General features: G+C 68.0%; 48 protein-coding genes (1 of these 48 only partly in view). 24 read left to right on the forward strand and 24 right to left on the reverse strand.

The genetic code is table 11. The annotated features are described in order from the left end of the window. Positions 1–402: 402 nt before the first annotated feature. On the reverse strand, positions 403–1,356 hold the full coding sequence (locus AC5P7A_RS17990; protein WP_049407541.1) for a helix-turn-helix transcriptional regulator: 954 nt from the start codon (positions 1,354–1,356) through the stop codon (positions 403–405). A gap of 394 nt (positions 1,357–1,750) precedes the next feature. On the opposite strand from AC5P7A_RS17990, the gene AC5P7A_RS17995 reads away from it, so the two are divergent. From AC5P7A_RS17995 to AC5P7A_RS18025, 7 genes are all read left to right on the forward strand, one after another. Then, on the forward strand, positions 1,751–2,509 hold the full coding sequence (locus AC5P7A_RS17995; protein ID WP_014647496.1) for an SDR family NAD(P)-dependent oxidoreductase: 759 nt from the start codon (positions 1,751–1,753) through the stop codon (positions 2,507–2,509). 129 nt (positions 2,510–2,638) lie between these two features. Beyond that, positions 2,639–3,091 carry an MgtC/SapB family protein gene (locus AC5P7A_RS18000; protein ID WP_014647495.1) on the forward strand — a complete coding sequence of 151 codons (453 nt, stop codon included), beginning with the start codon at positions 2,639–2,641 and terminating at the stop codon, positions 3,089–3,091. A 223-nt stretch (positions 3,092–3,314) separates the two neighbouring features. Further along, a complete protein-coding gene (gene lldP, locus AC5P7A_RS18005; protein WP_495220421.1) occupies positions 3,315–4,973 on the forward strand; it encodes an L-lactate permease in 1,659 nt (552 codons plus the stop codon). A 53-nt stretch (positions 4,974–5,026) separates the two neighbouring features. Further along, on the forward strand, positions 5,027–5,791 hold the full coding sequence (gene lldR, locus AC5P7A_RS18010) for a transcriptional regulator LldR (RefSeq protein WP_014647493.1): 765 nt from the start codon (positions 5,027–5,029) through the stop codon (positions 5,789–5,791). 4 nt (positions 5,792–5,795) lie between these two features. After that, positions 5,796–6,935: an FMN-dependent L-lactate dehydrogenase LldD gene (gene lldD, locus AC5P7A_RS18015; protein ID WP_014647492.1), complete on the forward strand. Its 1,140-nt coding sequence runs from the start codon at positions 5,796–5,798 to the stop codon at positions 6,933–6,935. Next, complete coding sequence (gene dld / locus AC5P7A_RS18020; RefSeq protein ID WP_495220422.1) at positions 6,932–8,632, forward strand: D-lactate dehydrogenase; 1,701 nt, start codon at positions 6,932–6,934, stop codon at positions 8,630–8,632. Before lldD ends, dld begins: the two co-directional genes overlap by 4 nt. 111 nt (positions 8,633–8,743) lie before the next feature. Then, positions 8,744–9,628, forward strand: coding sequence for a hypothetical protein (locus AC5P7A_RS18025; RefSeq protein ID WP_478405963.1), 885 nt, complete (start codon positions 8,744–8,746; stop codon positions 9,626–9,628). A gap of 69 nt (positions 9,629–9,697) precedes the next feature. Here the strand turns inward: AC5P7A_RS18025 and AC5P7A_RS18030 are convergent, their stop codons facing one another. Continuing rightward, on the reverse strand, positions 9,698–9,994 hold the full coding sequence (locus AC5P7A_RS18030) for a hypothetical protein (RefSeq protein ID WP_014037553.1): 297 nt from the start codon (positions 9,992–9,994) through the stop codon (positions 9,698–9,700). A 169-nt stretch (positions 9,995–10,163) separates the two neighbouring features. Between AC5P7A_RS18030 and AC5P7A_RS18035 the strand changes: the two genes are divergently transcribed. Both AC5P7A_RS18035 and AC5P7A_RS18040 read left to right on the forward strand, forming a co-directional pair. Then, on the forward strand, positions 10,164–10,823 hold the full coding sequence (locus AC5P7A_RS18035) for a decarboxylase (protein ID WP_142234897.1): 660 nt from the start codon (positions 10,164–10,166) through the stop codon (positions 10,821–10,823). Positions 10,824–10,891: 68 nt separating this feature from the next. After that, entirely contained in the window at positions 10,892–11,671 is a 780-nt protein-coding gene (locus tag AC5P7A_RS18040; RefSeq protein WP_046431172.1) for a CDP-diacylglycerol diphosphatase, read from the forward strand. On the opposite strand, the gene AC5P7A_RS18045 is transcribed toward AC5P7A_RS18040, so the two are convergent. Further along, complete coding sequence (locus AC5P7A_RS18045; RefSeq protein ID WP_075076513.1) at positions 11,668–12,303, reverse strand: GNAT family N-acetyltransferase; 636 nt, start codon at positions 12,301–12,303, stop codon at positions 11,668–11,670. The genes AC5P7A_RS18040 and AC5P7A_RS18045 overlap by 4 nt on opposite strands. Before the next feature lie 179 nt (positions 12,304–12,482). On the opposite strand from AC5P7A_RS18045, the gene AC5P7A_RS18050 reads away from it, so the two are divergent. Further along, entirely contained in the window at positions 12,483–15,209 is a 2,727-nt protein-coding gene (locus AC5P7A_RS18050) for a TonB-dependent receptor plug domain-containing protein (protein WP_495220423.1), read from the forward strand. An 80-nt stretch (positions 15,210–15,289) separates the two neighbouring features. Here AC5P7A_RS18050 and AC5P7A_RS18055 read toward each other — a convergent pair whose 3' ends face one another. Then, positions 15,290–15,931 (reverse strand): hypothetical protein, encoded by a 642-nt coding sequence (locus AC5P7A_RS18055; protein ID WP_049440926.1) that lies wholly within the window; start codon positions 15,929–15,931, stop codon positions 15,290–15,292. 25 nt (positions 15,932–15,956) lie between these two features. Then, entirely contained in the window at positions 15,957–16,292 is a 336-nt protein-coding gene (locus AC5P7A_RS18060) for a hypothetical protein (RefSeq protein ID WP_495220452.1), read from the reverse strand. On the opposite strand from AC5P7A_RS18060, the gene AC5P7A_RS18065 reads away from it, so the two are divergent. Further along, on the forward strand, positions 16,176–17,276 hold the full coding sequence (locus tag AC5P7A_RS18065) for an amidohydrolase family protein (RefSeq protein WP_495220450.1): 1,101 nt from the start codon (positions 16,176–16,178) through the stop codon (positions 17,274–17,276). The two genes, AC5P7A_RS18060 and AC5P7A_RS18065, sit on opposite strands and share 117 nt — an antisense overlap. Positions 17,277–17,353: 77 nt before the next feature. Here the strand turns inward: AC5P7A_RS18065 and AC5P7A_RS18070 are convergent, their stop codons facing one another. Beyond that, complete coding sequence (locus AC5P7A_RS18070; protein WP_495220424.1) at positions 17,354–17,791, reverse strand: DUF3806 domain-containing protein; 438 nt, start codon at positions 17,789–17,791, stop codon at positions 17,354–17,356. A 208-nt stretch (positions 17,792–17,999) separates the two neighbouring features. After that, the gene (locus AC5P7A_RS18075; RefSeq protein ID WP_046431153.1) at positions 18,000–18,881 is read right to left on the reverse strand and encodes a LysR substrate-binding domain-containing protein; all 882 of its coding nucleotides are present in this window, start codon (positions 18,879–18,881) and stop codon (positions 18,000–18,002) included. 122 nt (positions 18,882–19,003) lie between these two features. Between AC5P7A_RS18075 and AC5P7A_RS18080 the strand changes: the two genes are divergently transcribed. Together AC5P7A_RS18080 and AC5P7A_RS18085 are read left to right on the forward strand one after the other, a co-directional pair. Further along, entirely contained in the window at positions 19,004–19,705 is a 702-nt protein-coding gene (locus tag AC5P7A_RS18080) for an ankyrin repeat domain-containing protein (RefSeq protein ID WP_495220425.1), read from the forward strand. Positions 19,706–19,756: 51 nt separating this feature from the next. Continuing rightward, a complete protein-coding gene (locus AC5P7A_RS18085; RefSeq protein WP_111205577.1) occupies positions 19,757–21,214 on the forward strand; it encodes an amidohydrolase family protein in 1,458 nt (485 codons plus the stop codon). Between the two features lie 93 nt (positions 21,215–21,307). Here AC5P7A_RS18085 and AC5P7A_RS18090 read toward each other — a convergent pair whose 3' ends face one another. Further along, positions 21,308–22,237, reverse strand: coding sequence for a LysR family transcriptional regulator (locus AC5P7A_RS18090; protein ID WP_014647478.1), 930 nt, complete (start codon positions 22,235–22,237; stop codon positions 21,308–21,310). A gap of 93 nt (positions 22,238–22,330) precedes the next feature. Here AC5P7A_RS18090 and AC5P7A_RS18095 point away from each other — a divergent pair, with 93 nt between their 5' ends. Next, entirely contained in the window at positions 22,331–23,521 is a 1,191-nt protein-coding gene (locus AC5P7A_RS18095) for an MFS transporter (RefSeq protein ID WP_014647477.1), read from the forward strand. A 434-nt stretch (positions 23,522–23,955) separates the two neighbouring features. Here the strand turns inward: AC5P7A_RS18095 and AC5P7A_RS18100 are convergent, their stop codons facing one another. Then, the gene (locus AC5P7A_RS18100) at positions 23,956–24,609 is read right to left on the reverse strand and encodes a response regulator (RefSeq protein ID WP_014647476.1); all 654 of its coding nucleotides are present in this window, start codon (positions 24,607–24,609) and stop codon (positions 23,956–23,958) included. After that, positions 24,602–27,631, reverse strand: coding sequence for a sensor histidine kinase (locus tag AC5P7A_RS18105; RefSeq protein WP_495220426.1), 3,030 nt, complete (start codon positions 27,629–27,631; stop codon positions 24,602–24,604). Before AC5P7A_RS18105 ends, AC5P7A_RS18100 begins: the two co-directional genes overlap by 8 nt. A 96-nt stretch (positions 27,632–27,727) precedes the next feature. Between AC5P7A_RS18105 and AC5P7A_RS18110 the strand changes: the two genes are divergently transcribed. From AC5P7A_RS18110 to AC5P7A_RS18140, 7 genes are all read left to right on the forward strand, one after another. Then, the gene (locus tag AC5P7A_RS18110; RefSeq protein WP_046431144.1) at positions 27,728–28,060 is read left to right on the forward strand and encodes a hypothetical protein; all 333 of its coding nucleotides are present in this window, start codon (positions 27,728–27,730) and stop codon (positions 28,058–28,060) included. A gap of 77 nt (positions 28,061–28,137) precedes the next feature. Further along, complete coding sequence (locus tag AC5P7A_RS18115) at positions 28,138–28,554, forward strand: helix-turn-helix transcriptional regulator (protein ID WP_495220427.1); 417 nt, start codon at positions 28,138–28,140, stop codon at positions 28,552–28,554. Then, on the forward strand, positions 28,551–29,207 hold the full coding sequence (locus tag AC5P7A_RS18120) for a hydrolase (RefSeq protein ID WP_014647472.1): 657 nt from the start codon (positions 28,551–28,553) through the stop codon (positions 29,205–29,207). Before AC5P7A_RS18115 ends, AC5P7A_RS18120 begins: the two co-directional genes overlap by 4 nt. 2 nt (positions 29,208–29,209) lie before the next feature. Continuing rightward, entirely contained in the window at positions 29,210–29,647 is a 438-nt protein-coding gene (locus AC5P7A_RS18125) for a DoxX family protein (protein WP_053495060.1), read from the forward strand. A gap of 119 nt (positions 29,648–29,766) precedes the next feature. Further along, positions 29,767–31,614 carry an amidohydrolase gene (locus tag AC5P7A_RS18130; RefSeq protein WP_180835401.1) on the forward strand — a complete coding sequence of 616 codons (1,848 nt, stop codon included), beginning with the start codon at positions 29,767–29,769 and terminating at the stop codon, positions 31,612–31,614. Beyond that, positions 31,593–32,876 carry an alginate export family protein gene (locus AC5P7A_RS18135; RefSeq protein WP_481453769.1) on the forward strand — a complete coding sequence of 428 codons (1,284 nt, stop codon included), beginning with the start codon at positions 31,593–31,595 and terminating at the stop codon, positions 32,874–32,876. The genes AC5P7A_RS18130 and AC5P7A_RS18135 overlap by 22 nt, the downstream gene beginning before the upstream one ends. Then, positions 32,870–34,516, forward strand: a complete 1,647-nt coding sequence (locus AC5P7A_RS18140; RefSeq protein ID WP_197574546.1) for an MFS transporter — start codon at positions 32,870–32,872, stop codon at positions 34,514–34,516. Before AC5P7A_RS18135 ends, AC5P7A_RS18140 begins: the two co-directional genes overlap by 7 nt. A 113-nt stretch (positions 34,517–34,629) precedes the next feature. Here the strand turns inward: AC5P7A_RS18140 and AC5P7A_RS18145 are convergent, their stop codons facing one another. Then, entirely contained in the window at positions 34,630–35,454 is an 825-nt protein-coding gene (locus tag AC5P7A_RS18145; protein ID WP_134809004.1) for an alpha/beta fold hydrolase, read from the reverse strand. Between the two features lie 186 nt (positions 35,455–35,640). Here AC5P7A_RS18145 and AC5P7A_RS18150 point away from each other — a divergent pair, with 186 nt between their 5' ends. After that, positions 35,641–36,039, forward strand: coding sequence for a hypothetical protein (locus tag AC5P7A_RS18150; protein ID WP_495220428.1), 399 nt, complete (start codon positions 35,641–35,643; stop codon positions 36,037–36,039). A 75-nt stretch (positions 36,040–36,114) separates the two neighbouring features. Here the strand turns inward: AC5P7A_RS18150 and AC5P7A_RS18155 are convergent, their stop codons facing one another. From AC5P7A_RS18155 to AC5P7A_RS18215, 13 genes are all read right to left on the reverse strand, one after another. Next, positions 36,115–36,825, reverse strand: coding sequence for a DUF2968 domain-containing protein (locus AC5P7A_RS18155; RefSeq protein ID WP_014647465.1), 711 nt, complete (start codon positions 36,823–36,825; stop codon positions 36,115–36,117). A 105-nt stretch (positions 36,826–36,930) separates the two neighbouring features. Continuing rightward, positions 36,931–39,081: a TadG family pilus assembly protein gene (locus tag AC5P7A_RS18160; protein WP_495220429.1), complete on the reverse strand. Its 2,151-nt coding sequence runs from the start codon at positions 39,079–39,081 to the stop codon at positions 36,931–36,933. 8 nt (positions 39,082–39,089) lie between these two features. Next, a complete protein-coding gene (locus tag AC5P7A_RS18165) occupies positions 39,090–39,551 on the reverse strand; it encodes a DUF3613 domain-containing protein (protein WP_049440896.1) in 462 nt (153 codons plus the stop codon). Next, the gene (locus tag AC5P7A_RS18170) at positions 39,548–40,438 is read right to left on the reverse strand and encodes a tetratricopeptide repeat protein (protein WP_032962555.1); all 891 of its coding nucleotides are present in this window, start codon (positions 40,436–40,438) and stop codon (positions 39,548–39,550) included. The genes AC5P7A_RS18165 and AC5P7A_RS18170 overlap by 4 nt, the downstream gene beginning before the upstream one ends. Then, on the reverse strand, positions 40,438–41,373 hold the full coding sequence (locus tag AC5P7A_RS18175; protein ID WP_014647461.1) for a type II secretion system F family protein: 936 nt from the start codon (positions 41,371–41,373) through the stop codon (positions 40,438–40,440). Before AC5P7A_RS18175 ends, AC5P7A_RS18170 begins: the two co-directional genes overlap by 1 nt. Before the next feature lie 28 nt (positions 41,374–41,401). After that, positions 41,402–42,358: a type II secretion system F family protein gene (locus tag AC5P7A_RS18180; RefSeq protein ID WP_495220430.1), complete on the reverse strand. Its 957-nt coding sequence runs from the start codon at positions 42,356–42,358 to the stop codon at positions 41,402–41,404. Positions 42,359–42,360: 2 nt separating this feature from the next. Further along, positions 42,361–43,710: a TadA family conjugal transfer-associated ATPase gene (locus tag AC5P7A_RS18185; RefSeq protein WP_014647459.1), complete on the reverse strand. Its 1,350-nt coding sequence runs from the start codon at positions 43,708–43,710 to the stop codon at positions 42,361–42,363. Then, on the reverse strand, positions 43,695–44,951 hold the full coding sequence (locus AC5P7A_RS18190) for a CpaE/TadZ family protein (RefSeq protein WP_041863560.1): 1,257 nt from the start codon (positions 44,949–44,951) through the stop codon (positions 43,695–43,697). The genes AC5P7A_RS18185 and AC5P7A_RS18190 overlap by 16 nt, the downstream gene beginning before the upstream one ends. A 27-nt stretch (positions 44,952–44,978) precedes the next feature. Continuing rightward, positions 44,979–46,337, reverse strand: a complete 1,359-nt coding sequence (locus AC5P7A_RS18195) for a type II and III secretion system protein family protein (RefSeq protein ID WP_180835396.1) — start codon at positions 46,335–46,337, stop codon at positions 44,979–44,981. An 18-nt stretch (positions 46,338–46,355) separates the two neighbouring features. Further along, positions 46,356–47,390: a Flp pilus assembly protein CpaB gene (gene cpaB / locus AC5P7A_RS18200; protein WP_197606048.1), complete on the reverse strand. Its 1,035-nt coding sequence runs from the start codon at positions 47,388–47,390 to the stop codon at positions 46,356–46,358. Between the two features lie 25 nt (positions 47,391–47,415). Further along, positions 47,416–47,892, reverse strand: a complete 477-nt coding sequence (locus tag AC5P7A_RS18205) for a TadE/TadG family type IV pilus assembly protein (protein ID WP_032962550.1) — start codon at positions 47,890–47,892, stop codon at positions 47,416–47,418. After that, positions 47,889–48,434 (reverse strand): A24 family peptidase, encoded by a 546-nt coding sequence (locus AC5P7A_RS18210; RefSeq protein WP_126412472.1) that lies wholly within the window; start codon positions 48,432–48,434, stop codon positions 47,889–47,891. Before AC5P7A_RS18210 ends, AC5P7A_RS18205 begins: the two co-directional genes overlap by 4 nt. Positions 48,435–48,523: 89 nt before the next feature. Continuing rightward, positions 48,524–48,712: a Flp family type IVb pilin gene (locus AC5P7A_RS18215; protein WP_005416979.1), complete on the reverse strand. Its 189-nt coding sequence runs from the start codon at positions 48,710–48,712 to the stop codon at positions 48,524–48,526. A 693-nt stretch (positions 48,713–49,405) separates the two neighbouring features. On the opposite strand from AC5P7A_RS18215, the gene AC5P7A_RS18220 reads away from it, so the two are divergent. Beyond that, positions 49,406–50,386: an AraC family transcriptional regulator gene (locus AC5P7A_RS18220; RefSeq protein ID WP_032962548.1), complete on the forward strand. Its 981-nt coding sequence runs from the start codon at positions 49,406–49,408 to the stop codon at positions 50,384–50,386. A 235-nt stretch (positions 50,387–50,621) separates the two neighbouring features. Then, positions 50,622–55,950: the 5' portion of an ESPR-type extended signal peptide-containing protein gene (locus tag AC5P7A_RS18225; protein ID WP_495220431.1), read on the forward strand. 137 nt of this gene lie beyond the right edge of the window; 5,329 of the gene's 5,466 nt are visible here — the first part of the coding sequence; it begins with the start codon at positions 50,622–50,624; the stop codon falls past the right edge of the window.

Genomic DNA, 55,950 nt, shown 5'->3' on the forward strand with positions numbered 1-55,950 from the left:
GGCGGCTTTGGTAGTGCCGGCCGCTGGCCGGCATCCGCGACGGCGCGAGAGCGTGTCGACCAAGGTCGACACCTACCGGGGCTGAGTCATGACATGTCGAATCGGGCGGCTTTGGTAGTGCCGGCCGCTGGCCGGCATCCACGACGGCGCGAGAGCGTGTCGACCAAGGTCGACACCTACCGGGGCTGAGCCATGGCATGTCGAATCGGGCGGCTTTGGTAGTGCCGGCCGCTGGCCGGCATCGGCGACGATGCAGGACCGTGTCGACCAAGGTCGACACCTACCGAGGCTGAGTCATGGCATGTCGAATCAGGCGGCTTTGGTAGTGCCGGCCGCTGGCCGGCATCCGCGACGGTGCAGGAGCGTGTCGACCAAGGTCGACACCTACCGGAGCGGGGATCCTCACCCCACCTTCGAGGGGCCCGTACGCCAGCGGCTGGGGACCAGACCGAAGCGCTTGCGGAACGCGGCGGCGAAGTTGCTGGGGTGGCGGTAGCCGCTGGCGGCGGCGGCCTGCTCAACCGTCCATCCGTTTTCGCGCAGGCCCTGTTCGGCATGGCGCATGCGCTGTTCATGCAGGTAGTCGAACACCGAACTTCCATACTGCTGGGCAAAATGGCGGCGCAATGAGCTGGGGCTCATGCAGGCCAGCCGGGCCAGCTCGACCAGGCTGTGTGCATGGCTGGGGTCGTCATGCAGGTAACTGCGTACCCGTTCCAGGCGCTCGCGCTGGCCGGCACGCAGCGTGCGCACCGGGTCGGTCTGCAGATCCTCGGCCTGCAGGCCGAGGGCCAGCAGCTGCAATGCCACGCCTTCGCGCCACAGCGCGTCGATGCCGTCCTGCCACGGGCTGTCGAACAACTGGCCCAGCACCGGCAGCATGGCGTGGGGAATGGCCCAGTGGCGGCATTCCAGGTGCGTGCCAAGCGCTTTTTCCAGCTGTGGCATCTGGAAAACATCCGCGTCGATGCCACCCGGCACGATCACGCTGACCCCGCGCAGGCGCGTTTCGCCGGGGTGCGCCCCGGTCATCTCGATCTGGTCGCGATGGTGGGCGGTCATCGCGGTGCCGGCACGCAGGGTGAAACTTCCGCGTCGCGGGATACGCACGTCGACCTGGCCCTGCAGCATCACGCGGATGGCGAGCCCGGGCCGCTGTTGCGCGGTCGCCACATAGGGGAACCGGTTATGCACGTCGGAGGCGATCAGGCTCATGCCACCGCGCATGAACTGTTCGTTGACTTCGCCGCGGCCGGCCCACTGGTCGTCGCGCAGGTGTTCCGGATCAGCGCGGTAATCGAAGCCGTGGCGTTGGCCGAAGCGGCGGTAATCGGCAAAGGTGAAGTATCGGGACATCGCTCGGCACGTACAGGAGGGGAGGCGCTGGCACCATGGCCCATGTGCTGCCCCGCGTAGCGGGCAGCCTGGAAGGCCGGAAAACGCCAGGTTGGAAAAAATGTGTCGAAGAAACTGGAAACGTTTCCCATTGTCGCTGCGAATCATTCGCAGGGGATTTGAATACGGTCAAACCGATTGGTCATTACGGCCAAGTTGAACGGGGTGCCGGACATACGCCAGCGTTTTGCCGCTATATCCGTACTTGATTCCCTACATGAACTTCGGTTGAGGTTTCATTGCTGGAACGATCATCCGCGGACAGGCTGTTGGTCTGCTCGTCACAGCGGCCGGCGTAAGGTGATGGATTGGCGGCCGCGCGCCGCATCGCTACCCCCACCGATGGAGAATGCAGATGATTGATTACCAGCTGACCGGCAAGACCGCGATCGTGACCGGCGGCGTGTCGGGCATCGGCCTGGCCGTGGCACAGACGCTGGCCGCATCCGGTGCCCGTATTTCGGTCTGGGACCTCAAGCAGGATGCGGTGGATGCCACCGTGGCGCAGTTGCGCAGCACCGGCGCACAGGCCATCGGCATCGCGCTGGACGTCACCGACGATGCAGCGGTGGAGGCGGCGGTGCAGCGCACGGTCAAGGAACTTGACGGCCTGCATGTGGCGGTCAACAACGCCGGTATCGGCGGGCCGGCGGCCAGCAGCGGCGACTATCCGATCGAGGGCTGGCAGCGGGTCATCGACGTCAACCTCACCAGTGTGTTCCTGTGCCAGCGTGCGCAGATCCAGGCAATGCGGGCCGCTGGAACCGGCGGCAGCATCATCAACATGGCCTCGATCCTGGGCCAGGTGGGCTATGCCGGTTCCACCGCTTATGCGGCGGCCAAGCACGGCGTGGTCGGGCTGACCCAGACCGCCGCGTGGGAACATGCGGCCGACGGCATCCGTGTCAACGCGGTGGGTCCGGGTTTCATCAGCACACCGCTGCTGGAGAAGATGGACCCGAAGGTGCGCGCCACGCTGGAAGGACGGCACGCGCTGAAGCGGCTGGGCACGGCCGAGGAAGTGGCGGCATTGGTGGCCTGGTTGGCCAGCGACGACGCCTCGTTTGCGACCGGCGCGTACTACGCCATCGATGGTGGCTACCTGGCGCAGTGATGCGTTGAACGCAGGGTGCGGTGCCGCCGGGTGTCGCCCGGCGCTACCGGGTGAACGGACTGTGGCGTGGCCTTCACCTCTGTGCCACGGGGGCCACGCGACGCTCCGGGAAAACCCCGGAGCTTGACCATGGAACTCACCCAGGATGTCTCGATCCTGCTGCGCGTAGCCGCAGCGATGCTGTTTGGCGGCGTGCTCGGCGTCGAGCGCGAGATGGGCAAGCACGCCGCTGGCCTGCGTACGCACATGCTGATCGCGGGGGCCGCTGCGCTGATCGTCGGCCTCGGCGACTCGGTGGCCGAGCATTTCCAGCAGGAGCGCTACCGCGACCTGCTGCAGGTCGATCCGGTGCGCCTGATCGAAGCGGTGGTGGCCTGTGTCGGCTTCGTTGCCGCTGGCACCATCCTGCGTGGGTCACGCGAGGACCAGGTCAGCGGCCTGACCACGGCCAGCTCGCTGATCATGGCAGCGGCCATCGGGATTGCGGTGGGGATCAGCAAGTACGTGATCGCCATCGGGGTGAGCGTGCTGTGCGTGCTGGTGCTGGCGGTGATGCGGCGGTTGGAGAAAAGGATTCCGTAGGGAAGGTCTAGTTGCCGGCCAGCGGCCGCCACTACCATGAGAGCCGTAATGGTCGGACCAATATGAAGTCTAGCCCTATGGTCTAATAGGCACTTCGTCGGAGCGGCGGTTAAATCCGCTGCAAGTGGTCTGATCGAAATCATTATTGGTACGACCAATAGTCGACAGCCACGGCGACCCACCGCCTGCGGTGGAGCACATCCCGCCCCAGTCGAGAGCCTTCATGCAGCCCTGGCAACACCTGTACGACCCCGCCGGCAACCTGTGGTTGTCCAGCCTGATCGCGCTGCTGCCGATCGCGTTCTTCTTCGTTGCCCTTGCGGTGCTGCGCATGAAGGGCTGGCTGGCCGGCACGATCACCGTGGCCATCGCGCTTGGCGTGGCCCTGTTGTTCTACCGCATGCCGTTGAGCCAGGCGCTGGGCGCGGCCGGTTTCGGCTTCGTCTACGGCCTGTGGCCGATCGCCTGGATCATCATCGGCGCGGTGTTCCTCTACAAGGTCTCGGTCAAGACCGGTCAGTTCGACATCATCCGCGCCTCGATCCTGTCGGTGACCGAAGACCAGCGCCTGCAGATGCTGATGGTCGGTTTCGCGTTTGGTGCCTTCCTGGAAGGCGCGGCCGGCTTCGGTGCGCCGGTGGCGATCACGGCGGCGCTGCTGGTCGGGCTGGGCTTCAAGCCGCTGTATGCCGCCGGCCTGTGCCTGATCGTCAACACTGCGCCGGTGGCGTTCGGTGCGATGGGCATTCCGATCATCGTGGCCGGGCAGGTCACCGGCCTGGATGCATTCGAGATCGGCCAGATGGCCGGCCGCCAGCTGCCGTTCCTGACTGTGATCGTGCTGTTCTGGATCATGGCCATCATGGATGGCTGGCGTGGCATCAGGGAAACCTGGCCGGCGGTGCTGGTGGCCGGTGGCTCGTTCGCCATCGCGCAGTACCTCACCTCGAACTTCATCGGCCCGGAGCTGCCGGACATCACCGCCTCGCTGGCGTCGCTGGTGTGCCTGACCCTGTTCCTGCGCCGCTGGAAGCCGGCACGGATCTTCCGCTTCGATACCGAAACCAGCGCCGAGGCGGCCGCGCAGGCACTGGAGGCACCACGCTACAGCGTCGGCCAGATCGCCAAGGCGTGGTCGCCGTTCCTGATCCTCACCGCGATGGTCACGCTGTGGAGCATCAGGCCGTTCAAGTCGCTGTTCGCGGCAGGCGGCCCGTTGGAAGGCTGGGTGCTCAAGCTCCCGGTGCCGGGCCTGGACCAGAGGGTGCAGAAGATGCCGCCGATCGTCGACGCGCCGCTCAGCTATGAGGCGATCTACAAATTCGACTGGTTGTCGGCCACCGGCACCGCGATCATCCTTGCGGCGGTGATCGCGATCATCGCACTGCGCATGCCGGCCCGCTCGGCGCTGCAGACCTTCGGCGAAACCGTGCGTGAGCTGCGCATGCCGATCTACTCGATCGGCATGGTGCTCGCCTTCGCCTTCATCGCCAACTACTCGGGCCTGTCGGCAACACTGGCGCTGGCATTGGCGCACACCGGCGATGCGTTCCCGTTCTTCTCGCCGTTCCTGGGCTGGCTGGGCGTGTTCCTGACCGGTTCGGATACCTCGTCCAATGCGCTGTTCTCGGCGCTGCAGGCCACCACCGCGCAGCAGATCGGCGTATCCGACGTGCTGCTGGTGGCGGCCAACACCACCGGTGGCGTTACCGGCAAGATGATCTCGCCGCAGTCGATTGCCATTGCCTGCGCGGCGGTCGGCCTGGCCGGCAAGGAGTCGGACCTGTTCCGCTTCACCGTCAAGCACAGCCTGATTTTCACCACGATGGTCGGCCTGATCACCCTGGCCCAGGCCTACTGGCTGACCTGGATGATTCCCTGAGCCATGCATGGCTGGCCGACCACCCGCTGTGCGCTTCGGGCCACAATGGCGCCATGAGCACGCAACGTATTTCGGACAGGGTGGCCGCGCAGCTGCGCGGCCTGGTGCAGGAACAGCGGCTGCGGCCGGGCGACCGGTTGCCCGCCGAGCGCACCTTGGCGGTGCAGCTGGGGGTCTCGCGCACCGCGCTGCGCGAGGCGATCGCGCAGCTGGCCAGCCAGGGCCTGCTGACCGCACGCATCGGTGGCGGCACCTACGTGGCCGAACCGGCGGCGCGCGCGCGGCAGGCGCTGGATGAACCGCTGGCGCCGTACCTGCCGCTGTTCCAGGGCGACCCGGAATACCGTTTTGACGTGCTGGAGATCCGCCACGCGCTGGAAGGTGCCACTGCCTGGCATGCGGCGCTGCGAGCCACCGATGAGGACCGTACGCGCATCGCGCAGGCCTTCCAGACCATGATGGACGCGCACGGCAAGGACGACCCCACCGGTGAAGCAGAGGCTGACGCGGCCTTCCACCTGTCCATCGCCGAGGCCTCCCACAACCTGGTGCTGCTGCAGGTGATGCGCGGCCTGTTCGAACTGCTGCAGACCAACATCTCGCAGAGCCGCGAGAAGCTCTACACCTCGGCGAGGACCTTCTCGCCCCTGTCCGACCAGCACCGCGAAATGATGGATGCGGTGCTGGCCGGCGACCCCGAACGCGCGCGCGCCGCCGCGCATGCCCACCTCGAGTTCGTGCACACCACGCTGCGCACGCTCGATGACAACGAAGCCCGGCGTGCGCGGGCCTCGCGCCTGCCTTCCCCACACGGTTGACCCCATGATCATCTCCGCCTCCACCGATTACCGTGCCGCAGCGCAACGCCGGCTGCCGCCGTTCCTGTTCCACTACATCGATGGCGGCGCGTATGCCGAGCACACGCTGAAGCGCAACGTTTCCGACCTGTCCGACATCGCGCTGCGCCAGCGCATCCTGCGCAACATGTCCGACCTGAGCCTGGAAACCGAGCTGTTCGGCGAAACGCTGGCAATGCCGGTGGCGCTGGCGCCGGTCGGCCTGACCGGCATGTATGCCCGCCGCGGTGAAGTGCAGGCGGCGCGCGCGGCCGACAGCCGGGGCATCCCGTTCACCCTGTCCACCGTATCGGTGTGCCCGATCGAGGAAGTGGCACCGGCCATCCAGCGGCCGATGTGGTTCCAGCTGTACGTGCTGCGCGACCGTGGCTTCATGCGCAATGCGCTGGAGCGGGCACAGGCCGCCGGCGTGACCACGCTGGTGTTCACCGTGGACATGCCGGTGCCGGGCGCGCGCTACCGTGACGCACACTCCGGCATGAGCGGCCCGAATGCCTCGCTGCGCCGCATCGGCCAGGCCGTCACCCATCCGCACTGGGCGTGGGACGTCGGCCTGTTCGGCCGTCCGCATGACCTGGGCAACATCTCCACCTACCGCGGCAACCCGACCGGGCTGGAGGATTACATCGGCTGGCTGGGCAGCAACTTCGATCCGTCCATTTCGTGGAAGGACCTGGAGTGGATCCGCGAGTTCTGGAAGGGCCCGATGGTGATCAAGGGCATCCTCGACCCGGATGATGCGCGCGATGCGGTCAGGTTCGGTGCCGATGGCATCGTGGTCTCCAACCACGGTGGTCGCCAGCTGGATGGCGTGCTGTCTACCGCACGTGCATTGCCGGCCATCGCCGATGCGGTGCAGGGCGACCTGAAGATCCTCGCCGATTCGGGCATCCGTACCGGCCTGGACGTGGTGCGCATGCTGGCGCTGGGGGCCGATACCGTGCTGCTGGGGCGCGCCTTCGTCTATGCGCTGGCCGCGCAGGGCGAGGCCGGCGTGGCCAACCTGCTGGACCTGATCGCCAAGGAGATGCGCGTGGCGATGACACTGACCGGCGCGCGCCGCATCGCCGACATCAGCCGCGATTCGCTGGTCAACCTGCCATGAGTGGCCATGACGCCGTGCTGGCGCAGTTGCGCGACGCGGTCGGCAGCCGCCATGTGTTGACCGGCGACAAGACCACGCGCCGCTTCCGTCGTGGCTACCGCTTCGGCGATGGCCCGGTGCTGGCGGTGGTGCGCCCAGGTACCTTGCTGGAACTGTGGTATGTGCTGCAGGCAGCGGTGCAGGGCGGAGCGGCGATCATCCTGCAGGCGGCCAATACCGGCCTGACCGGTGGCTCGACCCCGGATGGGGACGACTATGGGCGCCCGATCGTGCTGGTCAGCACGCTGCGCCTGACCGGCATCCAGCTGTTGAACGAGGGCCGCCAGGTGCTGTGCCTGCCCGGCGCCACGCTCGACCGCCTGGAGCAGACCCTGGCACCGCTGGGCCGCGAACCGCATTCGGTGATCGGCTCCTCCTGCATCGGCGCCTCGGTGCTGGGCGGCATCTGCAACAACTCCGGCGGCGCGCTGGTGCGCCGTGGCCCGGCCTATACCGAGCTGGCGCTGTATGCGCAGGTCGATGCGCAGGGCCAGTTGCAGCTGGTCAACCACCTCGGCATCGCGCTGGGTGATACGCCCGAGCAGATCCTGCAGCGCCTGCAGGCCGGTGACTATGCCGCTGACGACGTGGGTGACGGCGATGGCCGCGCCGCGTCTGATCCACGCTACGCCGAGGAAGTGCGCCGGGTCGATGCCGATACGCCGGCACGCTTCAACGCCGACCCCAGCCGCCACTTCGAAGCGGCCGGTTCGGCCGGCAAGCTGGCGGTGTTCGCGGTGCGCCTGGATACCTTCGAAAAGGAGCCCGCCGAGGTCTTCTACATCGGCAGCAACCGCACCGACAGCCTCACTGCGATCCGGCGCCAGCTGCTGACCGGCTTCGAGCGCCTGCCGATTGCCGGCGAGTACATCCACCGCGATGCCTATGACATCGGCGAGCGCTACGGCAAGGACAGCTTCCTGTTGATCGACCGCCTCGGCACTTCCCGTGTGCCCGCCGCGTTCGCATTGAAGAGCCGGGTCGATGGATGGTTCGAGCGGCTGGGCCTGCGCGGGGTGACCGACCGGGTGATGCAGGTGCTGACCGGCCTGCTGCCCTCGCACCTGCCCCGGCGCATGGGTGAATTCCGCCAGCGCTACGAGCATCACCTGTTGCTGAAGGTCTCCGCACAGGACGCGGCGGCAACCGAGGCCTGGCTGCGCGGCTTCTTCGCCGATCATGAGGGTGGTTACTTCCACTGCACGGCCGATGAGGGGCGCAAGGCGTTCCTGCATCGCTTCGCGGTGGCCGGCGCGGCGGTGCGCTACCGCGAAGTGCATCGGGACCAGGTGCAGGATATCGTGGCGCTGGACATCGCCCTGCGCCGCGATGATGCCGACTGGTTCGAGCAGTTGCCGGCCGATATCGATGGCCGCCTGCTGCACAAGCTGTATTACGGGCACTTCCTGTGCCATGTGTTCCACCAGGACTACATCGCACGCAAGGGCGAAGACCCGATGGCGATCGAGCACGCGATGTGGGCGCTGCTGGACCAGCGCGGCGCCGAGTATCCGGCCGAGCACAATGTCGGCCACCTGTACCCGGCCAAGCCGGCCCTGGCCGGGTTCTATCGGCAGCTGGACCCGAGCAATACGTTCAATCCGGGCATCGGCCAGACCTCGAAGGAAAAAGGGTGGGGTGGCTGCGACTGCGGATGATGTAGAGCCGAGCCCATGCTCGGCTGCTCTTCCCGACAGACAGCCGTCGAGCATGGCTCAGCCCCACCCGGACAGCGGTTACCATCGGAATCCCGTACGCAGGAGCCGCCCATGCCCACCATCGTTGCCCGCGCGACCCTGTGCGCTGCATTGCTGGCAACACCGCTGCTGGTGCTGGCGCAGTCCGCGATCCTGCCGCAGCAGCGCGACGCCGCCGGCAACGTGATGGAGCCGCTGGGGCAGGTGCTGGAACAGGGAGGGCAGGGCGAAGCACTCATGCAGTACTGCACCCTCGATCGTGCCTGGTGCGTGCGTGTGCAGCCGGTGGCCGAGGACGGCGATCGGCCGACGACGCTGGAAGTCTCTGAACGGGAGGCCGGCGAAAGCGAGCCGCACGTCTACCACGTCAGCATCGACGTGCCGCAGGAAAGCGAGCTTTCGCTGTGGCCGTGGATCGTGCGGCTTGCGCCTGGCGTTGGCAGCGATGAGGCAGTGAGCGACCCGCGGCAGCGCGCCCGCCAGAACGTGCTGGTGGGCGGTATCGTCAAATTCAGCACGATGTACTCAGGCGGTGGTGCCGACGCGTCCACGCTGCAGCTGGCGCGCGTGCGTCACCTGCAGGATGACATCCAGGTGGACGACGACGTGCTGACCCTGCCATGGCTGGGCAACGCGATGATCCGCGCCTGTTTCAGCGAGCAGGACATGAAGCAGCGCGCCGGTGCCTGCCACGACGAGTACGGGTTCTCGGCAAGGCTGGCGCTGGATACCGCCGCCGGGGGCATGCCGGTGCTGCGCTACCAGACGGTGGCGACGCGGTTCCCGGCCGGTGTCTCACGCTTCGAGGATTCGCTGGCCAAGGGGCCGTTGAAGAAGAAGGACCTGCGCACCGAGCAGGACCCGGCGTGCAGCTACACGCGGTTGTTCCGCTTCAGTGATGGGGTGTTCCACCCCGACCAGGCGCTGCCGGACTGCGCGGGGTATACCGAGCCCTGAGCTGTAGAGCCGAGCCTGCGCTCGGCTGTCACGGAAGCGCAGCCGGGCATGGGCTCGGCTCTACAGCGCCTACTCGCAGCGGGTGGCGGTGATGATGTTGTCCTTGTCCACGTACACACGCAGGCGGTCGTGGCGGATGTCCTTGGTGGTGATGGTGTTGGGGCCGATCGGGTTGACCAGGCCGGCACCGCTTTCGCTGGACAGGCGGCGGATGTTGGGCTCATTGGCAGGCTGGCCGATTGCCCAGCCCAGCTGGCTGGCGTCGCAGTGGCCGGTACCCTTGACCTGCGGACCGGGGGTGCTGACGCAGGCCGACAGCAGCAGGGCCGACGCGGGTAGCAACAGGGACAGACGGAAGGCGGACATGCAGCGCTCCTGCGCAGGGAAGATGGGCGGAACGATAGCACCCGGCGCGCGAAAGGCGTCAGCGCCCCGGTCATTGCCGGCACGGCGTAGCCACTGCATAGTGGGAGGGATGACTGGCATCGCGCCAGCGGGCAGGCCGGGCCATTCCGGTGCAGGTGCTGGATACGGTATGACGGCAGACAGTTTCCGCGACAAGCGCAGGGCGATGACGGTACTTGCAGTATCGGTGCTGGCCGTGGCGTGTGCCGCCACTGCCGCCGAGCCAGTGCCGGCCGCAGCCGCGGAAACGCCGGTGTTCGGCGCGTGGCGCAACCTTCAGACCGAGGCCGGCTACGCGCCGGCCCAGCGCAATCTGGCCTTCGCCATGCTGCCGCAGGCGGCGACCCGCGGCGACCGTTTCGCCGTCCTCGACCGTGAAGGCAAGCGGGCGGTGTGTTGCCTGCAGGTGGCCAGCCCGTCGCTGGGCGTGGCCGCGCTGCGCGAGCAGTACCACCTGCCGCAGGCCTGGGTGACCGACCTGAGCAATGGCCGCAGCCCGGCGCGTCCTTATCTGCCGCATGTCTATGCGATGCAGCGTGTGGACGAACTGGCAGACTACGGCTTCGCCGATGTGCCCGGGGCCTACAGCGACCTGGGTGGGCTGCTGATCCCCGAGGGCGCCGCCCTGGAGGACGATGGCAGTGCCGTCCTGCTGGGCGACAACCGTTATTCCGTGCATTTCCAGCGCCAGCCGCACGCCGATGATGATGGCGCGCTGGACCGCTACACCCTGCAGGGCGGCGACGGCGAGGCCCCGTTCGTGGTTGAAGTGCCGTTCGGCACCTACTGACTGCAGCACTGCACTGGCTAGAATGCAGCGCGGCGCCGTCTGCCGTGCCTGTTCCGTGAGTTGCTGCCGTGTCCCTGCGCCCTTTGCTGCTGTCGTCCCTGCTGCTGTTGTCCGCCTGCGCCAGCGCGCCACCTCCACCGCCGGCCCATTCCGATGCGCTGTGGCGCTTGATCGAGCGTGACTGCAAGGCGGTGGAAGGACCGCGTGGCAGTTGCCTGCGGGTGGAGACGGCGGCCGACCGCCGCGACGTGCTGGTCAAGGATGCGCACGGTGACTACCAGTTCCTGCTGATGCCGCTGGACAAGGTCAGTGGCATCGAGAGCCACGGCCTGTACCAGCGTGGGGTACCCAACTATTTTGCGGCCGCCTGGCAGGCGCGCGGGCATACCGAACAGGCCCTGGGCCGGCCGCTGCCGCGCAGCGTGGCCAGCCTGGCACTGAATTCGCCGCACGGTCGCTCGCAGCACCAGCTGCATATCCATGTCGACTGCCTGCGCGCGGATGTGCTGCAGGCACTGGATGCACATGCCGGTGCGCTCGGTCCGCGCTGGTCACCGTTTCCGGTGCCGCTGCGCGGGCATCAGTACCAGGCCTATCTGCTGCCCGGTGCAGAACTGACCGCCAATCCGCTCAATCTGCTGGCCTATGGCCTGAGCGGCGTGGGCGATGTGGGCCAGTGGAGCCTGGTGGTGGCCGGGCGCGGCGAGGTGCAGGGCGGCCCCGGCTTCATCCTGCTGGCTACCCGCGTGGATGCCGCCAGCGGCAACGATGCCAGCGGCGAGGAACTACAGGACCATGCCTGCACGGTCTTGACCGGTGCCGGTGCGGCACTGGAGCGGGTGCGCTAGCCGATCGGCTGCTGGCAGCTGCGCCAGGCCGACGCGGTCAGCGCCAGCAGCTGACGGTCATGCCATCCCTGCGCGTCCAGATGGTAGTCGCGCAGGATCCCTTCGCGGATGAACCCATGGGCCTGCAGCGCCTGGGCAAACGGGCTGGTGCAGCCTGGCGGCAGCAGCACGAAGAGGCGGTGCAGGCCGACATCGTCGAACAGGAACGGGCACAGTGCCCGCAGTGCCGCCTGCGGATGGGGGTGCCGGTGCTGCAGCGATTGCAGCTCGGCGCAGCGCGAGTGCAGCGACTGCAGGCGGATATGCAGCTGGTCGTGCAGTACGCCCTGCACGTCGTCGAACACACCCAGCACCAGCAGGTCGTTGTCTTCCTGCAGGCGTGAACGATAGACGCTGGCGAGGAACCGCGCCTCTTCATCAATGCCGTAGGACGGCCGTTGGCCGCGCTGGCGACGGTCGTCGAAGGCACGCCAGCGTGGCAGGTCGGTGCGCTGGAACGAACGCAGGGTGATGGGCGTGGCCTGGAGGTGGAGCAAGTGGCGGCGCAGGACGGGTCGTAGTGGGGCGAAGTGGGTGGAAGGGGCGCTGTTGGTCATCCCGGCACGATGCGCATCACTGACGCGCCAGGCCATGCAATTCATTGCAAAAGTGGGGTGGTGCCGTAAACGCGTCTGATTCGGTTCAGGCATAAGCCCATCAGGGCTGGTCATTTCCGTTGAAACCACCCATTCAGGACACTTTCGTTACGGGATCGTTATATGTCGTACCGGCTGCGGCTCCCGTACCACCCGCCCACTCCCCCAGGAAGCCCATGTCCGCCCCCCACAAGGCGATGCGCCCGCGTCCGCTGGTGCTCGCGCTGTCGTCCCTGATGCTGGCCTCGCTGCCGGCCTTCGCGCAGGAAAGCGCGCCCACCACATTGCAGGAAGTGAAGGTCACCGGCTCGCGCATTCCACGTGCCAGTGTCGAGGGACCCTCGCCGGTGACGGTGATCAGCCGCGAGCAGATCGACGCACAGGGCTACCGCAATGCCTTCGACGCCCTCAGCGCGCTGACCGAGAACACCGGCAACGTGCAGGGCGAGGATTTCGGCAATACGTTCACGCCGGCCGCCAACACCATCAATCTGCGCGGGCTGGGTCCGAACCGCACGCTGGTGCTGGTCAACGGCCGTCGCCAGGCCGACTACCCGCTGGCCTACGAAGGCTCGGTGAACGTTGTCAACCTGGCCAACATTCCCAGCGCCCTGATCGAACGCATCGAAGTGCTGGCTGCCGGTGCGTCGGCGGTGTACGGCTCCGACGCCATTGCCGGTGTGGTCAACATCATCCTCAAGGACCGCTTTGAAGGCGTGGACGTGAACGTGCGCGCCGGCGGCACCCAGCAGGGCGGCGGTGACAACCAGCGCGTGCAGGTGGTGGGCGGCAGTTCCGGCGAGCGCTGGGACGGCCTGTTCGGTTTCGAGTTCGACGTGCGCAAGGCGATCCACGCGCGCCAGCGCGACTTCATGGATTCGCTGGACGATGACCCGGCCGGCAAGGTGCCGCAGGCGACCGCGATCGCCTATCGGCGCAATGCTGCCACCGGCCGCAACATCGATCCGGGCGTCAACGGCTGCGACGCCGCGTCGGACATCTATGGCGGCAGCGTGTTCCGTGCCAACAACCCGCGCCAGGGCTGGTACTGCGGCAGCAACGAGGCCGCCGCCAGCTACTGGACCGTACAGACCCAGAAGCGCAATCTCAACGGCTACGGTCTGCTGACCTTCCACGTCAACGAGACCACCGACCTGTTCGCCGATGTCGCCGTGGGCAGCGCGCGGATCTACAACAACACGCGTGCACCGACCTGGACCTCGGCCCGCAACTACTTCTACAACCAGGGCACCGGCAACCTGGAAAGCTGGTACCGCCGCTTCGCGCCGGAGGAAATCGGCGGCCTGCCGCGCAATGCCAACCGCTTCCTGGAAAACTCGTGGTCGTTCAATGTCGGCGCACGTGGCCAGATCGGCGACAGCGGTTGGGATTACGAAGCGGTCTACAGCCGCTCGCGTTACGAGAACCGCACCCGCCGACCGGTGCTGCTGGCCGGCATCAACGAATACCTGCTCGGTCCGAAGCTGGGCGTACGCAATGGCGTTGAGGTCTATGCGCCCGACCCGGCACGCCTGTTCAAACCATTGACCCCGGGCGAATACGAGGGCCTGTCCGGCTACCAGGAAAGCCGCAATGCGGCGTGGCTGCAGACCTTCAGCGCCAGCGTCAACGGCCGTTTGTTCGCGCTGCCCGGTGGCGACGCTGCATTGGCGGCGGTGGTCGAGGCCGGCAGCCAGGGCTACCGCAACCGCCCGGACCCGCGACTGGGCACGGGCGAGTTCTGGAACACCAGCGCCGGTATCGGTGCCGGCGGTGATCGTGACCGCTATGCGGCCGGCGTGGAGCTGCAGTTGCCGTTGCTGAAATCGCTGACCACGACGCTGGCCGGTCGCTATGACCAGTATCGCGCCGGTGGCGAGCACATCGGCAAGGCGACCTGGAGCTTCGGCGTCGAGTTCCGCCCGATCGAGAGCCTGTTGATCCGCGGCTCTGCTGCGACCAGCTTCCGTGCGCCGGACATGAACTATGTGTTCGCGACCGAGACCCGCGGCTACAACCCGGGCATGACCGACTACTGGCGCTGCCGCACCGCAGGCCAGTCGTACGACAACTGCGACTACAACGGCCTGTCGATCGACTACAGCAACCGCGCCAACGCGCAGCTGCAGCCGGAAACCGCGAAATCCTATGGTTTCGGCGTGGTCTGGTCGCCGCTGTCCGGCCTGGATTTCAGTGCCGACTACTACGACATCCGCATCGACAACGAGGTCACCAGCCTCGATACCAGCCGCATCCTGCGCGACGAAGCCGATTGCCGCCTGGGCCGCACGCTGGGTGGGGAAGCGCGCGATATCGGTTCACCGCTGTGCCAGGACGCGCTGTCGCGGGTGATCCGCAACCCGTCCACTGCAACCGTGCAGCCGGACCAGGTGACCCGCGTGCTGATCAATCCGATCAACGCGGCCTCCGAATCGGTGCGTGGCCTGGACCTGAAGGGTAACTGGCGTTTCGATGCCGGCCGCTATGGCCGCTTCACTACGCGCCTGGCCTATACCGTGGTGCTGGAGCACACGTACCGGCAGTTCTCCGATGATCCGGAGCGTGACATCCGCAATTCGCTGGATGACTACCAGTGGCGCAGCAAGGCCAATGGCAGCATCACCTGGAACCAGGGTGACTGGACCACCACGCTGTACGGCAACCGTTTCGGTTCACTGCCGAAGACCGATGGCAGTGGCCGCATCGCGCCGTACATGACCTACAACGCCAGCGTGTTCCGCCAGTTCGGCGAGAACCTGTCGGTGGGCGTGATCGTCAACAACCTGCGTGACAGCCGCCCGCCGGCGGACAGGAACGGTGGCGGCTGGCCGTTCTATCCAGTTGGCAACTACGACCCGTATGGCCGCCAGTACTGGCTGCAGCTGGACTACCGGTTCCGCTGATCCGGCTGGCAAACAGAAGGCCCGGCAATGCCGGGCCTTCTGCTGTGTCGATGTCCGCTGTGATGGCGGGCGCCGGTGGCCTAGGGTAGTGCCTGCTGCAGGTACGACTCGATGACGTAGCTGAAGGGCTGCTGCTGGCGATCGCGCAGCAGGGCGCGCACTTCCAGGATCACGCTGCGGTCGCCTTCGCCACGCGGTGGCCAGAAGGTCTGGTCAGCCAGTGTCTGGCGCTGGAAGCCGAGCGGGCCAACCACGCGGCCAAAGGGTTCGTCGGTGCTGTCCAGCACCTGGTTCATGGCCGGGCTGAGGTGGTCCGGCAGGTACCAGTTGTCGGCCTCGGAGAGTACGCGGCTGCCACAGACCAGCTGCACGCGGCGGTAGCGAAGGGCGGTGCCGGGTTTCGCACCCAGTGCCTGCAGCACGTCGGCCGGTGCTGTCTTGTCCTGGCCGTGTACACGCACCGCGCGCACCCGCGCCTGTTCGGCCAGGCCGTGTTCGGCGCACCAGTGTTCCAGGGTGGCGGTGGCGCTCTGCCCGGAAAGCACACGCTGGTGCAGCCGCTCGACCAGCGCCGCCGGGGCGATGCGCTGTTGGCCAGGCGGCGCCTGCAGCGGCGCGGTGGCGGCCGCATCAGTGGCGGACAGGCTGGCCATCGGGGCAGCAGCCAGCAGGGACGCGGCCTGCCAGCGGCGGAGACGATCGTGGCGGTCGGACGGGCCCATGCGGCATCACAGCGGAAACAGGTGCCTATGGTACCCGTTCAGGCGTGTGCACGGCGTGGCTGCGAGCCGCCGTCGCGGCGGCATTCATCGTTCTGATGAATGTATGGCATCCAGATATTTCGTTGGCCGATGGCAGTGCCAGCGCGCAGGATGGCGCCATGACTTGGCTTTCCGGGAGTTTCCGATGACGCTTCAGTTCGTCCATGGCGCGGTTGATCGCGAGGGCGCGCCGCTGCATTTTCACATCCACAACGGTCGTATCAGTGGTCTCAACGGTGATGCTGCGCCGCGCGAGGGTGCGGAACCCGTCGACTTGCAGGGCTGTGCCGTCCTGCCGGGCCTGGTCGACGGCCATATTCATCTCGACAAGAGCTTCTTCGGCGACCGCTGGCACCCGCATCAGCCGGTGAACAGCCTGCGAGAGCGGCTGGCGGTGGAGAAGGCCGCGGTGGCGGGCGCGGCGCCAATGGTGGACCGTGCCGAGGCCTTGATCCGCCAGTGCAGCCGCTTCGGCACGGTGGCGATGCGCTGTCACGTCGATGTCGACGGCAGCACCGGCATGCGTCATCTCGAAGCAGTGCGCGAGGCCGCGCTGCGCTGCGCCGACATCATGCGGATCCAGCTGGTGGCGTTCCCGCAGGCCGGGGTGATGTCCTGTCCGGGTACCGCCGCCGTGCTTGAGCAGGCCCTTGCAGCGGGCGTGGAGGTGCTGGGAGGCATCGATCCGACCACGCTGGATGGCGATGCTGAAGGCCAGCTGGCACTGCTGTTCGGCCTGGCCGAGCGCTATGGCGTGCGCCTGGACATCCACCTGCACGAGCCCGGCGAAACCGGACTGGCCCAGTTGCTGCGCATTGCCGCGCGGACCCGTGCCGCTGGCCTGCAGGGGCGGGTGGCGGTCAGTCATGCCTACTCGCTGGGCGACGTGCCGCTGGCGCGCGCGTTGCAGGTGGGCGAGGCGCTGGCGACGGCGGGCGTAGCGATCATGAGCAACGCGCCGGGTGATCATCCATTTCCGCCTTTGCGCGCACTGCATGATGCGGGCGTGCGCGTGTTCGCCGGCAACGACAACATCCGCGACTGCTGGTGGCCTTACGGCAACGGCGACCTGCTGCAGCGGGCGATGTTGCTGGGCTACCGTTCCGGCTTCTACACCGATGCCGACCTGATGCTGGCGCTGGACATGCTCACCACCCATGCCGCGCAGGTGATCGGCCTGCCGCAGCATGGCATTGCCGAAGGCCGGCCGGCGACCTTCGTGGCCGTGCGTGCCGACCATGGCCCGGCGGCCGTGGCCGGGGTGCCGGTGGAGCGCCGGGTGGTGGTTGACGGCCGCTGGTTGTAGATCCACGCCGTGCGTGGAGGGAGCCATCGCGTGGTCTCATTCATCCACGGATGGCATGGATCCATCTCGATGTGTCGTCAGGCGTAATCGTCGGCGCGGGTAGCGACGAACGCTTCCAGCCACGCCAGCAGGTGGGCGATGTCGATGACTTCGCCCTGTTCGACGCGCTTGAGCAGCAGTGTGCTGGCGCCGATCTGCAGGCTGCTGTCGGCATAACGCAGCACTGCATCGATGCCCCAGGCGCCGGTGACCTGCATCCAGGCCAGCCCCGGCACGCGCTGGGCCAGGGTGTCACCGAACGCCACGCCCAGCGCTTCCCAGCCATCGCAGTCGTCAGGCTCGATCAGCTCGGCATCGATCACGCGCTGCAGCGTGCTGGCCGCCAGCGGCCATTGCACCGGCAGCGTCGGGAAGCCGGCGGCGACGCGCGCGGCGATCAGCGAGCGCTGGTGCTGCAGGTGCGTCTGCAGGGCGGCGGGCAGGGGGTCGAAGCGGGCGGGGATTTCGTCGGACATGACACGATGCCGTGGAGCACGGAAACAGGGGGCACTCTAGCGGCAGAGCCGTGACTTCCGCGCGACAGGCGTGATCAGCTTTCGATGGTCAATGCGCGGATTTCGCTTCGGGGTCAGATCCGTTTCGGAAAACGGATCTGACCCCACGCGGGACGATGTTGCCGTCGCGGCTGCCGGCCAGCGGCCCACGCTACCGCAGTTGCAGTGGTCAATCCGGTTCGCGCTGCACCTGCCGCCACAGCTCGCTGGCCAGCGCGCGCACCGCATCGTCGGCGTCCGCACGATGCAGCAGGCCGATTTCGTAGTTGTCGATCACCGGCAGGTCGCGCTCACCATCGATGATGCGATGATCGCGGGCGACCGCGCGGCGGGGCAGCAGGCTGATGCCGATGCCATCGGCCACGGCGCCCTGGATGCCACTCAGCGACGAGCTGGTGAAGGCGATGCGCCAGCGCAGGCCCAGCGCTTCCACGGCGTGGATCATCTCGTCGCGGTACAGCCCGCGCGGCGGGAAGGTGACCAGCGGCAGCGGGTCCTGCTGCAGGCAGCTGCTGCGCAGGCTGTCGATCCAGTGCATCGGCTCGCGGCGGCAGTGCACCGCCTGACGGCTGTTGCGCCGCTGCTTGACCAGCACAAGATCCAGTTCACCGTGGTCGAAGCCGTGCGCCAGGTCGCGGCTGAGGCCGCTGCTGATTTCCAGCTTCACCTGCGGGTGACGGCGGCTGAAAGCGGCCAGCATGCGTGTGGTCTGCGCGTTGACGAAGTCCTCGGGGACACCGATGCGCACCGCGGTTTCCACGGTGGCGCCGGCCAGCGCCTGCGCCATTTCCTCGTTCAGGTCGAGCATGCGCCGCGCATAGCCGAGCAGGGTGTGGCCGGCGTCGGTGGGATGCACGTCGCGGTGGCCGCGCTCGAGCAGGCGATGCCCCGCCAGCTCTTCCAGGCGGCGCACCTTCTGGCTGACCGTGGACTGGGTCGAATGCAGGCGGGTGGCGGCCGTGGTGAAGCTGCCGCAGTCGGCCACCATCACCAGCGCCCGCAGCAGGTCCAGTTCGAACAGGGTTCTATTCGATTTGGCACTGTCTTGCATTTGAACATTTCACTTCTGGATACCCAGGCCGACTTCTACCATGCAGGGCAGGGGCCGGCAATGCCCGGCTGTTGCTACCGTCGCACGGCGTTCCGTGGCGACGGACATGAGGAGACACTGTCATGCGCGTCCATCATTCCGCTGGCTGGCCTGCGCCGTTCACGCGCGTGCTGCTGTTGTGCCTGCTGGCCATGGTCACCCCCGCCTGCACCGCCACGTCCCGGGCCGACGCAGACGCGCGCCTGCGGGATGCCGCCAGCCGCGGCGACGCCGATGCGGTGCGGCAGGCGATAGAGGATGGCGCCACGCTGGAGGCGCGCGATGGCCAGGGTCGCACGGCGTTGCTGCTGGCCACGCAGGGCAACAACTTGGATGCCGCGCGCGAGCTGATCGAAGCCGGTGCCGACGTCAATGCCAAGGATGTGTTGCAGGACAGCGCCTACCTGTATGCCGGCGCGCGCGGCCTGGATGAGATCCTGGCGATGACGCTGGCGCATGGCGCCGATCTGCGCAGTACCAATCGCTACGGCGGCACCGCACTGATTCCGGCCGCCGAGCGCGGCCATGTCGCCACCGTGCGCACGCTGCTGCGTGCCGGTGTGGCGGTCGATCATGTCAACCGCCTGAACTGGACCGCGCTGCTGGAAGCGATCCTGCTCGGCGATGGCGGTGCGCGCCACCTGCAGATCGTGCAGTTGCTGCTGGAGGCCGGTGCCGACCCGGAGCTGGCCGACGGCGACGGCGTGACGCCGCTGGCGCATGCGCGCCAGCGCGGCTATACCGGAATTGAGACCCTGCTGCGCCAGCACGGCGCGGTGCGCTGAATGCAAACCCCGTCCACCCGCACGCTGGGCGTGCCCATCAGGATGCTGTCCATGTTCCGTTCCCGTCCGTTGTCCCTTGCCATCCTCCTTGCGGTGGCACCGCTGTCGGCGTCTGCCGGCGAGCGCGCCGACCTGCTGATCCGCAATGCCACCGTGGTCGATGTCGAGCACGCCAGTACCCGGGCCGGGCAGAGCGTGGTGATCCGTGGCGAGGACATCGTCGCCGTCGGCCCGGACGCGCAGCTGCGCAGCCAATGGAGTGCGGCCCGCCAGATCGATGCCAAGGGCAAGTACCTGATCCCGGGCCTGTGGGACATGCACGTGCACTTTGGTGGTGGCCCGGCGCTGATCGAAGAGAACAAGGCACTGCTGCCGTTGTACATCGCGCACGGCATCACCACGGTGCGTGACTGTTCCGGCGACCTTCCCGAGCAGGTGCTGCAGTGGCGCGGGGAAATTGCCAAGGGCACGCTGTTCGGTCCGCGGCTGCTCAGCTCGGGCGCGAAGATCGAAGGCCTCAAGCCGGTCTGGAAGGGCACGATCGAAGTGGGCAGCAAGGCCGACGTCGACAAGGCGATCACCCGCCTGCAGCACGACAAGGTCGATTTCGTGAAGATCACCGACAGCACGCTGAAGCCGGAACTGTTCCTGTACTCGGCCAGTGCCGCGCGCAATGCCGGATTCAAGGCGTCGGGGCACATCCCGATGGCGCTGACCGTGGAGCAGGCGGTCGATGCCGGGCTGGCCTCGATCGAGCATCTGGACTACGCATTCAAGGCCGGGAGCAAGGACGAGGCGCAGATTGCCGGCGACTTCGGTGCCGGCCGCATCGACCGCGCCGAAGCCAACCGCCGCCTCGACGCCAGCTTCGACCGCGATACGGCGATGCGTGCCTACCGCGATTTCGCCAGGCGCGGCGTGTTCGTGACCCCGACCCTCAACGGTGGCCGCATCCTCGATTTCCTTGACCAGGATGACCACGCGAACGATCCGTACCTGGCTTACATCGGCCCGGGCCTGCGCGCGACCTACCAGTGGCGCGTTGAACGTGCCGCCAAGGCAACGCCAGCGCAGATCGAAGCGCGCCATGCGCAGTACCACCAGGTGGCCGCCGTGCTGCCGATGCTGCAGGAAGCCGGCGTGACGATCATCGCCGGCACCGATGCGGGCTTCCTCAACTCGTTCAACTTCCCGGGCATCGCCCTGCACCAGGAGCTGCAGCTGTTCGTGAAGGAAGGCTTGAGCGCGCCGCAGGCGCTGTCGGCGGCGACCCGTTCCGGCCCGGCCTGGTTCGGCCAGATGAATCGTTACGGGGGTGTTGCTCAAGGCAAGGCCGCCGATCTGGTGCTGCTGACCGCCAACCCGCTGCAGGACATTGCCGCCACCGAAAAGATCGACAGCGTGATCCTGCGTGGCAACGTGTATGACCGCGCCGCGCTGGACAAGATGTTGGCTGATACCAAGGCCAAGGTGGCGGCGTGGAATGCCGAGGCGGCGAAGACGCAGTGATCGACAGGGTCAGAGCCCTTCCCGGTGGGAAGGGATCCGACCCTATGGGGTTGGACGGAATCCACGCCATGCGTGGATGATGCGGCCAGTGACCTAACGCGGTGCCGGCCGCATTCCGTGCAGCTGCGGCAGTGCGGCCTTCATCGCATCGATGAAGGCGCGCAGCCGTGGCGGCTGCTGGCGCGCGGCGGGAAATACCACGTGTACCGGCAGCGCCGGCGCCTGCCAGTCCGGCAGCAGCTGCACCAGCCGCCCTTGTGCGAGGTCTCCGGCCACCAGCCAGGCCGAGACCACCGCTGCACCCAGCCCAGCACATGCGGCCTGTTGCACCACGAACAGGTTGTCGCTGAGCAGGCGCGGGCTGATCGAAAGGGTATGCGCACGCCCCTGCGCGTCATGCAGCAGCAGGCGTTCGCGGTAGTAGGTGACCAGTGAAATCCACGGCAGTGCCTGCGCCTGTTCTGGTGTGCTGATCGCGGTGGCCTGCACCAGCGAGGGCGCTGCCACGACGATGCGCGGCACTTCGGCGAGCGGCAGTGCGACCATGCGCGGTTCGTCGACCGGTCCCACCCGCACCGCGCAGTCGATGCCTTCGGCGATGAAATCCGGGCGGCGATCTTCCAGGATCCACTCCAGGCTCAGCTGTGGGTGCTGGGCGAGGAACGCGAGCATGGTCGGCAGCAGCTGCGCCTGGCCGAAGGCATGCGGCACCATCACCCGCAGGCGTCCGCGCAGCGTTTCCGGTTCGCCGTGCAGTTCGGCCTGCAGCGACTCCCATTCGTCGACCACGCGTTGCGCATGGCGCTGGCAGCGCAGGCCATCTTCGGTCAGCTGCAGGCCATGGGTGGAGCGCTGCAGCAGGCGCAGGCCGAGCTGCCGCTCCAGTGCCTGAAGGCGCCGGCTGACCGTCGGCTGGGTGGTGCCCAGCTGCACGGCGGCGGCAGACAGGCTGCCGGCATCGACGATGCGCAGGAAGGTGCGCAGCAGATCCAGGCGATCGGCGCCGGTGGCGAGGTCATTCATGCGTGTCACGTATGAAGTATATGTGCAGGAGCCTACTACAGACGCATGGCGAATACGGGCAGGATACGCCCACTTCCTCCACCGGACTCCCCCATGTCTACCCCTTCGCTGTCCGTCGTCGCACCCGCGAACGCGCCTTCCACCCCGCTGGTGCTGGCGATGGCGGCCGGCGCCGGCTTTTCGGTCGCCTCGCTGTACTACAGCCAGCCGATGCTGGGCCTGATCGCGCAGGACCTTGGCGCAGGTGAGCGCGCCGCCGGGCTGGTGCCGACCCTGACCCAGCTCGGCTACGCGCTGGGCATCCTGCTGCTGGCACCGTTGGGCGACCGCTTCGACCGCCGCCACCTGATCCTGTTGAAGTCCGCGCTGCTGGCGTTGGCACTGGGCGCCGCAGCGATGGCCGGGCACCTGCCGGGCCTGCTGATGGCCAGCCTGCTGGTCGGGCTGATGGCCACGCTGGCGCAGGACATCGTGCCGGCCGCTGCGGTGCTGGCGCCGGATGCACAGCGCGGCCAGATCGTCGGCCGGGTAATGACCGGCCTGCTGCTCGGCATCCTGCTGTCGCGCGTGGTCAGTGGCGTGGTGGCCGAGGCATGGGGTTGGCGCACGCAGTTCGTGCTGGCCGCGGTATCGGTGGCGGCGATGGGCGCAGTGATGGCGCGTGCGCTGCCGCGTTTCGCACCGACCAGCACGCTGCGCTATCCGGCGTTGCTGGGCTCGTTGCTGGCGTTGTGGCGCGAGCAGCCGCAGCTGCGCCGCGCGGTGGCGAGCCAGTCGTTGCTGGCGGTCGGCTTCAGCGCATTCTGGTCGACGTTGGCGCTGATGCTGCATGCCCGCCTGGGCCTGGGCAGTGCGGCGGCGGGTGCGTTCGGTATTGCGGGTGCGGCCGGTGCGCTGGCCGCACCGTTCGCAGGACGTTTCGCTGATCGCCTGGGTTGCCATGCCGTGGCGCGGTTGGCGATCGCGGTGGCGCTGCTGGGCTTCGGCCTGCTGCTGGCCGAAGCCTGGCTGCCGGCCGCCGCGCTGCTGCCGCTGCTGGTGGTGAGTGCGCTGCTGTTCGACTTCGGTTTCCAGTCGGCGCTGGTGGCGCACCAGACGCTGGTCTATGGCCTGGTGCCGCCGGCACGCAGCCGGCTCAACGCGCTGCTGTTCACCGGCATGTTCATCGGCATGGCCGCTGGCGGTGCGCTGGGCAGCCTGGCGCTGGCGCAGTGGGGGTGGCACGGCGTGGCCTGGCTGGCGGTGATGTGCGCGGGCGGCAGTCTGCTGCTGCGTTTGAAGTAGGGGGGGTGTTCGGCAGGGCTTGCAGCCCTGCACCTGCGGTAGTGCCGGCCGCTGGCCGGCAACAGCGCAAACAGCGCAAACAGCGGATTTTCAGTAGCCTTCGACAGGTTCCTGCGGTCTGTTGGAACGGCTCTTGGGGTCAGATCCGTTTTCCGAAGGAAAACGGATCTGACCCCTGATTGATTTCGATATCTGACAGAAGTGTCGACCAAGGTCGACACCTACCAAACGCCATCGGAATCCGTCAGAGGTGGGGCGGTGTCGGAGTGCGGGGTGTCAGCCGCATGGATGCGGCTGCCAAGCTTGCAGGGACGTACTTGCAGCGTCCCCGCAGTCCGACACCGCCCCGCCATCCCACGGAATCCATGCTGTTGCTGTTGCTGTTGCTCCAGCCCGTAGCGGGTGCAGGGCTGCAAGCCCTGCCGAACAACCCCCTAATCGTGACCGCTGTCGTCCAGGCTGATGATGCCGCGCCGCAGCGCCTGGGTCACCGCATGCGTGCGATCGCCCACGCCCAGCTTGTCCATCAGGCTCTTCATGTGCGCCTTCACCGTCTGCTCGGAAATCTGCATGCGCTCGCCGATGCGCTTGTTCGACAGGCCACCGGCCACATGCCGCAGCACCTCGGTCTCGCGCGGCGACAACCGGTCCTCCACCACATGTGCGGCAATGCTCGCAGCGACTGCCGGTGGTATCGGTGCGCGCCGGCCGCCAGCGACCATGCGGATCGTATCGACCAGCTCGTGGCGCAGCATGTCCTTCAACAGGTACGCACTGGCGCCGGCCTGCAGCGCCCGTACCGCACGCACGTCACCGCGATAGGTGGTCAGCACGATGATGCGCGCACGCGGGTCCATCGCGCGGATCCGCACGATGGCTTCCACACCATCCAGGCGTGGCATCTGCAGGTCCATCAGCACCACGTCCGGCTGCAGCTGCTGATAGCGCTCGATGGCTTCCTCGCCATCGGCGGCCTCGCCGAGCAGGCGCAGGTCGGAATGGGCGCCCAGCAGCGCGGCCAGGCCGTCACGCAGCAGCGGGTGGTCGTCGACCACCAGCACGCCGATCGGGGCAGGGGACTCAGTCATGGTGGCTTCTACTCCAGGGCCAGCGCCAACGCGATGGGCGGCGGTGATACAGGCGACGGGCGGGAACCGCCAGCGCGACTTCAGTGCCCAGCCCGGGGCGGGTCCACAGCCGCAGCTCCGCGCCGAGGCGCTGCGCGCGCTCACGCATGCCCTGCAGGCCCCAATGGCCATGCCCGGCATTTTCGTCGGCGATGCCGACGCCATCGTCGCGCACGTGCAGCAGGAAGCACCGCGCGCCGTAGGACAGCTCTACCTCGATGGCGCTGGCATTGGCGTGGCGCAGTGCATTGCGGATGGCCTCGCGGCCGATCAGGAACACCTCCTCGGCGGCATCGGCCTGCAGCGGTGGTGTTGCGCCTTCCACAGTCAGGCGCAGCGGATTGGTGCCGTGCCCGGCGTATTCGGCGTGAACATCGGCCAGCGCCGAAGCGAGGTCGCGGCCCGCGAAAGGACCGTCGCGCAGTGCGTTGACCCGCTCCCGGCCCTCGGCCAGGTTGCGTTCGGCCAGCTGCATCGCCGATTCCAGCTGGCCGCGCACCCTGTCCGGGGTCTGCGGCGACTGGCTGATCGCGTGCAGCCGCAGGATCAGGCCCTGGCTGCCCTGCAGCAGCGTGTCGTGCAGGTCGCGGGCAATGCGTTCGCGTTCGCCATGGCGTTCCTGCAGGCGCGCACGGAACAGTGCAGCCAGCTGCCCGCTGCGGATGCGCACCGCCAGGACCAGCAGCGCAAGCACCGCGGCGGCGCACAGCAGCTTGAACCACAGGGTCTGCATGAAGGTAGGGGCGATGCGGAAGGTGCGGCTGGCGGGTGCAGTGCTCCAGATGCCGTCTTCGTTGGCGGCTTCCACCTCGAACCGGTAATTGCCCGGTGCGAGGTTGGTGTAATACGCGCGCGTGCTGCTGCCGGCATCCTGCCAGCCGTCGTCGACCCCGGACAGGCGATAGCGGTAGCGGTTGCGCTCCGGGCGCGCCAACGACAGCGCCACGTAATCGATCTGCAATTGGCTGGTGCCGGCCGGAAGGCGCAGGCCATCGCGCAGTGGCTGGTGTTCACTGCCGTACAGCACTTCGCCGATGCGCACGCTGGGCGCCATGGTGTTGACGTGCGAGCGGGTGGTGTCCAGCCAGGCCAGGCCCTGGTTGGTGGCCAGCCACAACAGGCCATCGTTGGCCAGTGCAGTGGTGGCGATCGGTCCGCTCTGCAGGGCGATGCCCGGCATGCCATCCACCGCATCGAACAGGCGGGGCGTCACCGGCTGCCGGCTGCGCAGTGCGCGCCGCAGCTGATCGCTCCCGAGCCGGACCAGGCCACGACTGCCATTGAGCCAGAGGTAGCCATTCGCATCGGCCACCATGCCGGTGATGCCTTCCATGACGCCGGCCATGTCGGTGCTCACCTGAACGAACCGGCCATTGCCCGGGCGCACGGCCAATCCGACCTCGCCGGCTACCAGCAGGAGGTCCTGATGATCGAGTACCGCCGTGATCGGCCCGACCGACAGGCCGTGGCTGGCGTCGAAGGTTTCGATCTGCGTCGCCCCCATGCGGCGCAGCCGGCCGTCTGCATAGCCGAGCAGCAGCTGGCCGTTGGCATCCAGCGCCAGTGACGAGCAGGCCTGTTCGGGCAGGCGGCGTTCGCGTTGCCACTGGCCCTGCTGGTAGTGCAGCACCCCCCGTTCGCCGGTGCAGACCCAGGCCTGTTCGTCGTCGGGGAACAGCAGGGCATGCAGTGGTTGCCCGGTGAACGGCGCAGGCAGCGGAATCCGCGTGGTGCGGCCGGCCACGGTGCGCGCAAGGTTGACCCAGTCGAACTGCCAGATCGGGGCAGCTGCCTGGCGCGCGGCGGCCTGCAGCTGCGTGGCGCTGCCATCGAGCAGGGTGCGCTCGAGGTCGTAGGGCTTGAGGTCTTCGCCATAGCCATACACATGGCCATCGCTGGCCCGCACCAGCGAGCGGTAGGGATCACTGGGACCAACCGCCAGCGTGTGCACGCTGCGCGCGCGGAAGCGGTTGAGGCCGAGATTGGTGCCGACCCAGAGATTGCCTTCGCGATCAACGATGATCGGCACGGCCGAGGTGGCGGTCAGCCCGTGCGGCGAATCGAAGCGCTCCATGCGTATGGCGCGGTCGCCATCGAAGGTGACCCGGGCGACACCGCCATGCGGGCTCATCGTTGCCCACAGCGCGCCATCGGCAGTGAACTGCAGGCGCGCCGCCACCAGCTCCGGCAACCGCCGTGCCTCGCGCTCGCTGTCCGGCAGCAGGCCTCGTGCGTTGGCCAGCGGCGACGTACCGCGCACGCGGTCGGCCAGCCACACTTCCCCCTGCGGACTTTCGGCCAGCGTCGCCATCTGCGAAACGGCGATGCCGGTGTCCTTGAAGGCCGCCTGGCCGGCCGCGCGCACCCAGATCTTCAGGTCGGCCAGTACCCAGAAGGTGCCGCGGCTGTCGTGCAGCAGCCATTGCACGCGATGTTCCGGCACCCCCATGCCAGCGGGCAGCGGCTGCCAGCGTTGGCCAGTGAACTGGCGTAGTCCACCATTGATCGCGGCCCACAGCCGGCCGTCACGGTCCTGGCTGAAGTGTGGCACCACACCCACCGGCACGCCCTGGTCGCGGCCGTAGTTGTGCAGCTGGCCGCGCGCAAACTGACTGATGCCGGCCTGGAAGTAGCCGATCCACAGTGCATCGTCGCGGCCCCGCGCAAGGGTGACCATGTTGGTGGACGGGAAATGGCTGCCCGCGGGAGCGGCCTGGCGTTCAAAGCGACGACCGTCGAAGCGGTACAGCCCTGAGCCGGTGGCCAGCCACAACAGGCCATCGCGGTCCTGGGTGATGTCCCAGATGTCACCGGGGGCGCCCTGGCCGACGCGCCAGGCCGTGTGCTCGTAATCGGGCAACCCGCCGCTCACCGGCGGGCGCTGCACGGCAAGGGCGGGCAGGGCGGTCAACAGCAGCAGGCAGGTCAGCAGCGTCCGCAGGTGACGTTGCAACGGGAAGGGGCGGCCACGCATGGCGCGCATTCTGGCAGGTGCGGGGCAGTCCGGGGTGACCCGAACGGGGTAGGCAGTGGCCGCCGTGGTCGGCTATCACGCCGGCATGACCCCTGGAGCCCGGCCATGCAGCGCCTGTTCGTGATGTTCCCTGATCGCGGTCCGGGCATCGGCCTGCTGTGGCTGCGGCTGTGCCTGGCCGCCGCGCTGTGCGCGCCTGGCACGCATGCTGGTTGGGGGGCGGTGCTGTGCGGGCTGGCGGCGGCCATGCTCGTGCTGGGCGTGTTGACGCCGCTGGCGACCCTGATGGCAGCCGCGACCATGTTCGCGCAGCAGGCACCCTGGCCGCTGGTGGCGTTGCCTGCGGCGCTGCTGATGCTGGGGCCGGGCGCCTACTCGGTGGATGCGCGCTTGTTCGGGCGCCGCCTGCTCGGCCGTCGGCCTCCCCCATTCGGGTAGGTGCCGGCCTCGACCGACGGGGGTAGGGCATCGTGCGCCGGCCACGCACCATGGGCCACCCCCTCGCGGCGCCCCGCATGGCCACCGTCAGTCCGTCCGATCCGTCCGCCACCCCGCTTGCCCCGCAGCAGGCCGCCGCACTGCAGCGCGCCCTGCGCTATGTCGATGAGCACCTGTCGCAGCCGCTGCGGGTGACAGAGCTGGCGCAGGCTGCCTGTGTCAGCCGCTTCCACCTGGTGCGCCTGTTCCGTAGCGGCACCGGTGCCAGCCCGCTGCGCTACGTGCGCCGCCGCCGCATCCAGCGTGCCTGCCAACTGCTGCCCAGCGCGCAGCTGCCGATGGCGTGCCTGGCCCAGAAGCTGGGCTTCTTCGACCAGAGCCATTTCGTCCGCAGCTTCCGCGCCGAGACCGGCTGCAGCCCCGGCCAGTATCGGGCCGGCGATGCGGCCCTGCTGCTTCCCCCTGATCACGTTTCCCACGGAGTCCACCCATGAGCCTTGCCACCGCCACGCCCGCCCCGGCCCTGCTGTCGCCCACCGACCATGCCCTGGTGCTGATCGACTTCCAGTCGCAGATGGCATTTGCTACCCACACGATCGACATCTCCGCGCTGCGCAACAACGTGTCGCTGATCAGCAAGGGGGCCAAGGGGTTCAACGTGCCGGTCGTGTTGACCACGGTGGCCGAGACGTCATTCTCCGGCCCGATGTTCCCGGAACTGCCGCAGATCTTCCCGGGCCAGCCGGTGTTCGACCGCACTTCGATGAATACCTGGGAAGACCAGCCGGTAATCGATGAGATCAACCGCATCGGCAAGCGCCGGCTGGTTCTTGCCGGCCTGTGGACCAGTGTCTGCATCGTGGGTCCGGCGCTGTCGGCGCTGGCGCAGGGCTTCGAGGTCCACGTGATCACCGACGCCTGTGGCGATGTCAGCGAAGAAGCGCACGAGCGTGCGATCACCCGCATGGTGCAGGCCGGCGCGGTGCCGATGACCAGCGTGCAGTACCTGCTTGAACTGCAGCGTGACTGGGCACGCGGTGAAACCTACGACCTGACCACCGGCATCGCCCGCGACCACGCCGGCGGCTATGGCATCGGCATCCAGTACGCCAAGCGCATGTTCGGCGCGCAGGAAGGCGGGCACTGAGCATGCTGGCCGGCCACGGCCACGGCCACGGCCTCGACCTGGCCCTGCTGATGCTGCGGGTGGCGGCAGGCGGCTTCCTGCTGCCGCACGCGCTGGGCAAGCTGTTTGGCTGGTTCGGCGGACCGGGGCTGGCCGGCTTCGCCACCGAGCTGCGCGGTTTCGGGCTGCCGGCAGTGGCGCCGTTGCCGCTGCTGTTGTCCCTGCTGCAGGTGCTGTCCGGGCTGGCCGTGCTGCTGGGCTGGCAGACCCGCATCGCCGCGCTTGCCGCCGCTGCCTTCATCGGCTTCACCGTCCTGTTGGCCTTGCCCAGGGGCTGGTTCTGGATGCGCGGCGGCAGTGAGTACCCGCTGATGTGGGCCACGGTGCTGCTGGCCATCGCCCTGGCCGGGCCGGGGGCCTGGGCGCTGGACGGTCCACGACTTCCGGGAGCTTTCGCATGAGTCACGATCCCTTCGACCACGGCCGCCGCAACGTGGTGCTGGCCAGCGGTGCCGCGGTTGCGCTCGGCCTGGCCGGTCGCGCCGCTGCCGCACTCGATTCCACTTCCAAGGAGCGTCGCATGAGCACGCTGGTCATCCGCAATGCCCGCATCACCACACTCGACCCGCAGCAGCCGCACGCGCAGGCGCTGGCCGTTCAGGAGGGCCGCATCGTCGCTGTCGGCAGCGATGAGGAGATCATGCGCGGCTGGGGCAATGAAGCGACCCTGATCGACGCGCAGGGCCGGCGCCTGCTGCCCGGCCTAAACGACAGCCATACCCATCTGATCCGCGGTGGCCTGAACTACAACCTGGAGCTGCGCTGGGACGGTTTGCGCTCGCTGGGCGACGCGCTGGACATGTTGAAGGCCCAGGTCGACCGCACCCCGGCACCGCAGTGGGTGCGAGTGGTCGGTGGCTTCACCGCCGCACAGTTCAACGAGAAGCGCCTGCCGACGCTGCAGGAGCTCAACGACATTGCGCCGGATACGCCGGTGTTCCTGCTGCACCTGTATGACCGCGCGCTGCTCAACCGCGCCGCGCTGCGCGCCTGCGGCTACAGCAAGGACACGCCGGATCCACCGGGCGGGCAGATCGTGCGTGACTCGCTGGGCAACCCGACCGGGCTGCTGCTGGCCAAGCCCAACGCGCTGATCCTGTATGCGACGCTGGCCAAGGGGCCACGCCTGCCGATCGAGTACCAGGCGAACTCGACGCGCCACTTCATGCGCGAACTGAACCGGCTCGGCATCACCTCGGTGATCGACGCTGGCGGTGGTTTCCAGAACTACCCCGAGGACTACCAGGTCATCGAGCAGCTGCATCGCGATGACCAGCTGACGGTGCGCATCGCCTACAACCTGTTCACCCAGAACAAGGGCAAGGAAGTGGACGACTTCCGCGGCTGGAGCGAGATACTGCAGCCGCGCCAGGGCGATGACCTGCTGCGCCACAACGGCGCTGGCGAAATGCTGGTGTTCTCCGCGGCCGACTTCGAGCTGTTCAACGAGCCGCGCCCGGAACTGCCGCCTGAGCTGGAACCGGAACTGCACGATGTGGTGAAACTGCTGGTCGAGAAGCGTTGGCCGTTCCGCATCCACGCCACCTATGACGAGAGCATCACCCGCATCCTCGATGTGTACGAACAGGTCAACCGCGAGGTGCCGTTCGATGGCCTGCACTGGTTCATCGACCACGCCGAGACCATCACCCCGCGCAACATCGAACGCATCCGCGCGCTGGGCGGCGGCATCGCCGTGCAGCACCGCATGGCCTACCAGGGCGAAGCCTTCGTCGAGCGCTATGGTGTGCAGGCGGCGCGGCACACGCCGCCGGTCAAGCGCATGCTGGCCGAAGGCGTGCCGGTCGGTGCCGGTACCGATGCCACCCGCGTGGCCAGCTACAACCCGTGGGTGGCGTTGTCCTGGCTGGTGACCGGGCGCACCGTGGGCGGGCTGGCCCTGTATGGCGATGAGAACCTGCTCGAGCGCGAACAGGCGCTGCGCCTGTGGACCCAGGGCAGCGCCTGGTTCTCCGGCGACGAAGCGGTGAAGGGCACGCTGAAAGCTGGCCAGCTGGCTGATTTCATCCTGCTCTCGGCCGACTTCTTCCGCGTTGATGACGCGCAGATCGCCGACATCACCAGCCTGCTGACCGTGGTCGGCGGCCGCATCGTGCACGCCGACGGCGACTACGCCGGCCTGGCGCCGCAGCTGCCGCCGGCGATGCCGGACTGGTCGCCGGTCAACCGCTTCGGTGGCTACCACGTCGGCGGTGCTGCCACCGGATTGGCCGCCGCCCATCGCCACCATCACGGTGTCGCCTGCAGCACCCACGGCGCGCACGGGCATGCGGCCCGGCATGCGGCACCCACCGATGACCTGACCGCGTTCTGGGGCGCGATGGGATGCTCGTGCTTCGCCTTCTGAGCCTGGCGCTGCTGGCCATGCCATGGATGGCGCTGGCCTGTGACACCGGCCGCTGCACCGACATGGGCGCCGGGCAACTGCAATGGGACGCCTCGCTGCGCTTCAGGGGGATGTACTACGACCCGGCCCGGTTCGGTATCGGCGGCAGTGAAGACGGCTACGGTCTGCTGCGTGCACTGGCGTCGGCCACGTATGTCGAGGACAACTGGCAGGCACGGGTGCAGCTGGGCGTGCATGCCGAGAATGGCAAGGCAGGTGGACCCGGCCGCACCGACCGCAGCGCGCTGGACGTGCAGCAGGCGTACTGGCGCTGGCAGCGCGGTGGCTTCCATCTGCAACTCGGCCGGCAGGAAGCCGGCTATGGCAGCTCGCGGCTGTTGTCGGTGCGCGATGGGCCGAACATCCGGCTGGCATTCGATGGTGCCCGTGCAGGCTGGAAAGGCCGCCTCGGCACGCTGGACCTGATGGCGCTGCGACCGCTGGAGAACCGACCCGGCGCCTTCGATGACCGCGGCGAACGCGGTGCCCACTTGTGGGGCGCGTATGCGACTACCGCGCGTGGTCGTGGCCCAGGCCAATGGGATCTGTACCTGCTGGACTACCGTCGCGACGGCGCGCGCTTTGCCGCCGGCAGCGGCACCGAACGTCGGCAGACCCTGGGCGCGCGCTGGTTCGGCCAGGCTGGTGCACTGGACTGGAACAGCGAGCTGGTGGCGCAGGGCGGTGAACTGCGAACGACCGCCGGCACGCTCGCTATCCACGCCTGGACGCTGGCCACCGATACGGGGTGGCGCTGGACGGACCTGCCGCTGCAGCCGCGTCTGGGGCTGAAGGCCGACATCGCCAGTGGCGATGGCAATCTGCACGACGGCCGCCTGGGCACCTTCAATGCCTTGTTCCCGAAGTCGGCCTATTTCAGCGAGGCCAGCCTGCTGGCCCCGGCCAACCTGATGGACGTCCAGCCGACCCTGACACTGCGCCTGCACGACGCGCTGACCACGGAACTGGGCGTACAGATGGCCTGGAAGCATCGTCGCGCCGATGCGGTCTACACCACGCCGGCACCGCTGGTGGCGTTGCCGGGCAGCGCCGGCGGCGCGCGCCGCATCGGCACGCAGTACAAATCCGAAACCCGCTGGCAGGCCAGCGAACACTGGCAATGGCAGCTGCAGCTGGCCTGGGTCGATGCCGGGCCTGCACTGAAGCAGGCCGGCGGCCGGGACACGCTGTTCGCCTCGATCGTTGGAGCATGGCAATGGTGAACGCAACCGCGTCGCAACCCCCCGCCCAGGCCGCAGGCGCCTGGTCCCCACTGAAGATCCAGATGTTCCGCTCGATCTGGCTGGCGATCCTGGCCAGCAACATCGGCACCTGGGTCAACGACGTGGCCGCCGCCTGGGTGATGGCCGAACGTACCGGCTCGCCGTTGATGGTGGCCCTGGTGCAGTCGGCCACCACCGTGCCGATCGTGCTGCTGGCACTGGCCGCCGGAACCCTGGCCGACATCGTTGATCGCCGCAGGTACCTGCTGGCCACCCAGGGCTGGATGCTGCTGGTCGCCGCCGTGATGGCGGCGCTGACCGCGATGGACATGCTGACCCCGCAGCTGCTGGTGCTGCTGACCTTCTGCATGGGCTGCGGTGCGGCGATGGCGATGCCGGCGCAGGCCGCTATCGTGTCCGAACTGGTGCCGCAGCCGATGCTGGCCTCGGCGGTGGCGCTGAACTCGATCGGCATCAACATCGCGCGCTCGATCGGCCCGGCCATCGGCGGCGTGATCGTCGCCCAGCTCGGTGCGGTCTGGGCCTTCGGCTTCAACGCCATCACCTTCGCCGCGATGCTGTTCGTGGTGTGGGGCTGGAAGCGCGACCCGAAGCAGTCCAGCCTGCCGCCGGAAGGCTTCGGTGCGGGCCTGAAAGCGGGCCTGCGCTATGCCAGCCGCGCCGGGCGGTTGCAGGCGGTGCTGATCAAGTCGGTCGGCTTCTTCTTCTTCGCCGCAGCGATGAATGCGTTGCTGCCGGTGGTGGTGCGTGGGCAGATGCAGGGCGGGGCGGGCCAGTACGGCATGCTGCTCGGCTGCATCGGCATCGGTGCGGTGGGGGGTGCGCTGCTGCTGCCGAAGCTGCGCGTTCAGCTGGATCGCGACCTGCTGGTGCTGCTGGCGACCCTGTCGCTGGCCATGAGCCTGGTCGGGCTGGCGCTGACCCGAAGCTGGTACGTGCTGCCGCTGGTGATGCTGGTCAATGGCTTTGCCTGGATCACCGTGCTGTCGTCGCTGCAGATCGCGGCGCAGACCGCAGTGCCGGCGTGGGTGCGTGCGCGTGCGCTGGCGCTGTACATCATGGTGTTCTCTGCCGGCATGGCCGCCGGCGGCCTGAGCTGGGGCGCACTGGCTCAGCGCACCTCGCCGGAGCTGGCCCTGCTGGTGGCTGCCGCGGGTGCGGTCATCGGCGGGTTGCTGGTGTGGCGCGTGCGCATCGCCGGCACCGAAGACCTGAACCTGCGTCCGGCGGGGCACTGGCCAGCCCCCGAACTGTCGGTACCGGTATCCAATGATCGAGGCCCGGTGCTGGTGACCATCGAGTACCGCATTGACGATGCTGATCGCGCCGCGTTCCAGGCGCAGATGCGCGCACTGGGCACCATCCGCCGCCGCGATGGCGCCGTGGTCTGGGGCGTGGTCGAGGATGTGGCCACCCCGGGCATCCACCTGGAGTATTTCGTGACCCCGTCGTGGCTGGAGCACCTGCGCCAGCACGAACGCATCACCGCCGACGACAGGGCGATCCAGGAAGTGCTGCGCGGATTGCATCGCGGTGAGCGTGCGCCGGTGGTGCGCCACTTCGTGGGTGGGCATGACCCGCTGCCTGCCGCTGTGCCGCATCACCACACCGACATCTGAAAAAAAAGGGGACGGAGGGGATTAAGTCGTTTGTGCACAAACGACTTAATCCCCTCCGTCCCCTTTTTGCGATCGAAGGGGCGGCGGCACCGTTACAGTGCCGCCGCGGCGCATCAACTGCGCGCGAACGCCAACAGGTCGGCGTTGAACTGCTCGGCGTGGGTGATGGTCAGGCCGTGCGGGGCACCGGCGTATACCTTCAGTTCGGCATTCTTGATGATCTGCGAGGAGAGCTTGGCCGAGGCATCGAACGGGACGATCTGGTCGTCATCACCGTGCACGACCAGTGCCGGCACGTCGATCTTCTTCAGGTCTTCGGTGTAATCCACTTCCGAGAATTCGTGCACGCAGTCGTACTGGCCCTTGACGCCACCGAGCATGCCCTGCAGCCAGAACGCATCACGCATGCCCTGGGTGACCGTGTTGCCATCGCGGTTGGCGCCGAAGAACGGGGTGGTCAGGTCCTTGAAGAACTGCGAACGGTCGCCGCCGGTGCCCTTGCGGATGCCGTCGAAGACCTCCAGCGGGGTGCCGGCCGGGTTGTCAGCGGTCTTGAGCATCAGCGGCGGCACGGCGCCGACCAGCACCACCTTGGCCACGCGCGTGCTGCCGTGGCGGCCGATGTAGTGGGCCACTTCGCCGCCGCCGGTGGAATGGCCGACCAGGATCGCGTCCTTCAGGTCCAGCGCCTCGATCACTGCAGCCAGATCGTCGGCGTAGGTGTCCATGTTGTTGCCGTCCCAGGTCTGGCTGGAACGGCCGTGGCTGCGGCGGTCGTGGGCGATCACGCGGTAACCGTTCTGGCCCATGAACAGCATCTGCGGGTCCCAGGCATCGGACGACAGCGGCCAGCCGTGGGCGAACACGATCGGCTGGCCGTTGCCCCAATCCTTGTAGAAGATGCGGGCGCCGTCGGCGACGGTGACGAAGTTGCTCATTGCAGGTTCCTTGGCGGAAGGGAGGGAAGGCACCGGCAGGCTGCCGGTGCCTTCGGCAGTACAGCGCAGGTGCCGGCGACGGACTTGCACCGCTGTGCTGGATTGCAGAGGATGTGACGCATATCGCTCTGGCGGGACCCGAGTCGCGCGCCGAGGATGTCCGCAGCCCGCCTGTGGAATGCCCGGATGCCCGCCACGCGATGGTCCCTGCTGTTGTGCCTGCTGTTGTGCCTGCTGTTGCCGATGGCCGCGCCGGCTCAGACCAATGTCTACAAATGCGTGGATGGACCGCATCCGGTCTACCAGCAGACACCCTGCCAGGGCCGGGCGGCGTGGCGCTGGGATGTCCCGGCGGAGCAGTCATTGTCCCGTGGGGCGGTGGTTCCCGCAGTCACGCCATCGAAGCCGTCGCGTCGCCCGCGTCGTGCCGTCCGGGCGCAGGGCGCATTGATCACGATCAATACGGATGCGGCGGCCTGCGAGCGTGTGCGCCGCCAGCGCGGACAGGCGCTGCTCAAACGTCGGCGGTTGGATTTCGTGCAGCGCCGGCAGCTGGATGACGCGGTCTACGACGCCTGCCAGTGAAGTGGTGCACTGAAGCGCCGAAAACAACAACGGCGCCCTGGGGCGCCGTCGTGTGCAATGCCGTGAGTGCAGCTCTCAGCGGCCGTCGCTGGTGGCGGCCGGTGCCGGCGAGGGCACGCTGTCCGGCTTGGGCAGGCTCAACTCCGGGTTGCCCTGTTCGGCCTGCAGGATCTGGATGCGGCGCTGCAGGGCGTCCAGCTGGCTGTTGGTGCTCTGCACATCGGTGCTGAGGCTGACTGCCTGCTGCTGGGCCTGCTGCAGGGCGGCGCTGACCTGCGCCGACTGTGCCTGCTGCTGTTCCATTTCCTGCTGCAGGGTGCGCAGGCGTTCTTCGTTGTAGGCCACCAGGCGCTCGGTGTAGCGCTTGCCGGCTTCCAGGCGCGTGGTGTCGATGTAGACCTGGGCCAGCTGCTCGGACTGCTGCGCGAAGGTGCGGTAGACACGTTCGGCGTTGTCCACCGCATCGGTCTTGATCACCCGCCAGAAGTTCTTCTCCTGGAACAGGGCGACGTAGTAGGTCAGGGTATTGGCGTTGAACAGCAGGCTGGCGCCGTAGTTGCCGTTGTAGGTGGTGCGCAGCTCGGTCAGCTGGCGCGAATCCATCAACTGCTTGAGCTCGTCCACGGTATTGCGCACCACCGGCGCGCTGCGCGCCGGTTCGGCTGCAGCCTCGCGGTCGCCACGCGCGGCCATCGCCGCCGGTGCCACCAGCATCATCGCCACGGCCAGCACTGCTGCGTTGCGCGCGTGCCGGGCGAAGACCGCGCCCCCTGAAGTTTCTCGCATGTCTAGACCATCCACGGATGAGTGTGGGTTGAGATGAAGGTGGTTCCCCGCCGGGAGTCTAGCATGGGCGCGGGCGCCGCCAAGGGCGGCGGTCACGGCGCGATTTCAATAGACCAGCTGTGCCGCGCTGCACTGGATCGACTGCACGTTGACGTCGGTCCGGCCCAGTTCCAGGCCCAGCACGCTGGCCAGCAGGTTGGTCAGCAGAGTGCCGACACTGTTGAGCACCGGTCGCAGTGCGGCCAGGATCGGCTTCAGCACGGTGCACAGCAGGCCGCTGCAGCTGACGCTTCCGTCCGGGTTGGCGACGCCGCTGCCACCGGCGCCATCGAGGAAACCCGCCGGCGCGGTCTGGATGTACGACGCCAGGTTGTTGCGTACGCAGCCGTTGTAGTCGATCAGGTTGCCGAGCAGGCTGTCGCAGCGGTTGATCAGCAGGCCGCCGACCAGCGAGCCGAGCAGGCCATCGAGCAGGCCCAGGCCCTGGCCGGTGACGGTCGTCCTGTAACCGGTCCACACCGAACCGTCTTCCCAGCAGGTGGTCAGGCCCAGCAGGCAGGGCTTGGGGACGCCATTCTTCACCGTCCAGTTGCCCAGCGGGGCGAGGTTGCGTGCCGGATCGCCATCGCGCAGCAGCGGGATGACCTGGTCGACGTTGTAGCGTCCGCCAGTGGGAAAGGCCGCCTGCAGGTAACGATCGGCCAGCGCCTTGGCCGTGTCGTTGGCACTCATGCCCTGCTTGGGCGAGCTGAGCATGCCCGACAGCACCCGCAGCAGCTCGTTGACCAGGCTCGACACTGCGTCACCGATCGCGAGCGGATTGATCCGGGTCGAGCCGGTCTCGCCCGCAGCCAGGGTCAGGTTCTGTGAGCCGGTGAGGGCGGGCAGGGTGATCCTGTCGTTGATCAGCGGCTGGCCCAGCAGCTTCAACAGCTGTTCGTTCTGCAGCGTGGCGTCGCAGACATTGGCCTTGGAGAATCGCTGTGCGGGGTCGACGTTGCCGACGCAGGCACGCAGCACCGATGAATCGACCTGGATGGTGGCCTTGGGGGGACTGCCGCCGCACTGGATGCCGGTCAGGGTACCCATGCCGTTGGCCACGTCGACGTGCAGCGGCAGGTGCAGGCGCGTGCCGAGCAGGTTCAGCAGCGGCCCAAGCGCGAACAGGTTGTTGCTGTCCACGTCCACCATCAGCCGCACCTGCGCATTGTAGGCGCGGGTGCCGACGCCGCCGATGGCGATCGACGGCGGCTCGACCACGCCGCCCTGGATGTTGATGCCCAGCAGGTCCAGCCCCTTGATCGTCACGCCGTTGCCATCGTTGGCGATGGAGATGGCGGTGCTGATCAGGTTGAGCACGTTGATCTTCGATTCCAGTGCGCTGCCGACGGTGCCGTCGGGTGAGACAACTTCCGCGAACAGCCCGCCGCCGCCGGCCTGGCTGCCGAGCACGATGTTGAGCTTGTTGATGTCCAGCTGGGTGGCGACCAGGTCGGACAGGGCGCGCAGCTGCACGCCCACCGTCGAGTCACGGCCGACCACGGTGGCGGTGGCATCGACCAGTTGCGCCAGCGAGATCTTGTTGACCGACAGCAGGCGGTTGAAATCGGCCACGCTGAGGTTGGCGCTCACCGGGATGTTGAGTGCCTTCAGCAGGCCGGATGGGGTGACGTTGGCCTGCGCCAGACCGTCATAGGACAGCACCGTGGCATTGCTGACATCCAGGCCGACCAGGCGCAGGGTCGACAGCAGTACGGAATCGCCATTGGTACGCAGCAGCTGCGAGCCCACCGCGAACACCGCCGTGGGCTCCGAGCGGCGGGCGACCGCCTGCACGCTGACGGTCGGCAGGCTGGGGTTCTGGCCGAAGAAGGGCAGCACGCTGCGCTCGGCGATCACCTGCACCGCATTGCGCGGGTTGCTGGCATCAACGCTGGTGACGAAACGGTTGCTGGTACCGCGGCCGGCACTCCAGTTGCCGCAGCGGACCTGCAAGGTGCCTGCGAACCTGTTCTGGGCCAGTGCGCTTTGCCGGGCGGCGCTGTTGTCGCTGTTGTCCGCGCTGCACAACTCCAGTCGCTGCGCGCCGGCCAGTGCGGCCAGATCGGCAACCTTCTGCGCATCGCGCTTGGCCCAGAACAGATAGCCGATCTCGATCAGGCCCAGCATCGCCAGCAAGGCCAGCATGACCAGCATCATGGTGACCGACATGCCGCCGCGTGCGCGGCCGAAACTGAACTGGCGTGGGCGTTTCATGGCCTACCTCAGCGTCCGGAGGAGGAGGCATCCTTGGACCGGGCAACATCGGTCTCAAAGAAGTCCGGGATCTCGTGTTCAAAGCTCTTCAGGTAACGCGCATAACTCAGGGTGGCCTGGTCACCCAGGATCGGCAGGCGCTGGCCGGCCTGCTGTCCCGACGCCTGCAGGCGGAACAGGTTGCGGGTGGCTTCGCCGCTCTGCAGGCGCGCACGCGGTGTTGCCGGCGGGGCACCGTCGGTTGCGGGGAGTGCCGGTGGCACCGCTGCCACCGCCGCGGATGCGGCGGGTGCGGCCAGCTCCACGGTGGGAAGCGGCTCGGCCTGCATCGGTGCTGCGGCCGGTGCCGACGGCAAGGGGCCACCTAGCATCTGTCCGGTCAATGGCTGTTGCTGGGCCTGCACGGCACCGGCAGCAAGCAGGCAGGACAGCACGGGCAACAGGCGTCGGGTCAGGCGCATCGCAGTCATGGTGTGCTTCCGGTCGGGTGTTCGGTGGTGCTGAAGCGTTCCAGCATCGACGGTGGCAGGCGCTGCGGATCGCGCTCGTCACGTGCTTCGCGGCGTGGTTCGGCTGCCAGCCGGGTGCTGCCCGACGCACGGGCGCCGTGTTCGCTGCTGGCCGCGGACGCAGGCGCAGGGGCGTTGACGGCGGCCGCCGCCTGCCGCTGCTGCAGGCGCGTGCGGATCTGCTGGGCCTGCTGCTGGATGCTGCGGCGCGTTTCGTCGTTGAGGTTGGCCTGTGCCGCCAGGCGCTCCGCGGTGGCCTGGTCGCCGCGCAGGAGCGCCCACAGTGCGAGGTTGGCCGTGGCCTTGGCGTTGCCTGGCGACAGTTCCAGGGCCTTGGCCAGCGGCTCGCGCGCCTGGTCGAACTGGCCGGCGCGCAGCCGCGCATAACCCAGGTCGCCCAGGTAGTCGGTGTTCAAGGGCTGCAGTTGCGTGGCGCGCGCCAGCGCCTGTTCGCTGCCGGCGTCGTCATCGCGGCGTGCAGCGATCAGGCCCAGGCCGTGGGCGGCCGCGGCGGCCTGCGGCCCGCTGGACAGCTCGCGATACAGCGCGACCGCTGCGTCGCTCTGGCCAGTCTCGCGCAGGGCGTCGGCCTGCAGCAGGCGCAGGGCGGGGCGATCACCATAGCGTTGGCGGAAGGCCTCCACGTGGGCGAGCGAGGCATACCAGGCGCCCTGCTGCTGCATGCGCTCGATCAGCTCCAGATAGGTGTTGCGGCTGTCCTGCGGATCGGGCTCCGGCGGCGCAAGGCTGGGCGCCCGCACGTACTTCGGCGTGGTCGATGCGCAGCCACTGGCCAGGGTGGCGAGGGCGACGGCAAGCAGCAGGCAGGGGGTGCGCAGGGCAGGCATCAGGGCGATCCCATCTTGGACATGGTGGTGGCCAGCGCGACCAGCGCTGGACCGGCAAGCACCAGCATCAGTGCCGGCAACAGGGTCAGCATCATCACCACGGTCATCTTCACCGAGAGCTTGCCGACCTTTTCCTTCAACGTGTTGCGGCGCTGCTCGCGCAGGCGGATGCTGAACTGGCGCAGCGGTTCCTGCACGGCGCCGCCGTGCGCATGCACCTGCAGGATCAGCTGCATCAGGCTGGCCAGGTCGTCATCGGCGTAGACCTCGCTCAAGCGCCGCAGTGACTGCGCGCGGGTGCGGCCGTGGGTGTAGGCCACGTTGGCTTCCTGCAGTTCGCCGCCCAGTACCGGCAACGCATCGCGCAGCTTGTCGCCCAGCGTCTGCAGGCTCTGGTCCATGCTGAAGCCCACGCCCTGCAGCAGGCGCAGCAGGTCGATCAGCAAGGGCAGTTCGTTCTCGACCGCGCGGCGGCGGCGCTTGACCCACGACGACAGCACGAACTTGGGCAGCAGCAGCCCGGCCGCCAGCGCACCGATCACCACCATCACCCTGGCCAGACCGTGCGCGCTGCTGAACGCCAGCGCCAGCGCCAGCACCAGCAGCGCAAGCAACAGGCGCAGGCCGAGATAGATGGCGGTGCCGCGGCGCGTGTTCCAGCCGGCCAGGTCCAGCAGCAGCCTGTCCTCGTTGGCCAGCAGCGCGGCCTCCAGGCGGCCACCACTGAGCGAGCGCCCGAAGCGCTCGAGCCAGCCCAGCGAGTCGCGGCGCGTGGCCTCGGTGTCGCGGGCTTCCTCGCGCGGCTGCAGGGCGGTCTTCAGCGCGGCCGAGGTGCGGTGCTCGCGATGGCTGCGCACCCAGCCGGCAATGCCGAGCAGGGCGACGCCCGCTGCCAGCACCAGCAGCGAAAGGGCGAACCAGGCGCTGGCGCTCATCGGGCACCTCCCGGGTAGCTGCGGGCGGTCATAGCGATTTGGCCAGGCGGTACAGCAGCAACGCCCCGAGCAGTTCCAGGCCCAGTGCGATCAGCAGGATCCTGTGGCCGAGCGGGTCATGCAGCACCGGCTGGAAGAACGCCGGGCTGGAGATCGCCATCAGCACCGCACTGGCCGGTGGCAGCAGCCCCAATACCCAGGCCGACATGCGGGTTTCCGACGTGGTGGCGGCCAACTCCTGCTGGGCCTGCTCCAGGTCGCGCATGAAATCACCCATGCGCTGCAGGATCTGGTCGGCGCGCCCGCCGATGCGCACGCTCACCCCGATCACCACCGCCAGCACCTTCAGCACGTCCATGCGGTACGGCTGTGCGGCCAGGCTCAATGCACGATCCAGCTCCATGCCGCTGCGCGCATAGCGCACCGTGGTGTCCAGCAGGCCGCGCAGTGGCGCGCTGGTCTGCATCGAAGACACCTGGAACGCGGCCTGCAGGCTGTTGCCCAGCGCGGTGAGGCGGACCAGGTTGTCGAGGAAGTCCGGCATCTGGTGCAGCAGCTGCGCGCGCAGTCTCGTGATCCGGCGCATCACCCACAGCGAGCAGCCCAGCAGGTGCAGCAGAAGGGTCAGCGGAAACATCCAGGCCGTGCCCAGCCGCACCGCCGCCACGACCGCAAGCACCAGTCCCGGTACCAGCAGCATCAGTGGCAGCTTCCAGCCCGGCTGCAGGCCGGCGCGCTGCAGGACGCCATCCCAGGGTAATGCGCGGCTCCCACTGCTGGCGGGGCGGGCCGAATCGTTCGCCGCCGCAACGGCAGGCCCGGCCGGCACCGCACCGGCCGTGCTGCCGCGTGCCAGCTGCTGCTCGGTGTGCTGCAGCGAGGCCTGGCGCTGTTCACGGCTGCTGGCGGTACCCCAGAGCCAGACGGCCAGCGCCAGCAGCACCGAGATGATGCTCAACACGCCCAGCAGCAGGCCGGTGCCCATGTTCAGAAGTCCCCGTAGAGTGATTCGCGCAGCTGCTGGCGGAACGGCTCCAGCTTGTGCGAATGCGGATGGAAGCCCAGGCCGATCCAGCGGTCGGTCTCGCGGCCGGTGCCATCGATCTGCACCTCGTGGCGGAACATCTCCTGGGTGGTGATCAGGTTGTCGCTGACCCCGGTGATCTCGGTGATCGAGACCAGCACCCGGCGCCCGCTGCCCAGTCGCGAGATCTGCACGATGAAATCAATGGCGCTGGCGATCTGCCGGCGCAGGCTGTCTTCGCTGCCCTGGAAGCCGGCAAACCCGGCCAGCATCTCGATGCGGTACAGGCAGTCGCGCGGCGTGTTGGCGTGGATGGTGGCCATCGATCCGTCGTGGCCGGTGTTCATCGCCTGCAGCATTTCCAGCACTTCAGCGCCGCGCACTTCGCCGACCACGATGCGGTCCGGGCGCATGCGCAGGCTGTTGCGCACCAGGTCGCGGATGCTGACCGCGCCCTGGCCCTCGGCGCCGCCGATGCGGCTCTCCAGGCGCACCACGTGCGGATGGTTCAGCGAAAGCTCGGCGGTGTCCTCCACGGTGATGACGCGCTCATCGGCCGGCACGTAGCTGGCCAGGGCATTGAGCAGCGAGGTCTTGCCCGAGCTGGTGCCGCCGGAGACCAGGATGTTGCAGCGCCCCAGCACCATCGCCTTCAGCAGTGCCTGCATCGGTGCGTCGAAGGTGCCCTTGGCGAGCAGTTCGTCGGGGGTGAACGGGTCCTTGCGGAACTTGCGGATGGACACCATCGGTCCGTCCACCGCCAGCGGCGAGATGATCGCGTTGAGGCGGCCACCGTTGGGCAGGCGCGCGTCGACCATCGGATTGGAATCATCCAGCCGGCGGCCGAGCGGGGCGAGGATGCGGCGCAGGATGCGCAGCAGGTGGGTATCATCGGTGAAGCGCTGGGTGGCGCGCTTGAGCTGTCCGCCCTGCGAAACGTGCACGTCCTTGAAGCCGTTGATCAGGATGTCTTCGATGGAGGGGTCGTGGAGCAGGTCGTCCAGCGGGCCGAAACCGGTCAGCTCCTTGACCAGTCCCTCGGCGACCACCTGCATCTCTTCTTCGTTGATCGGGATGCGCCATTCCTGGATGAAGCCCACGGTCTGCACCTGCACCCAGCGGGCGATGGTGTCCGGGGCCCAGGAATCGATGTCGATGCGCTCGTCCTCGATGCTGTTGAGCAGATGCTCATGCGCGGCCGACAGCACCTTCTGGTACTGCTCGGTCTGCGCGAACGGCAGGTGGCCCGGGGCAGATTCGGGCAGTACCGGGCGGGCAACGGCATGCGGGAACGGGGTTACCTTGTCTTCCATTGCGATCCACCCAGGGCAAGGGAGAGTCTTTCCCGCAGGCCATGCGGCTGGACCGGGCAGGCGGCCGGATCCAGGCGCGACACGAGCGGGGCGAGGGCACGCAGATAGGGGTCGCGCGGGGCATCCTGCAGCAGCAGGTGTCCCTGGCTGGCGGCCAGGCGCACGCGCGGTCGTTCGGGCAGCGTCGCCAGCAGCGGTACTTCGAAGCGGCGTGCGATCTGTTCCGGGCTCATGCCGCTGCTGTCATCGTGGCGGTTGATCACCAGTTGCAGGCGCTTCTCGCGCTCACGCTGGCCCGCCAGGTGCTTCAGGGCCTGGTCCAGAGAAACCAGCGTGGCGATCGAGGCATCGGTGACCAGCCAGATCTCGTCGGCCTGGTCCAGCAACAGGGGCGGAAGCTGCCGCAACGGGCAGCCGCCGGCATCGCACAGCACGCTGGCGAACACGCCGCGCAGGCGCTGCAGCAGCGCGCCAGGATCCGAGGGCGGAACGGCATCGCTGCCACTGGCACGATCCAGCAGCACCAGCCCGGAGTCATGGCGCGCCATGGCCGTGCGGGCGAGGGTGGCATCGATGCGGCTGGCATTGCGCAGCGCGTCTTCGTAGTGGAAGCGGCTGTCGAGATTGAGGTACAGCGCGAGGTCGCCGGAGGGCTGCGCCAGCTCCATCAGCAGGCCGTCCTGCTGCACGGCTTCGCCCTGGGCCAGGGCGCGCGTCTGCTGCGCCAGCACCGAAAGATGTGCGGCCAGGGTGCTGGTGCCGACGCCGGCGCGCACACCCAGCAGCACGATCAGGCGTGCCTTGTGTGCGTGCTGGGCAACCGCTGCCGGGCGCGGAGACAGGGCGCGCCGCAAGGCCGCCTCGATGCCTGCGTCGTCACTGTCCAGGTCCAGTACATCGCGCAGGCCGGCGCGCAGCGCGATCACCACGCCTTCGACCTGGCCGGCGCTGGTGGCGCCCACGGCCACCAGCGGCAGGTCCGGTTGGGTCTGCTGCAGCTGCTGCGCCAGCACGCTCGAGGCGGCCGCATGCTCGGGCCGGAAGTCGAGCAGCACCAGGCTCTGCGGGCCGCGTTGCAGGTCCTGGGCGGAGGTGGGGGCGTTGCTGTCCTGCCAATGCAGGGCGGTGCTCGGCGGCAGCTTGGCGGCCAGCCGGGGCAGCAGTTCGCGGTCGATGCCGTACAGGACCAGGTTCATTGGCGGTCCTTGCGGATGCAGCGGCTGGGCGGTGGCGTAGGGCATGGGCGTGGTATCGCAGGCATCATGGAGTCAGCGCGAGAATCCGGGCACCGGGTCCTGGCTGACCGGACCCAGCAACCAGGAACCCCACTCGGGGAGATGCGGCCTGGCTTCGCGCTCGCCGGGCAGCGGCAGTTCGGTGTTGCGCGCCAGTGGCTGCACCAGGCGCGGGGTGACGATGATCACCAGCTCCTTGTCCTGACGCTTGTAATCGAAGTTGCGGAAGAACGAGCCGATGATCGGCAGGTCGCCCAGCAGCGGAATCTTGCTGACGTTGGAGACGATGTTGGAGCTGACCAGGCCCCCGATGACGAAACTCTCGCCATCACCCAGCTCGACGGTGGTGTCGGCGCGGCGGGTGGTGATCGAGGGAATCTGCACGTTGTTGAGCACAATGGCATTGCTGTAGTCCAGGTCGCTCGCTTCGGGCGCTACCTTCAGCGCGATGCGGTTCGCTGCCAGCACGGTCGGGGTCACCGTCAGGCCGATGCCGAACGGCTTGTAGGTGATGGTGGTGGTGCCAAGCCCCTGCGGTTCCAGGATCGGCAGTTCGCCACCGGCCAGGAAACTGGCGCTCTGCCCGGACAGCGCCACCAGCGTCGGCTCGGCCAGTACGCGGGCCATGCCATTGGCCTGCAGCAGTTCGACATCGGCGTTCCACAGCCCCTTGGTCGAGCCGAAAACAAGGCGGAATGCCGAGGAAATCGGCGAGACGGCCTCGTTGCTGCTGTTGCCTTCCTTCATGCCGGGCAGCAGGCCGGTGTTGCCCGGCAACCCGGTGCCGGGCCGCGCGAAGCCGTAGGCGAAGCCGCCGTTGCGGTTCTGGAAGTTGATGCCGATCTGCTTCATCGCGGTCTTGTTGAACTCGACCACCTTGACCTCGACCTGGACCACACCGCCGCTGCTGATGGTGGACGTATCGGCAAGCGCACCTTCCTTGCCCAGTGCCATCGCCGCCGTGCGTTGTTCCTGCATGTGCGAGAGCACGCTGTCAGTGCTTCCCTGCAAAAGGCCCTGCTGGTCCTGCTGGGTGAACACCAGATCGTTGCCGCCGGTGCTGGCCGCACCCTGTACGGCGCTCTGCACCCGTACTGTCACCCGTTGCGGCTCGGCCTGCTTGCGGTGCCACAGCAGCAGGGTGGTGGTGCCGGGCATCCTGCCCACCAGCAGCGCCTGGCGCTGGCCGCGCAGCATCACGATGTCGGCAACGCCGGGGTCGGCAATGGCCACCCGTTCCAGGTCGGCCGGCAGGTTCCAGGGACGCTGCTCACGGGCCTGCAGCACCAGGTCATCGGCGGCCACGCTCGTTGCCGGTGCCAGCAGCACCAGCAGCAGGGCCAGCCACCGCTGGCGGGGAGAAAGGCGTGGACGGCGGTGACGTTCGGTCATGGATGCGCTCGATGCTGGTCAAAGGGAGCCACGGGGGGCGGAACTGTCGCCACGGATGATCTCGATACCCGAAGCGCGCGGGGCGCTGCGACGGGGCGCCGGCGCACGCGCGGGTGCATCCGCGTTGCTGCGTGGCGGGGCGCTGCCGCGGCCGGCCAGCGCGTCGCCGTCGATACCGGCGAAGGCGTGGTTCTCCGGGCGCTGCAGCGCCAGCTGCTGCTCTGCGTCGAGCCCACGCAGCGGATCGATCACGCCGCGCGACTGAGGGAACAGTGCGAGGTCGGGCAGGCCGGTATCGGCGGGATTGCGCAGCGCCAGGAACAGCTTGCCCTGCTGCGCACCCAGCAGCAGTCGATTGGCGTCGGCCACCGGTACCGCCAGCACCGCGCTGCGCGCGGGTTGCGGGGCTTCATTGCTGCTGTGGCTGCCGCCACTGCCGGTGATGTCGGCCGCGCGCGGGTCGTTGCGGGTGTCGGCCTCGCTATTGGAGGTGGCTTCCGAGGCGACCGGCGCGATGTCCTGCTGCCCATAGCTCAGCACGCGCAGGCGCGACAGCAGCAGGCGCGTCTGCGCGGCTTCGGCGGGGCTGTTGACGCTGGGCTGGGCATTGCGCAGGTTGAGGAAGACGTCGACGAAGTCGCCGGGAAGGATGCGGTTGCCGGCACCGACCAGTTCGTCCACGGGCACGGCCAGTGCGCGCTCGCCCGGCCGCAGCTGCAGCGAGAAGCCCTGTGCCAATGCGCTGCTGCTGACCGGGCTGCCTTCGGCGATGTCCTGCACCGGCACCTTGCCGACCACGGCGGCGATGCTGGTGGCGGCACCGGCGACGGGGGATGTGCGCTGGGCCAGGCGCAGGTCGTTGGCGCTGATCGGCTCGCCCGCGGGCAGGCGCGCCACGGCTTCCACCACCGTGATGGCCTGCACTTCGTTGTGCGTGATCGGCGCGGCCGTGACCGGTGCGGCCGGTTTGCGCCCGATCATGAAGGCGATCAGCGCCAGCAGCACGGCCAGGCCGATCAGGGCGACGGCAGCGATGCGGGTCAACTTGAGCATGGAACCGTCTCCAAAATACCGGTCATCAGTTGCCGCTGCCGAGATCGAGCTGGGCGACCGCGACGCTGCGGATGGGAGCCTGCATCACCCACTTGTAGAGCGTGGCGGTGCCGGGCAGGAAGGGATGGCTGGCGTAGTCGTAGCTGACTGTCACGGTCATGCACTGGGCCGTGGCCAGGCCGGCGCAGGGCGCCTGCGCGGACACCACGATGGCATTGCTGCCCCCCGCGCTGCAGTCCACGTTCTGCTTGGAGAACTGCAGCAGCCATTGCATCGAGGTGCGTGCGGCGACGCAGGCGGCGGTGCGCCGTTCGCCGGCCGTGCCGTAGCGCAGCGAGGCGCGCGCGCCTTCGGCCGAGGCGGTGGCCAGGGTCTGCTGTGCTGCCATGATCATCACCCCGGAGAAGGTGAACAGCAGCAGCGGCAACAGCCCGAGCATCAGCATCAGGGCGAACTCGATGCTGGCGACGCCGCGTTGCCGGCGCGGGCTGCGGATGTTCATGGTGCACCTCCGTAGATGCTTGCCAGCACCCAGCCGATGGCGGCGAGTGCGAGGTAGGCGGCATAGGGAATGCCACGTCGTCCCTGGCGTGCGGTCTGCATGTCGCGCAGGGCCGGATGCGCGTGCCATTGCGTGCTGGTGCGATTCACCTGCATCTGCAGGTGGCCGGGCAGCAACACGCCCAGGCGCCGGCCCGCCAGCACCAGCACGGCGTGCAACCCGGCGGCGAGGCTGGCGACCAGCCAGACCGGAAGCAGCGCCTGCCAGCCCAGCATCAGCCCCAGCACGGCAAAGAACTTCACGTCGCCGGCGCCCATCCAGCGCAGGGCATAGAACGGCAGCAGCGCCAACAGGCCGAGCGCCGCGCCGGCAACGTGGGGCAGCCACGGCTGGCGCGGCGCACTGAACTGGCCGAAGACGATCACCACGGTGGCGATCACGCAAGCGGCGATCAGCCAGGCGTTGGGCACCCGACGGGCATACAGATCACTGATCGCGATCCGCAGGCATACGCCGATGGCCAACAATCCCAGCAGTGTCATCGCACACTCCGTCGTCCGTCACTGGACGGTCTTCGCCTGGTTCCATGCGCCCCACCGTCGCGGCTCTGCCGGCCGCGCGCGGTCGCCGCTCAGGTCGTCGAGCCCGACGCCTTGGTGGCCAGTGCGGAGAGGTTCTTGAACAGCGTTTCGAAGAACCCCTTGATCTGGTCGTTGCCGACCGCGATCAGGACACCAGCGATGACGGCAGCCAGCAGCCCGTACTCGAGCGCGGTGACACCGTCTTCTTCCTTCAGGAATTTGCGGATCGATGCGTTCATGACCAATGTCTCCCTCTACCTGTCTGCGGATGCAGTACACCTGCGTTGGGCGGTGGCCCGGCTCCGCCGGGATCGTCCGTGGGCCTCCGCGCGTCCTGGCGGAGGAGGCACGGCGGGATGGGCCCGCTGTGCTCAAGCAGGGTGATCGTCTCCAGGCAGGCCGCCAGCCGCACGGTCGCGACCGCTCGGCCCGGGGCCGGTGGTCGAGGCATCCAATGATGCGTGCGTGGTCATGCTGTCCCCCTGGGTGCGGCCGGATCAGTTGGCCGGATCACCGTGCTATCGACTTTGCCTGAATGGAAGTTGGCTGCAACAGGAACCTATATGCAAATTCGGCAGAAACCCCGCGATGCTGAAACTTTCAGGCCGTTTCTGTGACGAGAATCCGTTCGAAGGCAAAACGATTCATGGTCGTGCAGATTATGTGATTTCCATTTTCCGGCGCATGCGAAGACCGTGCCAATGGCGCCGACATTTTCTTCATCTGTGTATCTTTTTTCTTCATTGCAGCCCGCGGGTTTACCTTCGCCGATTATCGGGCATACTCGCATTCAAGCTGTTGCATTTCCATGGTTGGCCGCATCGGAGCCGATGCGGCCTGCGCGACAACGGAAGTGGTTTCTGGATCGCTGCGCGCCCTGTCAGGCAGTGGGGGCCGCATCGCATGGCGGATCAACGGGGGACAACACTGTCATGGTCGATGGTGGGGTAGGAGACAGCGGCGACAGCGGCCTGCGGTCGATAGACCTGGCCACGCTGAGCGGCGTGCTTCGTGTCTGTGATGTCGAACTGCTGCTGCTCGATGGCAATGGGCCACGTGCGGCATTCGCTTCGCGCGTGCACGAGGAAGCCCTGTTCTGCAGCATCAGCTGCGGTTTCCACTGCCGCGGCCGTTTCATGCTGCCGCCGGACTGGGCGATGCTCGGGTACCTGCACGCCACCGATGAGACGCTGAGCTGGTGCCATGGCGTACCGCTCACGCCGGGGATGGCGTTGACGATCATGCCGGAAGGCATCAGTGAGTTCACCCTGAGCCCAGGCACGCACATGACCCTGATGCTGCTGCCGGTGGCACGGGTGCAGCGCAAGCTGACCGAACTGAGCCTGCGCAGCACGCCTCCCGCTGGCCAGGCACTGTCACTGTTCAATCTGGCCAGCGAAGGCACGCCGTTGGCACGCCACTACCAGCAGCTGCACCTGCAGCTGGGGCAGGGTGCAGGCCTGCAGCCGGAAGAAACTGAAACCCTGCTGCACGAGCATGTGCAGGCCCTTCTGGGTGCCGGTGCGGCGGATCGCCCGGGTTGCAGCCGTGCACGGCGTACGCATTATCTGATCGCACAGCGGGCAGAGAACTTCATGCGGCTCAACCTGCGCCGCAATATCTACATGAATGAAATCTGCGATGCGGCTGGGGTCAGCGAGCGCGGCCTGCGTTATGCGTTCGAGGACCTGTTTGGAACCTCGCCCAACCGGTATCTCTCCATGCTGCGCCTGTGCGCGGCCTGCCGCAGCCTGTCGATGGCCGATTCCAGCCGTCGCTCGGTGAAAGCCATCGCCCTCAGCTGCGGCCTGTGGGATCTTTCGCGCTTCGCCGACAATTACCGCAAGGTATTCGGCGAACTGCCGCGCGATACCCTGATGCGCGCGCCCGCGCAGATCGGCCAGCCGGCCTGAGCCAAGCCCCGCAAGGGTTTTCGCGGCATTCGTGCCGGAATTGCACATCCGCTTGCCGATCATGTTGCCGCTTCTGCATAAACGGCTGCCGATTCCGGCCGTGGATTTGCCGGAATGCGCGATTGCCGTGCCGGATTGAAGTGCGCCGCCACCGTTGCAACCGCTGAAATGTCAGTCACCTGCCTAACGGCAAGTCCACTGACATTCCAGTTGTTCGCCTACGGGGGAAATGCTCATGAACCGCATCTACCGGCGTGTATGGAACCGCCAGCTCAATGCTCTGGTTGTGGCCTCGGAACTGGCCACCGGCGACAGCGGCGGCAGCGCCGCACGCGATCCGCGCGCCTTCCTGCTGATGCCCACCGCGCTGGCCCTGGCACTGCTGTGCGCGCTGGCCAGCGGCCACGCAGGGGCATCGGAAACCAATCAGTCGCTGCGCGACCTGCAAGCGCTTGCGGCGAAGTATGCGCAGCCGATGCCGGTCAAGGTCGACGCGGAAGTGGCCTTGGCTGCCGCCGCGCGACAGGCGCAGAGCAGCCCCGCGATCAGTGCGGACGCTCGCCTGGGCCTGCAGTTGAACACCACATCGCTGCCGGTGGTGCGTGACGTATTGCCGGCCGCCGTGCAGGTGAAGCTGGCAGCGAACACCACGCCGAAGCAGGTGGCCGTGCCGGCGCTGGCGGCCGATGTACGCGCCACTGTCGGCCTGGGCAACACTGCGATCAAGGCGGCACAGGCGGATGCATCGCTGGCAGCGCACGTTGCGCCGGGCGCGCAGGCGCCGCTGGGCGTCGCTGCCGATGCGCGCGCCAGGGCCAAGGTCGGCATCGCTGGCCATCAGGTCGCTTCGATCGATTCGGGTGCCCAGGCGGCAGCGGGCCTCAGCGGTTCGTCCCTGAAGGCCTCTGTCGACGGCGACACCGACGCGCATCTGGCGGTGGCTGGCCATCACATCGAGGGGCAGGGCCAGGCCCGGGCGACGGCGGCGGTCACGCTGCCGGCCAAGGAGGAACTGCCGGGTGACACGCATGATCGCGCCATCAGTGCCGCGTTCGATGCCGGCGCCGCGGGCAAGGTGCGCGTGCAGGCGCCGGACGGCCAGGAAGTAGTCGCCGATCGCAACCTGAAGCTGGCCGGGCAGGCAACCGTAGCCGCGCAGCACAGCGCGCTGGGCGTCGGCGGTCTGGTGGGCGGAGCAGTGGATGCTGTCGGCGGGACGCTTCACGGTGCCGCGGGTGCGGTCGGTAGCACGGTGGGTGGTGCGCTGAACGGCACCGTTGGCACGGTTGGCGGTGCAGTGGGCGGCGCTCTGAACGGTACTGTCGGAACAGTCGGTGGCGCAGTGGGCGGTGCACTCAACGGCACAGTCGGCGCGGTCGGCGGTGCAGTGGGTGGCACGCTCAACAACGCGGTGGGCGCAGTCGGTGGTGCGGTTGGCGGTGCACTGAACGGCACGGTAGGCACGGTCGGTGGCGCAGTGGGCGGTGCACTGAACGGCACGGCAGGCACAGTTGGCAGCGCCGTGAGCGGCGCGCTCAACAACACGGTCGGTGCGGTCGGTGGTGCTGTGGGCGGAGCTCTGAACGGCACCGTTGGCCAGGTCGGCAGCGCAGTGGGCGGTACGCTCAACAACACGGTCGGCGCAGTCGGTGGTGCAGTTGGCGGTGCTCTGAACGGCACGGTCGGCACAGTTGGCGGCGCAGTCGGCGGTGCACTGAACGGCACCGTCGGTACCGTCGGCGGCGCCGTGGGTGGCGCTCTGAACGGGACTGTCGGTACGGTCGGCGGTGCAGTGGGCGGCACGCTCAACAACACGGTAGGCGCAGTCGGTGGCGCTCTGAACGGCACTGTCGGTACCGTCGGCAGTGCGGTGGGTGGCGCACTGAACGGCACTGTCGGCCAGGTCGGCGGTGCAGTGGGCGGCACGCTCAACAACACGGTGGGCGCAGTCGGTGGCGCATTGAACGGTACCGTCGGCAGTGCGGTGGGCGGCACGCTTAGCAATACCGTCGGCACGGTCGGTGGTGCAGTGGGCGGCATTCTCAACGGCACCACCGGTAGCCCCGGCACAGGCCTGGGCGGCGTGCTGGGAAGCACGCTGGGCAACGTCGGCAGCGCGGTGGGCAACCTGCTCAACGGCAATCTCAATGGCACTGTCGGCAACCTGGGCAGCGCCGTGGGCGGCCTGGTGGGTGGCACGCTCGGCAGTCTCGGCCTGACCCAGCCGTCGGCGATCCCGCCGACCAGCCCGAAGGCACCGGCGCCGGCCGACCCGAATGCCGGCCTGATCATCGGCACCGGTGGCCTGGTCGGCAATGTCGGCCAGCTGATCGGGCCGACCACCACCAGCCTGTTCGGCGGCAATGGCTACCTGAGCAATGGCAATCTCAAGCTCAGCAATGCCAACGTGATGCAGACCTATTCGACGGTCAATGTGCTGGGCCTGCCGGTGGTGAACCTGTCGCCGGTCGGCAGCACGCTCAACGGTCTGGGCGGCGCGGCCACGGGCGGCAGCTCGCACCTGACCCTGATCGGTGGCGTCACTTCCGACAGCTACATCTACAACATCAACAACGGCAATCCGGGTGGCCTGCTGGGCCTGCTGCTGCCGAAGGATTCCCCGGCCTGGGCGGCCAAGTGCCTGGACATCGCGCTGGCCGACATCTCCTGCTGGGCCGTCAACGCCGCGCAGGACTACCAGGTGCTGATGGGCGATGGCGCCTTCGCCAACGGCTCGAAGGAAGTGGTGATCGGCGCCAACGCACGCCATGAACTGCCGAAGGTCGATGCCAATGTCGCCTTCCCCGGTGATGGCGTGAACGATCCCAGCAACCCGACCGGCGTGCCGACGGCCGACTATGCCGCGCGCATGGGCCATTCGGTGATCGTCGGCGACAGTGCCGTCGGGACCGCCAACGGGCAGACCCTGCTGGGTGCCGAGTCCACCTCCAACCAGGCCAACTCGGTCGCGCTGGGCTACCGCTCGGCCGCACTGCGTGGCGCGCAGGCCAGCTACAGTGCCTACGGCCTCACGGCGCCGCAGGTCTCGGCCGGTGAAGTATCGGTGGGCACCGCCGGTGGGGGCGAGCGCCAGATCACCAACGTGGCTGCGGGCAGCGGCAACACCGACGCGGTCAACGTAGCGCAGTTGAAGGGGGCCATCAGCCTGATCAATGGTGTGGCCGATGCCGCGGTGACCTACGATCTGGACGCCGGCGGCAATCCGAACTATCGACGGGTCACCCTCGGCGCAGGCACCGGCACCACCACCATCGGCAATCTCGCCGCCGGTGCGGTCACCGCGGGCAGCCTCGAGGCCGTCAACGGTGGCCAGCTGGCGGCCACGAACAGCGCGATCGCGAGCTTCTTCGGTGGTCGTGCAGCCTTTGACCCGGCCAGCGGCATCTTCACCGCACCGCTGTTCGAGATCAGCACGATCTCCACCACCGGCGCCATCGCCCAGGGCCTGTACACCAACGCCACCGATGCCTTCGCGGCGGTGGATGGTTCGCTGGTCAACCTCAACACGCAGATCACCGATATCCGCAACGGCGGTACCAAGTACCTGCGGGTGAACTCGACCGGTACCGAGGCCGTGGCCAGCGGCGCCGATTCGATCGCGGTCGGCACCAATGCGCGGGCGACGGCAGCCAACAGCATCGCAGTGGGTGCGGGAAGCCTTGCCGATCGTGCCAACACGGTTTCCATCGGTGCCGCTGGCGCAGAGCGTCAGGTCATCAACGTGGCGGCCGGTACCGCGGCCACCGATGCGGTCAACGTGGGACAGCTGCAGGCCTCGGAGCAGGGGGCACTGCGCTATGACCTCAACGCCGATGGCAGCGTCAACTATGCCAGCGCCACGCTGGGCCAGGCCGGCACCGCCACCACGCTGCGCAATCTCGGCCCGGGCCAGGTCAGCGCCACCAGCAGCGAGGCCATCAACGGGGCCCAGCTGTTCGCCGCCAACCAGGCCGTGGCCACCCACCTCGGCGGTGGTGCTGCGGTCAGCGCCAGCGGCGTGCTGACCGCACCGACGTACTCGATCAACAACGTCGCCGCCAACGGCACCGTGACCAAGGGCAGCTACAACGACGTCGGCACCGCCTTCGATGCGGTCAGCAACTCGCTGGCCAACGTTGCCGACCAGACCGGCGAGATCGACAAGCTGGCCGTGAAATACGATGTCGACGGCAGTGGCAACGTGCTCAACAGCGTGACGCTGACGGGCACCGGTACCGGTGCGGTGAAGATCACCAACGTCGCCGCCGGCAGCATCCTGGCCGGCAGCAGCGACGCCATCACCGGCGACCAGCTGTTCAGCACCCACAGCACCATCGCCAACTACTTCGGCGGCACCACTGCCTACAACGGCACCACCAACGCGTGGACCGCGCCGACGTTCAGCATTTCCAGCATCGCCACCGATGGCACCTTCACCAGCGGCGATTACAACAACGTCACCGCCGCTTTCACTGCCGTCGATGGCTCGCTGAAGGTCCTCAACCAGCGCATCACCAACGGTGGCGGTGGCAGTGCCTACCTGGCGGTGAACTCGACGGCGGCCGCAGCCACCGCGGCCGGTGCGGAAGCGGTGGCGGTCGGCCCGCAGGCCAGTGCAGCCGGTGCCAACAGCGTGGCGGTCGGCAACGGTGCCAGCAGCAGTGCCGGCAACAGCGTGGCGCTGGGTGCCGGTTCGGTGGCCAGCGTTGGCGCACAGAGCGGCTATACCGGCGCCTACGGCCAGACCGGTGCCAGCAACTCGGCCGGTGAGGTCTCGGTCGGCAGCAGCGGCAGCGAGCGCAAGATCACCCACGTTGCCGACGGCTCGGACACCTACGACGCAACCAATGTCGGCCAGCTGAAGAACGGCGTGAATTACGCCATCGACGAGTCGAAGAAGTACACCGACCAGAAGATCCAGAACATCACCAACGTGGCGGGCAGCTTCCGCGCCAACAACACCAACAACCTGGCCGATCCGTCCGCCAGCGGCGCCAACTCCGCCGCCGGTGGTGCAGGCTCCACTGCCGCCGGTGCCAACTCGACCGCGCTCGGCAATGGTTCACAGGCGCAGGCCGACAACTCGGTGGCATTGGGTGCAGGTTCGGTGGCGAACCGGGCCAACACGGTCTCGGTGGGTGCCAGCGGCGCCGAACGCCAGGTGGTCAACGTGGCCGACGGCTCGCAGGCCACCGACGCGGTCAACGTGCGCCAGCTGCAGGCCTCGCAGCAGGGCACCATCCGCTACGACACCACGGTGAACGGTGCGACCAACTACAACAGCGTCACCCTGGGCAGCACCAGCAGCGGCCCGACCACGGTGCGCAACGTTGCCGCTGGCACCGCCGGTACCGACGCGGTCAACGTCGATCAGCTGAAGTCGGGCATGGCGCAGACCCTGGACTGGTCCAAGGCCTACACCGACGAGCGCATGGGTGGCTTCGAGCGCGACCTGCGCAAGACCGACAACCGTGCTTCGGCCGGTATCGCCTCGGCGATGGCCACCGCAGCGCTGCCGCAGCCCAGCGAGGCGGGCCGCAGCATGGCCTCGATCGCGGCTGGCA

The sequence above is a fragment of the Stenotrophomonas sp. YJH_SMC_65 genome, from assembly GCF_059369475.1.

What these genes read in the sequence shown, in the direction of transcription:
- AC5P7A_RS17990 (WP_049407541.1), bottom strand. Translation starts at nt 1,356, where the DNA reads ATGTCCCGATACTTCACCTTTGCCGATTACCGCCGCTTCGGCCAACGC.
- AC5P7A_RS17995 (WP_014647496.1), top strand. Translation starts at nt 1,751, where the DNA reads ATGATTGATTACCAGCTGACCGGCAAGACCGCGATCGTGACCGGCGGC.
- AC5P7A_RS18000 (WP_014647495.1), top strand. Translation starts at nt 2,639, where the DNA reads ATGGAACTCACCCAGGATGTCTCGATCCTGCTGCGCGTAGCCGCAGCG.
- lldP (WP_495220421.1), top strand. Translation starts at nt 3,315, where the DNA reads ATGCAGCCCTGGCAACACCTGTACGACCCCGCCGGCAACCTGTGGTTG.
- lldR (WP_014647493.1), top strand. Translation starts at nt 5,027, where the DNA reads ATGAGCACGCAACGTATTTCGGACAGGGTGGCCGCGCAGCTGCGCGGC.
- lldD (WP_014647492.1), top strand. Translation starts at nt 5,796, where the DNA reads ATGATCATCTCCGCCTCCACCGATTACCGTGCCGCAGCGCAACGCCGG.
- dld (WP_495220422.1), top strand. Translation starts at nt 6,932, where the DNA reads ATGAGTGGCCATGACGCCGTGCTGGCGCAGTTGCGCGACGCGGTCGGC.
- AC5P7A_RS18025 (WP_478405963.1), top strand. Translation starts at nt 8,744, where the DNA reads ATGCCCACCATCGTTGCCCGCGCGACCCTGTGCGCTGCATTGCTGGCA.
- AC5P7A_RS18030 (WP_014037553.1), bottom strand. Translation starts at nt 9,994, where the DNA reads ATGTCCGCCTTCCGTCTGTCCCTGTTGCTACCCGCGTCGGCCCTGCTG.
- AC5P7A_RS18035 (WP_142234897.1), top strand. Translation starts at nt 10,164, where the DNA reads ATGACGGCAGACAGTTTCCGCGACAAGCGCAGGGCGATGACGGTACTT.
- AC5P7A_RS18045 (WP_075076513.1), bottom strand. Translation starts at nt 12,303, where the DNA reads ATGGCCTGGCGCGTCAGTGATGCGCATCGTGCCGGGATGACCAACAGC.
- AC5P7A_RS18050 (WP_495220423.1), top strand. Translation starts at nt 12,483, where the DNA reads ATGTCCGCCCCCCACAAGGCGATGCGCCCGCGTCCGCTGGTGCTCGCG.
- AC5P7A_RS18055 (WP_049440926.1), bottom strand. Translation starts at nt 15,931, where the DNA reads ATGGGCCCGTCCGACCGCCACGATCGTCTCCGCCGCTGGCAGGCCGCG.
- AC5P7A_RS18060 (WP_495220452.1), bottom strand. Translation starts at nt 16,292, where the DNA reads ATGAATATGGCCGTCGACCAGGCCCGGCAGGACGGCACAGCCCTGCAA.
- AC5P7A_RS18070 (WP_495220424.1), bottom strand. Translation starts at nt 17,791, where the DNA reads ATGTCCGACGAAATCCCCGCCCGCTTCGACCCCCTGCCCGCCGCCCTG.
- AC5P7A_RS18075 (WP_046431153.1), bottom strand. Translation starts at nt 18,881, where the DNA reads ATGCAAGACAGTGCCAAATCGAATAGAACCCTGTTCGAACTGGACCTG.
- AC5P7A_RS18080 (WP_495220425.1), top strand. Translation starts at nt 19,004, where the DNA reads ATGCGCGTCCATCATTCCGCTGGCTGGCCTGCGCCGTTCACGCGCGTG.
- AC5P7A_RS18085 (WP_111205577.1), top strand. Translation starts at nt 19,757, where the DNA reads ATGTTCCGTTCCCGTCCGTTGTCCCTTGCCATCCTCCTTGCGGTGGCA.
- AC5P7A_RS18090 (WP_014647478.1), bottom strand. Translation starts at nt 22,237, where the DNA reads ATGAATGACCTCGCCACCGGCGCCGATCGCCTGGATCTGCTGCGCACC.
- AC5P7A_RS18095 (WP_014647477.1), top strand. Translation starts at nt 22,331, where the DNA reads ATGTCTACCCCTTCGCTGTCCGTCGTCGCACCCGCGAACGCGCCTTCC.
- AC5P7A_RS18100 (WP_014647476.1), bottom strand. Translation starts at nt 24,609, where the DNA reads ATGACTGAGTCCCCTGCCCCGATCGGCGTGCTGGTGGTCGACGACCAC.
- AC5P7A_RS18105 (WP_495220426.1), bottom strand. Translation starts at nt 27,631, where the DNA reads ATGCGCGCCATGCGTGGCCGCCCCTTCCCGTTGCAACGTCACCTGCGG.
- AC5P7A_RS18110 (WP_046431144.1), top strand. Translation starts at nt 27,728, where the DNA reads ATGCAGCGCCTGTTCGTGATGTTCCCTGATCGCGGTCCGGGCATCGGC.
- AC5P7A_RS18115 (WP_495220427.1), top strand. Translation starts at nt 28,138, where the DNA reads ATGGCCACCGTCAGTCCGTCCGATCCGTCCGCCACCCCGCTTGCCCCG.
- AC5P7A_RS18120 (WP_014647472.1), top strand. Translation starts at nt 28,551, where the DNA reads ATGAGCCTTGCCACCGCCACGCCCGCCCCGGCCCTGCTGTCGCCCACC.
- AC5P7A_RS18125 (WP_053495060.1), top strand. Translation starts at nt 29,210, where the DNA reads ATGCTGGCCGGCCACGGCCACGGCCACGGCCTCGACCTGGCCCTGCTG.
- AC5P7A_RS18130 (WP_180835401.1), top strand. Translation starts at nt 29,767, where the DNA reads ATGAGCACGCTGGTCATCCGCAATGCCCGCATCACCACACTCGACCCG.
- AC5P7A_RS18135 (WP_481453769.1), top strand. Translation starts at nt 31,593, where the DNA reads ATGCTCGTGCTTCGCCTTCTGAGCCTGGCGCTGCTGGCCATGCCATGG.
- AC5P7A_RS18140 (WP_197574546.1), top strand. Translation starts at nt 32,870, where the DNA reads ATGGTGAACGCAACCGCGTCGCAACCCCCCGCCCAGGCCGCAGGCGCC.
- AC5P7A_RS18145 (WP_134809004.1), bottom strand. Translation starts at nt 35,454, where the DNA reads ATGAGCAACTTCGTCACCGTCGCCGACGGCGCCCGCATCTTCTACAAG.
- AC5P7A_RS18150 (WP_495220428.1), top strand. Translation starts at nt 35,641, where the DNA reads ATGCCCGCCACGCGATGGTCCCTGCTGTTGTGCCTGCTGTTGTGCCTG.
- AC5P7A_RS18155 (WP_014647465.1), bottom strand. Translation starts at nt 36,825, where the DNA reads ATGCGAGAAACTTCAGGGGGCGCGGTCTTCGCCCGGCACGCGCGCAAC.
- AC5P7A_RS18160 (WP_495220429.1), bottom strand. Translation starts at nt 39,081, where the DNA reads ATGAAACGCCCACGCCAGTTCAGTTTCGGCCGCGCACGCGGCGGCATG.
- AC5P7A_RS18165 (WP_049440896.1), bottom strand. Translation starts at nt 39,551, where the DNA reads ATGACTGCGATGCGCCTGACCCGACGCCTGTTGCCCGTGCTGTCCTGC.
- AC5P7A_RS18170 (WP_032962555.1), bottom strand. Translation starts at nt 40,438, where the DNA reads ATGCCTGCCCTGCGCACCCCCTGCCTGCTGCTTGCCGTCGCCCTCGCC.
- AC5P7A_RS18175 (WP_014647461.1), bottom strand. Translation starts at nt 41,373, where the DNA reads ATGAGCGCCAGCGCCTGGTTCGCCCTTTCGCTGCTGGTGCTGGCAGCG.
- AC5P7A_RS18180 (WP_495220430.1), bottom strand. Translation starts at nt 42,358, where the DNA reads ATGGGCACCGGCCTGCTGCTGGGCGTGTTGAGCATCATCTCGGTGCTG.
- AC5P7A_RS18185 (WP_014647459.1), bottom strand. Translation starts at nt 43,710, where the DNA reads ATGGAAGACAAGGTAACCCCGTTCCCGCATGCCGTTGCCCGCCCGGTA.
- AC5P7A_RS18190 (WP_041863560.1), bottom strand. Translation starts at nt 44,951, where the DNA reads ATGCCCTACGCCACCGCCCAGCCGCTGCATCCGCAAGGACCGCCAATG.
- AC5P7A_RS18195 (WP_180835396.1), bottom strand. Translation starts at nt 46,337, where the DNA reads ATGACCGAACGTCACCGCCGTCCACGCCTTTCTCCCCGCCAGCGGTGG.
- cpaB (WP_197606048.1), bottom strand. Translation starts at nt 47,390, where the DNA reads ATGCTCAAGTTGACCCGCATCGCTGCCGTCGCCCTGATCGGCCTGGCC.
- AC5P7A_RS18205 (WP_032962550.1), bottom strand. Translation starts at nt 47,892, where the DNA reads ATGAACATCCGCAGCCCGCGCCGGCAACGCGGCGTCGCCAGCATCGAG.
- AC5P7A_RS18210 (WP_126412472.1), bottom strand. Translation starts at nt 48,434, where the DNA reads ATGACACTGCTGGGATTGTTGGCCATCGGCGTATGCCTGCGGATCGCG.
- AC5P7A_RS18215 (WP_005416979.1), bottom strand. Translation starts at nt 48,712, where the DNA reads ATGAACGCATCGATCCGCAAATTCCTGAAGGAAGAAGACGGTGTCACC.
- AC5P7A_RS18220 (WP_032962548.1), top strand. Translation starts at nt 49,406, where the DNA reads ATGGTCGATGGTGGGGTAGGAGACAGCGGCGACAGCGGCCTGCGGTCG.